A 51,696-nucleotide genomic window follows, 5' to 3' on the forward strand; every position below is an offset into this window, starting at 1 on the left:
ACGGCATCCGGGTGACGTGACAAACCCTCAGAAATCATCCACAAGACGGGTTCGGAAGGTCATCATTTTGGGCTCAGAAGCGCCCGGGAAAGAAGATCTTCAGCTCGCGCTCGGCGGACTCCTCGGAGTCGGAGGCGTGGATGAGGTTCTCGCGGACGATCACACCGAAGTCGCCGCGGATGGAGCCCGGGGTGGCGGCGAGGGGGTCGGTGGCGCCGGCGAGCGCGCGCAGGCCCTCGATGACCCGCTCGCCCTCGACGACGAGCGCGACGACCGGCCCGGACGCCATGAACTCCACCAGCGGCTCGTAGAACGGCTTGCCCTTGTGTTCGCCGTAGTGCTGCTCCAGCGTGTCCTGGTCCAGGGTGCGCATGTCCAGCGCGCTGATGGTCCAGCCGGCCTTGCGCTCGATACGGCCGATGATCTCGCCGATCAGCCCGCGACGAACGGCGTCGGGCTTGAGCAGGACGAGGGTGCGCGAGGTCACGAGAGGGCTCCTTTACCAAGGTTTTCGGTGCGTAGAGGTTACAGGGCACGCCTGGGTGAAGGTCACGCAGCGTCAGGTGCCCTCTGGCGCGGTGGCCGCTCCGGGCAGCGCCCCCGGACTCCCGCTCTCGGCCCGAAGGGACCCGTCCGCGAAATGCTCAAACGCCGGACGGGCTGTTCTGGCTGCCCTCGGCTGAGAAGCGGGCCTTCGCCTCGTCGATCTTCCGCCCGTAGTGGACCGACGCCCACCACAGGGCGGCGAAGACCGCACCCATGAAGAACATCGTCGGCACGAAGACCCCGGAGGCGATCAGCGCGATCTGCAGCGCCCAGCCCAGCTGGACCCCGCCGGGCCGGGTGATCATGCCGCACAGCAGGATGCTGAGCACCATCGCGACCCCGCTGACCGTCCACACGGTGCCCGTGGACAGGCCCGGGTCCTTCATGGCGACCAGCCCGGCGAAACCGATGACGAAGAACTCGCCGATCAGGGTCGAAGCACACAGCGTACGCACGGGACGTCAGCCCTTCCCCAGCAGCAGTCGGGCCTCGCCGACGGTGATGACGGAACCGGTGACGAGCACGCCGGCTCCCGCGTACTCCCCCTCCTCCTCGGCCAGTGTGATCGCGGCCTCCAGCGCGTCCGGCAGCCTCGGCTCGACCTGGACGCGCTCCTCGCCGAAGACCTCCACGGCGATCGCGGCCAGCTCGTCCGCGTCCATCGCGCGGTGGCTGGAGTTCTGGGTGACCACGACCTCGGCGAAGATCGGCTCGAAGGCCTCGAGCAGCCCCCGTACGTTCTTGTCGCCGCTCGCCCCCACGACCCCGATCAGCCGGCTGAAGTCGAACGCCTCGCTCACCGCCTCCGCGGTGGCCCGGGCGCCCGCCGGGTTGTGGGCGGCGTCCAGGACGATCGTCGGGGAGCGCCGTACGACCTCCAGACGGCCTGGGGACGACACCGACGCGAAGGCCTTGCGGACCGTGTCGATGTCCAGCGGCTCGGGGCGCTGGGAGCCGACGCCGAAGAACGCCTCGACCGCGGCGAGCGCCACGGCGGCGTTGTGGGCCTGGTAGGCGCCGTGCAGCGGCAGGTACACCTCGTCGTACTCCCCGCCGAGGCCGCGCAGTGTGAGGAGCTGCCCGCCGACCGCGACCTGCCGCGACACCACCCCGAACTCCAGCCCCTCGCGGGCCACGGTCGCGTCCACCTCCACGGCCTTCTTCAGCAGCACCTGGGCCGCGTCGACCGGCTGCTGGGCGAGGATGACGGTGGAGCCGGACTTGATGATCCCGCCCTTCTCACCCGCGATCTCACCGGGCGTGGAGCCGAGCCGGTCGGTGTGGTCCAGGTCGATGGGGGTGACGACGGCGACATCCCCGTCGATCACGTTGGTGGCGTCCCAGCTGCCGCCCATGCCGACCTCGACGACCGCGACGTCCACGGGTGCGTCCGCGAAGGCGGCGTACGCCATGCCGGTGAGCACCTCGAAGAAGGACAGCCGGTACTCCTGCGCGGCGTCGACCATCTCGATGTACGGCTTGATGTCCTGGTACGTCTCGACGAACCGCTCGGCGGCGATCGGAGCGCCGTCCAGGCTGATGCGCTCGGTGATCGACTGGACGTGGGGGCTCGTGTACCGGCCGGTGCGCAGCTCGAAGGCGCCGAGAAGGGCCTCGATCATGCGTGCGGTGGAGGTCTTGCCGTTGGTGCCCGTGATGTGGATGGAGGGGTACGAGCGCTGCGGCTCCCCCAGTACGTCCATCAGCGCGGAGATACGGCTGACGGACGGCTCCAGCTTGGTCTCGCCCCAGCGGGTCGCCAGCTCGGCCTCGACCTCGCGCAGCGCCTTGTCGACCTCGGGGTCCTCGGGCCGCGTGGGCACGTCGGCCTGCGGCGGGCCGCCCTGGGTGCGCAGGGTACGGCTGCCGGCCTCGATCACCGCGAGGTCGGGGTCGCGGCCGGTCTCGGCCTCGACGATCTGCTCGAAGGGATCGCTCTCGTTGGGGTCGCGCGGGGGCAGGTCACTCACGGGGCCAGTCTACGGAGGAGCAGTGACAACCGTGCGTCAAGGCCCCCGGAACCCTGAGGTTCCGGGGGCCTTGACCGGCCACGACCGTCCGCAGCTCCGTCGACCGGTTACGCCTGCGGCAACCGCTCCAGCTGGGCCTGGATCCGGGCGATGTCCTCCTCCGCCTTGGCGAGCCGCCCGCGGATCTTCTCCACCACGGGCTCCGGCGCCTTGGCCAGGAACGCCTCGTTCCCCAGCTTCGCCGTGGCCTGGGCCTTCTCCTTCTCCGCGGCGGCCAGATCCTTCGCGAGCCGCTTCCGCTCCGCCGCCACGTCGATCGTGCCCGACAGGTCCAGCGCGACCGTGGCCCCCGCGACCGGCAGGGTCGCCGTGGCCGTGAAGCCCTCGCCCTCCGGCTGCAGGCGCAGCAGCTGGCGGATGGCGGGTTCGTGCGGGGCCAGCGCCGTCCCGTCGAGGGTCAGGCGGGCGGGGACCCGCTGGCCCGGCTGCAGGCCCTGGTCGGCGCGGAAGCGGCGGACCTCGGTGATCACCGACTGGAGGGTCTCGATCTCCTTCTCGGCCGCGGTGTCCCGGAAGCCACTGTCCTCGGGCCAGTCCGCGATGACGACCGACTCACCGCCCGTGAGGGTGGTCCACAGCGTCTCGGTGACGAACGGCACGATCGGGTGCAGCAGCTTCAGCGTGACGTCGAGGACCTCGCCGAGGACGCGCTTGCTGACCTCGGCCGCCTCGCCGCCCGCCTGGAACGTGGTCTTGGACAGCTCCACGTACCAGTCGAAGACCTCGTCCCACGCGAAGTGGAAGAGGGCGTCGCTGACCTTGGCGAACTGGTAGTCGTCGTAGAAGGCGTCGACTTCGACGACGACCGAGTTCAGCCGGGACAGGATCCAGCGGTCGGTGGCCGACATCTTCTCGGGCGAGGGCAGCGGGCCCTCGACCGTCGCGCCGTTCATCAGCGCGAAGCGGGTCGCGTTCCAGATCTTGTTGCAGAAGTTGCGCGAGCCCTGGACCCAGTCCTCGCCGATCGGCACGTCCGCGCCGGGGTTGGCGCCACGGGCGAGGGTGAAGCGGACCGCGTCCGAGCCGTACCGGTCCATCCACACCAGCGGGTCGACCGCGTTCGGGTTGGACTTCGACATCTTCTTGCCGAACTCGTCGCGGACCAGGCCGGTCAACGCGATGGTGTGGAACGGGATCTCGCCGTCCATCGCGTAAAGGCCGAACATCATCATCCGGGCGACCCAGAAGAAGATGATGTCGTGCCCGGTGAGCAGCACGTCGGTCGGGTAGAACTTCGCCAGGTCGGCGGTCTCCTCCGGCCAGCCGAGCGTGGAGAACGGCCACAGGCCGGAGGAGAACCACGTGTCCAGGACGTCCGAGTCCTGCGTCCAGCCCTCGCCGGAGGGCGGCTGCTCGTCCGGACCGACGCAGACGGTCTCGCCGTCGGGGCCGTACCAGATGGGGATGCGGTGGCCCCACCAGAGCTGGCGCGAGATGCACCAGTCGTGCATGTTGTCGACCCAGTCGAAGTACCGCTTCGACATCTCGGCCGGGTGGATCGTCACCCGGCCGTCGCGGACCGCGTCACCCGCGGCCTTGGCCAACGGGGCGACCTTGACCCACCACTGCATCGACAGCCGGGGCTCGATGATGGTGTGGCAGCGCGAGCAGTGGCCGACGGAGTGGACGTACGGACGCTTCTCGGCGACGATCCGGCCCTGCTCGCGCAGGGTGCCGACGACGGCGCTGCGCGCCTCCAGCCGGTCCAGGCCCTGGAACGGGCCGTGCGCGATGATCACGCCGTGGTCGTCCATGACCGTCAGCGACGGCAGGCCGTGCCGCTGGCCGATCTCGAAGTCGTTCGGGTCGTGGGCCGGGGTGACCTTGACGGCGCCGGTGCCGAACTCGGGGTCGACGTGCTCGTCCGCGACGATCGGGATGCGGCGGCCGGTGAGCGGCAGCTCGATCTCGGTGCCGATCAGGTGCTTGTACCGCTCGTCGTCGGGGTGGACGGCGACGGCCGTGTCGCCGAGCATCGTCTCGGCGCGGGTGGTGGCCACGACGATCGCGTTCTCCCCGTCGCCGTAGCGGATGGAGACCAGCTCGCCGTCGCGCTCCTGGTACTCGACCTCGATGTCGGAGATCGCGGTCAGGCAGCGCGGGCACCAGTTGATGATCCGCTCGGCGCGGTAGATCAGCCCGTCGTCGTAGAGCCGCTTGAAGATCGTCTGGACGGCGCGCGAGAGGCCCTCGTCCATGGTGAAGCGCTCACGTGACCAGTCGACGCCGTCACCGAGGCGGCGCATCTGGCCGAGGATCTTGCCGCCGTACTCCTCCTTCCACTGCCACACGCGCTCGACGAACGCCTCACGTCCCAGGTCGTAGCGGGACTTGCCCTCACCGGCGAGCTGCTGCTCGACCTTGTTCTGGGTGGCGATGCCGGCGTGGTCCATGCCCGGCAGCCACAGCGTCTCGTAACCCTGCATCCGCTTGCGGCGGGTGAGGGCGTCCATGAGCGTGTGCTGGAAGGCGTGCCCCAGGTGCAGGCTGCCGGTGACGTTCGGCGGCGGGATGACGATGGTGTACGGAGGCTTCTCGCTCTTCGCGTCGGCCTCGAAGTAGCCCCGCTCTACCCAGCGCTCGTACAGCGGCCCCTCTACGTCGGCCGGCGCGTACTGGGTCGGCAGTTCGGTGTCGGGCGCTGGTGGCTGCTGCTGAGCGTTCTCGGTCACGGGGGTCAGTTTAGAGGTGTCACGGCCCCGTCCCGAAACGCGATTCTTTCGTAACGGCGAGCACCCCGCAGACCCCGCGTTCCCCGGTCTGCGCCAGGATGTCAGGGCCACACCAGCGTCTGGAGGGGAACCCAGAACATGAGCTACAACCAGCCGGGCCCGTACGGCGGGCAGCCCGAGCAGCCCGGACCGTACGGTCAGCCGGGGCAGGGGCAGCCGGGGCCGTACGGTCAGCCGGGCCCCTACGGCCAGCCGCCGCAGGCGCCCCCGCCCCAGCCCGGCTACGGCTACCCCCAGCAGCCCCCGCAGGCGCCCGACTACGGATATCCCCAGCGGAACCCGTACGCCCAGCAGCAGCCGCAGCCGCCCTACGGCCAGCAGCCTCCGTACGGCCAGCAGCCCTACGGCCAGCCGCAGCCGTACGGCGGCGTCCCGCAGCCGCCGGTCCCGGGGGGTGGCGGGAAGAAGACGGCGGTGATCATCGGCGCGGTGGCGGTGGCGGCGGCGATCGCGGTGGGGGCGTACTTCGTCGTCGGCGGTGGCGGGTCGTCCGGTCTCGCGGACGACGGTCCTCACAAGCTGACGACGCCGCAGAAGGTGCTCGGCGAGTACACCCGGGCGACCAAGGAGAGCGACACCCGCGACGCCAGTTCGAGCACCGCCAAGGACCTGGAGAAGAGCGGCGTCAAGAACGGCACCGCCGTCTACGGCGCCTACTCGACGGCCGACCTGAGCCACTACGACCCGAGCGATCCTTCGACCCTGCCCGACAAGTCCAAGCTGCTCACGGCCAAGGGCGTGACGCTCATCGGGGCCTACGGCAAGATCGCCGATCCCAAGGCGGCCCTGGACGCGTACTTCGCCCAGATCAAGAAGGACTTCCAGAAGAACTCCTCCGGCAGCAGTGCCGCGGGCAAGAGCGAACTGGTCGGCGAGCCCGAGTCGGTCGACATGGACGGCGCGGTCATGAAGTGCCAGGCGGCCAAGGGGACCAACCAGCTCACCAAGCAGCAGCAGACCGACTGGTTCTGCGCCTGGGCCGACTACAGCACGATGGCCATGGTCTCCCCCGGCAACAACGCGGCCGACGTGTCGAAGGACACCGCGGCCGACATCACCCGCAAGCTCCGCAACGACGTGCGCGTCAAGGCCTGACGCCGCCGTACGCCGCAACGATGAAGGGGCCCCGGTCGGTTGACCGGGGCCCCTTCACCGTGTGTACGGCTGTGGCGGCTACGCCGTCTTCTGCTCGCCCGGGCCGCGCCCGCGCGCGTCCCGCGGGATCAGGGTCGGGTTGACGTTGCGGAGCACCACGTCGGCCGTGATGACGACGCGGGCCACGTCCTTGCGGGACGGGACCTCGTACATCACCGCCTGGAGGACCTCCTCCATGATGGCGCGCAGACCGCGGGCTCCCGTCTGGCGCAGGATCGCCTGGTCGGCGATCGCTTCGAGGGCCTCGCGCTCGAAGTCCAGCTCGACACCGTCGAGTTCGAAGAGCCGTTGGTACTGCTTCACCAGGGCGTTACGCGGCTCGACCAGGATCTGCAGCAGCGCCTTGCGGTCCAGGTTGTGGACCGAGGTGATGACCGGGAGGCGCCCGATGAACTCCGGGATCATCCCGAACTTCACCAGGTCCTCCGGCATGACGTCCTCGAACTGGTCCTTGGCCTCGAGTTCGCGCTTCGAGCGGATGGTGGCGCCGAAGCCGATGCCCTTCGCGCCGGCCCGCGCCTCGATGATCTTCTCCAGGCCCGCGAACGCGCCGCCCACGATGAACAGCACGTTCGTCGTGTCGATCTGGATGAACTCCTGGTGCGGGTGCTTGCGGCCTCCCTGCGGCGGGACCGAGGCCGTCGTGCCCTCGAGGATCTTCAGCAGGGCCTGCTGGACGCCCTCGCCGCTGACGTCCCGGGTGATCGACGGGTTCTCGCTCTTGCGGGCCACCTTGTCGATCTCGTCGATGTAGATGATGCCCGTCTCGGCCTTCTTGACGTCGTAGTCGGCCGCCTGGATGAGCTTCAGCAGGATGTTCTCCACGTCCTCGCCGACATACCCCGCCTCCGTCAGCGCCGTCGCGTCGGCGATCGCGAACGGGACGTTCAGCATGCGGGCCAGGGTCTGGGCGAGCAGCGTCTTGCCGGAGCCCGTGGGGCCCAGCAGCAGGATGTTCGACTTGGCCAACTCGATGGCGTCGTCGCGGCCTTGGGCGCCGCCGTTCTCACCGGCCTGGACCCGCTTGTAGTGGTTGTACACCGCGACGGATAGAGCCTTCTTGGCCGCCTCCTGGCCGACCACGTACCCCTCGAGGAACTCGTAGATCTCGCGGGGCTTGGGAAGCTCCTCCCAGCGCACCTCGCTCGTCTCGGCGAGCTCCTCCTCGATGATCTCGTTGCAGAGATCGATGCACTCGTCGCAGATGTACACACCGGGGCCTGCGATGAGCTTCTTGACCTGCTTCTGGCTCTTGCCGCAGAACGAGCACTTGAGCAGATCGCCGCCGTCACCGATGCGTGCCACGGTGTGCTTCCCCTTCGCCTGGGAGACGCCTTACGTCCAGCGGCTCCTGGTGCTGCCTTATGTCGACGGTACCTTGCCGGGCCCCCCGTTCGGGCCCCCCTTGGCGCGGTTCGCTTCGACGTGAGCCGGGGCAAACCGTGCCAAGGGGCGGCAGACGATACAGATCCGGTGACGAATCGCGTGGATTCGCGTCAGCGGACCGCGGTGTTGTTCATCTTCCGGGTCGAGATGATCTGGTCGATCAGGCCGTACTGCAACGCGTCCTCGGCCGTGAGGATCTTGTCGCGCTCGATGTCCTCGCGGATCTTCTCGATCGGCTGGGTGGAGTGCTTGGCCAGCATCTCCTCCAGCTGGGTCCGCATCCGGAGGATCTCGTTGGCGGCGATCTCCAGGTCGGAGACCTGGCCGCGGCCGGTCTCGCTGTAGGGCTGGTGGATCAGCACACGGGCGTTCGGCAGCGCCATGCGCTTGCCCGGGGTGCCCGCGGCCAGCAGCACGGCGGCGGCCGAGGCGGCCTGGCCCATGCAGACCGTCTGGATGTCCGGCTTCACGAACTGCATCGTGTCGTAGATGGCCGTGAGCGCGGTGAAGGAGCCGCCGGGGCTGTTGATGTAGACCGAGATGTCACGGTCGGGGTCCATCGACTCCAGGCACAGCAGCTGCGCCATGACGTCGTTGGCGGAGGCGTCGTCGATCTGGACGCCGAGGAAGATCACGCGCTCCTCGAAGAGCTTCGCGTACGGGTCGTACTCGCGGATGCCCTGCGAGGTGCGCTCGACGAAGCGCGGGATGACGTAGCGGGACTCGGCCGCGGGGCCGGTGTACTCGGCGCGCATACGGTCGTAGATGCCGCTGCCGGGGAAGTCGTTCACGGTGTCTCCTGAAGGGGGCTGGGGCGGTGGCTGGGGGCTGGAGGGGCGCTGGGGGCTGTTCGGGTCCTTGTGGGTCCTGTACGGCCGCTGCGGCTGCTGCCGGGCCCCGGGACCGTTGCCGGGGTCCTTGGGCGCCGGCCGGGCCCCTGGAGGGCCCGGTGGCCGTGCAGTGGGCCGGGAGCCCCCCAGGTGCCCGGGCGGCCGGCGGGGTCCGGCTGCCCGGTCCGGGGACCGGCCGGCTGCCCGGCTGCGCAGGCCTTGGGACCTCGCCGGCGGCTCACGGTCCGCCTGCGCGGCCGTCGGGCCTGGAGCGGACCCGGTGAGCCCTTACGAGCCTGCCCCGGTGCCTCCGCCGCCCGGCATGCCGGCAGCGGTGGTGATGACCTCGTCGATCAGGCCGTACTCCTTGGCCTCCTGGGCGTCGAACCAGCGGTCGCGATCCGAGTCCCGGGTGATCTGCTCGACCGACTGGCCGGTGTGGAAGGCGGTCAGCTCGGCCATGCGCTTCTTGGTGTGCAGCAGCCGCTCGGCGTGGATCTTGATGTCCGACGCGGAGCCGGCGAGACCGGCCGAGGGCTGGTGGATCAGGATCTCGGCGTTGGGCAGGGCGAAGCGCTTGCCCGGGGTGCCCGCGCTGAGCAGGAACTGCCCCATGGAGGCCGCCATGCCCATGGCGATCGTCACGACGTCGTTCTTGATGTACTGCATGGTGTCGTAGATCGCCATGCCGGCCGTGATCGAGCCGCCAGGGCTGTTGATGTACAGGTAAATGTCCTTGTCCGGGTCGGAGGCAAGGAGCAGCAGCTGTGCGGTGATCTTGTTGGCGATGTCGTCGTCCACCGGCTGGCCGAGGAAGATGATCCGCTCGTTGAGCAGCCGGTTGTAGACCTGGTCGCCGAGGCCGCCACCGATGGAAGGCTCGCCGGCGGCGGAGGGCATCAGATTCGTCACGTATCCACCTGCTCGTCTTACGACGGCACGGGGCCGTCTCACGTGTCCTGCTGGGGCGTGGGACCCCGTCCGACCCCCTGCGGGGCGGCTTCGGGGACTCCCCTGCCCTCGTATTCATGGACCCTAACGCGCGGGTCCCTTCGGGGAATCCCGCATAGGGGACTGTTCGCTGTGAGCGCATGCGCTCCGCTGCGGGGGGCCGAGGGTGGTGCTGGCCCGTGGTGGTGCGGGCCCGGCGCCGTGGTTGCCGTCGCGGGGCTCCGCCCCGGGCCCCGGGTCCATTGTCGCCGTGGAGGCTGTTGTCGTCGCGTCGGTGTGGGCTTGTGGTGGGTTGCTCGCGCCGTTCCCCGCACCCCTTTCGGGCGCACCCCGCGCCGGGGCCGACCGGTTCCCGGCGGTTGCCAGGCGCTTGCCGGCCCTGCGCATACAGCGACGGGCCCCGGAGCGCGCTGTGCGCCCGGGGCCCGTGCTGCCGTAGCGAGGGAGGTTACGCCTCCGGCTTGTCCTCGCCGGCCTCGGTGGCCTCCGTGGAGGTGGTCTCCGCGGCCTCGGCGGAGGCGTCCGCCTCCTCCGACTCCTCCTCGTCGTCCAGGTCGACGATCTCGCCGTTGGTGTCCTTGACCGTCGCGGCCTCGACGACCAGCGCCAGGGCCTTGCCGCGGGCCACCTCGCCGACCAGCATCGGGACCTGGCCACCCTCGACGACCGCCTGGGCGAACTGGTCGGGGGACATGCCGGAGGAGGCCGCGCGCCGCATGAGGTGCTCGGTGAGCTCCTCCTGGTTGACGTTGAGCTTCTCCTTGTTGACCAGCTCGTCGAGGACGAACTGGGTCTTGATGCCCTTGATCGCGGCCTCGCGCGTCTCGGTCTCGAACTCCTCGGCGGTCTTGCCCTGGATCTCCAGGTACCGGTCGAGGGTCAGGCCCATCTGGGCGAGCTGGTGGTGCTCGAGGTTGTGCTTACGGGTGTTGATCTCGTCCTCGAGGAGCTTCTCGGGGACCGGGACCTCGACCAGCTCGAGCAGCTTGTCCAGGACGCGCTCCTGGGCCTGCGTGGCCTGGTCGTACTGCTTCATGTTCTCGAGGCGCTTGCGGCTGTCCGCCTTCAGCTCCTCCAGCGTGTCGAACTCGGACGCGAGCTGCGCGAACTCGTCGTCGAGCTCCGGCAGTTCCCGGGCCGCGACCTGGGTGACCTTGACCGTCACCTCGGCCTCCTTGCCGGCCGCCGAGCCGCCCTTCAGCTCGGAGGTGAAGGTGGCCTCCTCGCCGGCCGACAGGCCCTTCACGGCGTCGTCGATACCGTCCAGCAGCTCACCGGAGCCGATCGTGTAGGAGACGTCCTTGGCGACGCCGTCCTCGAGGACCTCACCGTCGACCTTGGCCTCCAGGTCGATCGTGACGACGTCGCCGTCCTCGGCGGCGCGCTCGACCGGGGAGGTGGACGCGAAGCGGTCGCGCAGCTGCTGGACCGACTTCTCGACGTCCTCGTCGGTGACCTCCACGGCGTCGACCTCGACCTCGATGCCGGAGAAGTCCGGGATCTCGATGGTCGGGCGGACGTCGACCTCGGCGGTGAAGGACAGCAGCTCGTTGTCCTTCAGCTCCGTGATGTCGACCTCGGGCTGGCCCAGCGGGTTCAGCTCGGCCTCGTTGACCGCCTCGGTGTAGAGCTTGGGCAGCGCGTCGTTGACGGCCTCCTCCAGCACGGCGCCACGGCCGAACCGCTGGTCGATCACCCGGGCCGGGATCTTGCCCTTGCGGAAGCCCTTCACCGTGACCTGCTGGTTGATCTTCTTGTACGCCGCGTCGAGGCTGTCCTTGAGCTCCTCGAAGGGCACCTCAACAGTGAGCCGAACCCGGGTCGGGTTCAGGGTCTCCACGGCGCTCTTCACGGTTCGGTCTCCTTGTGGCTGACTTCTTGGGGTTCTGCCGAGCCTGCGCCACCCGGAGGGGCGGGCATGCCTTCGGCGGATTCGCGGGCCCCTGCCTGAGAGACATGGCAGTGCAGACACACGGGCGCGCAGCTTGCATAGTAACCGCAGGCACTGAGCGCGCCCAAAGGCGATCACGCGGGTCGGCGCCGGGCCGTGCCGGGCCGGTGGTCGGGGTGGCGGGATTTGAACCCACGGCCTTCCGCTCCCAAAGCGGACGCGCTACCAAGCTGCGCCACACCCCGTCTGGTGCGACACGTAGGGTACATGCCCGGACCGGGCCGAGTCGGCCGGTTTGTTCGCGGGCGTGTGTGAGCACCGACGCGTTGGCCTACGAGGCGGGCGACCCGCTACGATGCCTTCTGTGCCGCGGTCGGTGACCTGCGGCGCATCGTGTTGCGGGCGTAGCTCAATGGTAGAGCCCTAGTCTTCCAAACTAGCTACGCGGGTTCGATTCCCGTCGCCCGCTCTGAACGGCTCAGGGCCAGGCCGGAGGATCACTCCTCCGGCCTGGCCCTGATCGTTTCCGGGGTCCGTTCGCGTCCGGCGTGTCCCGCGCGTGCCCCTTCGGCTTGCGAGCTTTTTCACCGACGCCGCTAGAACCGCCGGGCGAAGCGTGTGTAGGCGCGTGCCTGGCCGCCCACGCTGCCCGCGCCCCTGGTGGCCGCCGCTTCCATGAGCCGCGCTTGCGGACTCGCAACCGTCCGCCTCCGGTCCCGGCGTATCAGCATGATCGTTACGGCAGCCACGACGGACCCGACCGCCAACGCGGTCTGCACCAGGTAGAGCATCGTCCCCCTCCTTGTCGAAGATCGCGCCGCGCGATCCGGCGTCCCGGCACTGATCACCAGGACTGCGGGGAGCGTACCCATCGGCCATCGGCGGCCGAACGGGGAAGGGCGCCAACAAGTCGCAAAGAGCTGGAGGCAGCCGTCTGTGCCCCCAGGTGCCCGTGCGGCGAGGTACCGCGACGGCGGGCGGCCGCCCGCCGTGACGATGTCCCCTCGGCGCGCAAGCGCGTCAAGGCGCGCCGTGCCCAGGTCGCCGGCCGATCGGCGATCGGTGGCCCGCCGCCGGCGCGGCAGTCGCCGAAGTCGCCCGGACCGGACCGGCCCGACTCCGCACAGAGCCGAGCCGGCCGATGCCGGGCGTGGTCCCGTCCGCTCAGAAGCGGATCGAGTTGATCGTGTCCGCTATCGAGTTCAGGAAGCGGTTGATGGACGGAGCCATGCCGGTCGAGGCCAGGAAGAACCCGAAGAGGATCGCCACGATCGCCGGTCCGGCCTTGATCGAGCCCCCTCTGACCATCACCACCAGGATGATCGCCAACAGCAGCACCACTGACAGCGAAATCGCCACAACTGATCACACCCTCGGTCGGTCCGCTCTCCCGGCCCGGGGCGCCGTCCCCTGCACACCCCGCCAGAACCATCGTGCCACCAACCGGCCCGCCCTATGCGGCCGCTGGCGCATCGTCGACCACCTTGGCGGCAACTCGTCACAGCCAGGAGCGGTACGCCGTGGTCAACCCGGTGGCGACGCAGCCGAATTGCGCGGTGTCCGTCACAGCGGATCGACAGTGATCGTTTTCACGTCCACAGCTCGCCCTGTCGTGGGCGTCGCTGAGGAACCGTCAATCGTCGGCGGTGAGCCCGAGGTACTGGCGCATGGCGGCGTACTTGCGGGTGAGCCGCTCCGCGGTGGCTGCGTCGAGGACGGCGAGCCGCTGCGGATCCGCGTTGTGGGCGAGGTCGGCGGCCTTCACCAGACGGGCGCCGGGGGTGGCGAGAATACGCCGCGCGTACGCCTGCGGGTCCTCGCCGGGCCGCTTGGTGACAGCCCGGACGACGGCCTTCGTCGTGGGGGACAAGGGGGCGGTGTCGAGCCACTCCTCGCTGAGGACGCCGTCCTCCACGGAGTCGTGCAACCATGCGGCGGCGACGAGCTCTTCTCCCCCGCCGCGGGCGCGCACACCCTCGGCAACGGCCGCGAGGTGCTCGGCGTAGGGCCGTCCGGCCTTGTCCTTCTGCGCCGAGTGCGCGGCGCGGGCGACGGCCTCGACCTCGGCCGGTGTCATGAGCGACATACAGGCTCCCCCTGACTCTGCTTCCGCAACGTGTGACACGACCGAGCGGGAGTCCCCCGCCGGCCACCGCGGACGCGACCCGGACGCGCCTCCTCAGCGCACCGCCGGCGCCGTCACCGCCTCCCGGCAGATCAGCAGCAGCGCCCGGTCGTCGTTCACGTCTTTCGCGACCGCCTCGATGAGGTGCCAGGCCGCGCCGCGGAAGCCGCCCGCGACATAGCGGTCGGCCTCGCCCATGAGGCGGTCCATGCCTTCCACGATGTCGCGGTCGGACGTCTCCACCAGGCCGTCCGTGAACAGCATCAGCACGTCGCCGGGGCGCAGCGTGCCCTTCACGGAGTCGAACTGGGCGCCGTCGTAGACGCCGAGGAGCGGCCCCTCGGCCGCCTTCTCCTCCCAGCGGCCGCTGCCCGCGCTGAGCTGCAGGCCGGGCGGGTGTCCGGCGGAATAGAGCTCGTAGTCGCCGGACTCCAGGTCCAGGACGAGGTGGATGGAGGTCGCGAAGCCCTCGTCCCAGTCCTGGCGGAGCAGGTAGCCGTTCGCCGCGGGCAGGAACGCGTGCGGTGGGAGCGATCCCAGCAGTCCGCCGAACGCCCCGGACAGCAACAGGGCGCGCGAACCGGCGTCCATGCCCTTGCCGGAGACGTCGGTGAGGACGACCTCGAGTGTGCGGCCGCCGTTGGTGCGGGCCGCCACCACGAAGTCGCCGGAGAAGGACTGTCCGCCGGCAGGTCTGAGCGCCATCTCGCGGTGCCAGCCCAGCGGCAGTTTCGGCAGCTTGCTCTGGACCCGGATGCGTTCGCGCAGGTCGAAGAGCATGGTCCCGCCACGCCGCCACGGCACCCCGACCCGGCTGCGGAACTGCGCGATCAGCAGGCCGAAGAAGCCGCAGGCCGCGACCACGAGCACGATGCCCGGAGTGACCCGGGACGGCCCCTCGGTGTAGGGGCCGAGTCTGACGGACTCGACGATCAGCGCGGTCGCGGCGGCGGCGTACAGGCCGAGCAGACTGGACGGGCGCAGCAGCAGGCCGCCGGCGACGATGGGGAGAACCAGGACGGCCGGTGAGCACCAGACGGGGTCGGCCAGGGTGACCGCCGCGATCAGCGGGATCGTCAGCAGCAGGCCGGCCAGTGCGACCCAGTCCGAGCCGTCCCCGCGGAAGTAGTCCACGGCGGATCGGCGCACGCCGGTGCGGGCCCGGTGCCACTGCTTCTTCAACCGGGCCGTGAACGTCTCGGCTTCCGCGCGCCGCTCTCGTCCTGCTGCCATTGTTCGGGACCCTATCCATCGGACCAGCCCCTTGGCACGGGAGGTCCCACTTGTCCCCCGTCCGAGCGCTGAACTTCACAGGAAGCGGCGCCCCGTAACGCGGGAGAAATTCCCTCGCTCGCCCCGCATTGCCCTGATAGGCATGGCACATGAAGACGGACGTGCGGGTGCTCCGGCAGGACGAGTGGGACACGTGGTACGACAACCTGGTCCGGGCCTTCGGCGGTGCGGACCAGGCGCCCGAAGAGCGCGCACTGGATCGTGAACTCACCGAATGCAATCGATCCCTGGGCGTATGGGACGGAACCACGTGTGTCGGCACTGCCGGCGCCTTCAGCTTCCGCCTCACCGTCCCCGGCGGCGCCTCGGTCCCCGCGGCGGGCGTCACCATGGTGAGCGTGGCGGCCACGCACCGCCGGCGCGGTGTGCTGACCTCGATGATGCGCCGGCAGCTGGGCGACGTCCGCTCCTGGGGGGAGCCGCTGGCGGTGCTGACCGCCTCCGAGCCCGCGATCTACGGCCGGTTCGGGTACGGCGCGGCGACCTTCCAGCTGGGCGCCGAGATCGACACGAGCCGCGTCGAGCTGTCCGTTCCGGCCGGCACGGATGACGTACGGCTGCGATACGCGGCCCCCGCCGACGTGCTCGATGCCTGCGAGGCTGTCTACGCACGGCTGGTGCCCGGCCGTCCCGGCATGCTGGAGCGGCGGCCCGGCTGGGAGCGGGCGGGGCTGCTGGACCCGGTGAGCGAGCGGGACGGGGCGTCCGCGCTGCAGTGCGTGGTCGCCGAGCGCGAGGGCGAGATCACGGGGTACGCCCGCTTCCGCACCAAGCTCGGCTGGGGGGTCGCCGGGCACGACGGGACGGTGACCCTGGTGAACCTGGCCGCGCTCGATCCGGCTACGGATGCGGCGCTGTGGCGGTTCCTGTTCGGCATAGACCTGACGACGACGCTGGTCGTGCGGTCGCGGCCGGTCGACGACGCCTGGCAGCATCTGGTGTCCGACATCCGGCGGTGCCGGCCACGGCTGAGGGATGCCCTCCATCTGCGTCTCGTCGAGGTCGGCTCGGCCCTGGAGGCCCGGACGTACCAGGCCCCCGTGGATGTGGTGTTCGAGGTCGAGGACGCCTTCTGCCCCTGGAACGAGGGGCGTTGGCGGCTGACGGGCGACGCGAAGGGGGCCTCGTGTGCGCGTACGACGGACGCGGCCGATCTCGCCCTATCCGTGCGGGAGTTGGGGGCCGCGTATCTGGGCGGGGTGTCGCTCACATCGCTGGCCGCGGCCGGGCGGGTACGGGAGCTGCGACGGGGGGCGCTGGCGGAGGCGTCCCTGGCGTTCGGCTCCGTGGTGGCGCCGTGGCTGCCGCACGGGTTCTGACGGGTTCCGGTGCACCGGCAGGCCCCGGGGCGCGAAAGGCGGCCTGCGCTTTGCGAAGGGCCCTACGACCGCTGGCAGCCGGGGCACCAGAACAGGTTGCGGGCGGCGAGAGAGGCGGTGCGGATCTCGCCGCCACAGAGGTGGCAGGGCAGGCCGGCCCTGCGGTACACGTACACCTCGCCGCCGTGGTCGTCGACGCGCGGCGGGCGGCCCATGGCCTCGGGGGTGTGTTCGGGCCGCACGGTGTCGATGCGGTTGGTGCGGACGCCCTCGCGCATCAGGGCGACGAGGTCGGCCCAGATCGCGTCCCACTCGGCGGGCGTGATGTCCCTGCCGGGCCGGTAGGGGTCGATGCCGTGCCGGAAGAGGACCTCTGCGCGGTAGACGTTGCCCACTCCCGCGATGACCTTCTGGTCCATGAGCAGGGCGGCGATGCTCGTCCGACTGCGTCGGACCCGCCGGTGGGCGGCCTCCGGGTCGGCGTCGGCGCGCAGCGGGTCGGGGCCGAGGCGGCCGTGGACCGCGGCCTTCTCCTCGCCGGTGACCAGCGCGCAGGTGGTGGGGCCGCGCAGGTCGACGTACGCGGTGGGGTTCGCCAGACGCAGGCGGACCGTGTCGGTGGGCGGGGGCGCGGGGCCGTCGCCGAAGGTGACCTTGCCGAACAGGCCGAGGTGGATGTGCACCCAGTCGGCGCCGCGGAAGCCGAGGAAGAGGTGCTTGCCGTGGGCGTCGGCGGTGTGGAGCTCGGCCCCGTCGAGGAGGGCGGCGGCGTCGGCGAACTTGCCCTGGGGGCTGGTGACGGCGACCGTGCCGCCGGCGAACCGCGCCGCGTAGTCCCGGGCCAGCCGGTGGATGGTGTGCCCCTCTGGCACGGCTTCCCTCAACCTTTCACAACGCCGGGGCGACGCCAGGCGGCACCACCGCCTCCTTGCGTCGCCCCCTGCCCCTGACTTGCCGGTTCTCAGCCCTGCGGGTGATGCGCGGGGATCGGCGGCAGCTCGCCCGTGGTCTCGTACGAGGACAGCATGTCGATGCGCCGCGCATGCCGCTCGTCACCCGAGAACGGCGTGTTCAGGAACGTCTCGACGAACTTCGTCGCCTCTTCCACCGTGTGCATCCGGGCGCCCACGGCGACGACGTTGGCGTTGTTGTGCTGCCGGCCCAGCGAGGCCGTCTCCTCGCTCCAGGCGAGGGCCGCACGCACGCCCTTCACCTTGTTCGCGGCGATCTGCTCCCCGTTGCCGGAGCCGCCGATCACGATGCCGAGGGCGTCGGGGTCCGCGGCGGTCCGCTCCGCGGCGCGGAGGCAGAACGGCGGGTAGTCGTCCTGGGCGTCGTAGATGTGGGGCCCGCAGTCGACGGGCTCGTGCCCGGCGGCCTTGAGCCACTCGACGAGGTGGTTCTTCAGTTCGAAACCGGCATGGTCGGAGCCGAGGTACACGCGCATGGTCCGAGTGTGTCACGTCCGTCGCGGCTCGGCCTCGCGGGGTGACAGCCAGGAAAAGGTGTGAGCTGCACCATAGAACCTCAAGAAAACCTCAAGTAACAATCCGGATTCAAAGGTTCCCGAATTTGTTCGCCTCAGATTCACTGGACCGGCTCGTACACCGCTCGTACGAGCCCCCGTACTTCCGCTCGTACGGGGCAGAAGGTGTCCGTCCGTACGTGTGTCCCCTCTTGTTTCTCGTACACCCGGCGCAAAGGAATCACCCTTTATGACTTCGCAGCCGACCCCCACCCAGGCCGGAAACGCGTCCGGCCGCACCGGAGAACCCGGCGGCGGCCTTCAGGCAGGACTCAAGAACCGTCATCTGTCGATGATCGCCATCGGTGGCGTCATCGGTGCCGGCCTCTTCGTCGGCTCCAGCTCCGGAATCGCCACCGCCGGCCCCGGCATCCTGCTCTCGTACGCTCTCGTCGGCACGCTCGTGGTGCTGGTGATGCGGATGCTGGGCGAGATGTCCGCCGCGAACCCCACCTCGGGCTCCTTCTCCGCGCACGCGGACCGGGCGCTCGGCCGCTGGGCCGGTTTCTCGATCGGCTGGCTGTACTGGTTCTTCTGGGTCGTCGTGCTCGCCGTGGAGGCCACCGCGGGCGCCAAGATCCTCTCCGAGTGGGTCCCGGCCGTGCCGCAGTGGGGCTGGGCTCTGATCGTCATGATCGTGCTGACCGCGACCAACCTGGTCTCCGTCGGCTCCTACGGTGAGTTCGAGTTCTGGTTCGCCGGGATCAAGGTCGTGGCGATCGGCGCGTTCATCGTCATCGGTCTGCTCGCCGTCTTCGGCGTGCTGCCGGGCGTGCACACCGACAAGGCGAGCTTCGGCAACCTGACCGGCCACGGCGGGTTCCTGCCGCACGGACCGGGCGCCATCCTCACCGGTGTGCTGCTGGTCGTGTTCTCCTTCATGGGCAGCGAGATCGCCACGCTGGCGGCCGGCGAGTCGGAGGACCCGCAGCGGGCGGTCACCAAGTCGACGAACAGCATCATCTGGCGTATCGCCGTCTTCTACCTGGGCTCGATCCTCGTGGTCGTCTCGCTGCTGCCGTGGAACGACCCGTCGATCAAGGACAAGGGCTCCTACGTCGCCGCCCTGGACTCCCTCGGCATCGCGCACGCCGGCCAGATCATGAACGTCATCGTGCTGACGTCGGTGCTGTCCTGTCTGAACTCCGGGCTCTACACCGCCTCCCGCATGGCCTTCTCGCTGGGCCAGCGGGGTGACGCGCCGAAGGCGTTCGCGCGGACCACGTCCCGGGGCGTGCCGATGGCCGCGATCGTCGCGTCCGTCGTCTTCGGCTTCGTCGCCGTCTTCTTCAACTACAAGTTCCCGGACTCGGTCTTCCTCTTCCTGGTCAACTCCAGTGGCGCGGTGGCCCTGTTCGTGTGGCTGGTCATCTGCTTCTCGCAGCTGCGGATGCGGAAGATCATCCAGCGCGAGGCGCCGGAGAAGCTGCTCGTCAAGATGTGGCTGTACCCGTACCTGACCTGGGCGACGGCCGCGCTGATCGTGTTCGTCCTCGGCTACATGCTGACCGACACCGAGCACGACGGACGTGAGACGGTGCTGCTGTCGCTGCTCGTCGCCGCGGTGGTGCTGGTGATCGCCGTGGTGAAGGAGCGGGTCGCGGGCAACCACCCGGCGACCCCCGCCGAGGCACCGGCCGACAAGGTCTCCGTCGGCTGATCCGGCACCCCTCGGAACATGGCCGCATAACCTGACGGAACCTGTCAGGTTATGCGGCCATCATGCGTCGCATGACCTACACGGACAACCGCGCAGACCTGACCCTGCTCCGCCCCGGCGACGCCGACTACGACCACGAACTCGCCGGATTCCAGACCGGGTTCGTCCAACGGCCGGCCGTGATCGCGCCCGTCCGGTCGGCCGCGGACGTGGTGGCCGCCGTACGGTACGCGGCCGCCGCAGACCTGCCGGTGGGCGTGCAGGCCACCGGACACGGACTGCCCGGGGGCTACGAGGGCGGGCTGCTCGTCACGGCCCGGCGGCTGGACGGGCTCACCGTCGACCCCGAGGCGCGCACGGTCCGCGTACAGGCGGGGGTGCGCTGGGGGCAGGTGGTCGCGGCGGCCGAGCCGTACGGGCTGGCGCCGCTCAACGGCTCGGCTCCGGGCGTGGGCGCGGTGTCGTACACCCTGGGCGGCGGACTCGGCATCCTCGCACGGGAGTTCGGCTACGCGGCCGACCATGTGCGGTGGCTGGAGGTCGTCACCGCCGACGGCGCACTCCGCCGTGTCACCCTGGAGTCCGACCCCGACCTGTACTGGGCGCTGCTCGGCGCCGGGCAGAACTTCGGCATCGTGACCGAGCTGGAGATCGGCCTGGTTCCGGTGCGGAGGCTGTACGGCGGCTCGCTCTCCTTCGACGGGCGCGAGGTGGACCCCGCGGCCGTGCTGCGCGCGTACGAGGCATGGACGCGGACCGTGCCGGACGGGCTGACCTCCTCCTTCGCCGCCGTGCCGTACCCGGACCTGCCCGCACTGCCGCCGCACCTGCGCGGCCGGTACCTCGTGTCGATCAGGGTCGCCCACACGGGCGCGGACGGCGAACGGCTCACGGCCCCGCTGCGGGAGATCGGTCCGGTGCTGTCGGACTCGCTGCGCGAGATGCCGTACGCCGAGAGCCACACCATCCACAGCGACCCGGACTTCCCGCACACCTACTACGGCGACAGCGCGGTGCTGCGGGAGCTGGACGTCGAACGGGCCGGGGAACTGCTGAAGCGCACCGGGCCCGAAGCGGGCCTGATGTGCGTCGTGCAGGTCAACCACCTGGGCGGGGCGCTGGCCCGGCCGGCGCCGAACGCGGTGCCGTATCGCGAGGGGCGGTTCCTGGTGCGGCTGTTGACCGTGGGGGACCGTGAGCGGGCGCGGGCCGTACTGGACCCGGCGTTCGCCCTGCTGTCGGACGATCGCCTGGGCCGCTCGCTCAACTTCGCCTTCGGGGCCGGGGACCGGGGTGCCGGGCTGTACGACCCGGAAACGCGGAAGAGGCTCACCGGGCTGAAGGAGACCTACGACCCGGCGAACCTCTTCCGCAGGAACTACGGCGTCAGCGCTTGCTGACGAACTTCCAGGCGGTGGGCAGCGCGCCCATCGCCAGGGCGGCCTTGAGGGCGTCTCCGATCAGGAACGGGGTGAGGCCGGCCGCGACCGCCTGGGCGAAGGAGAGGTGGGCCGCCAGGGCCAGGTAGGGAACGCCGACCGCGTAGATGATCGCCTCGCCGAGGATCATCGTGCCCGCCATGCGCAGCGGGGAGCGGTCGGCGCCGCGGCGGGCCAGGGCGCCCACGGCCGCCGAGGCGAGCAGCATGCCGATGACATAGCCGAAGGAGACGGCCCCCGCGCCGGAGGCGCCGCCCGCGAACCACGGCACACCGGCCACACCGGCGAGCACGTACAGGGCGAGGGAGAGGAAGCCGCGGCGGGCGCCGAGCGCCGTGCCGACGAGAAGCGCGGCGAAGGTCTGGCCGGTCACCGGCACCGGGGATCCGGGTACGGGGACCGACAGCTGGGCCGCGAGGCCGGTGAGCGCGGCGCCGCCGACGACGAGGGCCGCGTCGCGGACGCGGGACGCCGGCAGCAGGTCGGCGAGGACTGCGCCGGGGCGGGCAGTGGCGGTGGCGGTGCTCATGGGGACTCCGCGGGGTGGTGTGGACACGTCGGGACAGCGTGACGCTATCCCAGCGCCCTCGAGCCGATCACCATCGGCGGTCGACAAAGGGTGGAACGGCGCGTTCGTGAACTTCGAACAAAGGATGCTCCTTACACATCATCAGGCGTGAGACACGTCACTGAGATGAGGACGTTTCACTCACGCCCCGGCAGCGACCGGGAACTGTAGGGTCCCGCCAAAGCCGAGAGGGGTCCGTCTCGCCCGTCGGTCGCCGTCTGGGCAGGGGTGGGCCGTTTTGCTAGCTTCGGACGCATGGTTGCCCAGGCCCGGAACTTCACGTCGCGTCGCTACGTCGACCTGCGACGCCAGGGCACGGCCACCTGTCGCCGCCCGGTGTAGGGGCGGGCTCCGGCGCGCCTCGAGCCTTCCGAGACGTGTCGGCCCCGTTCCCGAGGACGGTTCTCCATGCCCCGTACCGCGGCATCCACTCTTGTCTCCCCTGTCCCCCGTGCCGCCGACAGCGACCGGCGGCGTACCAGTGCCAGCGTCGTGCTGCGGTCCGTGCTGGAGCACGGGCCGGTGGCGCGCAGCACCGTCGCCCGGCTGACCGGGCTGTCGCCCGCGTCCGTCACCGAGCACTGTGCCCGGCTGACCGGGCTCGGGCTGATCCGTGAGGAGGCGGCCCCGCGCCGCTCGAACGGGGTGGGCCGGCCGCACGTGCCCGTCGATCTCGACACCGAGCGGTTCCTGGTCGGCGGGGTGCATGTGGCCGTGCCGTACACCACGGTCGCACTGCTCGATCTGCGCGGACGGGTCGTGGCCCGGCGGGAGGTGAAGCACGAGCGGACCGACCCCGGCTGGGTGCTGGCCCGGGCCGCGGAAGGACTCGAGGCACTGCTCGCCGAGGCGACGGGCCGCGGGCCGCTCGGAGTCGGGGTCGCGGCCGGCGGCTGGGTGGACCGGGAGACGGGCACCGTGGTCGAGCACGAACTGCTCGGCTGGCGCGAGGTGCCGGTGCGGGACCTGCTCGAGGCCCGCACCGGGCTGCCGGTCCATGTGGACGGGCACGCGCGCGCGTTGGTCAACGGGGAACGACTGTTCGGACAGGCCCGGGGCAGCCGCAGCGTGCTGCACCTGTTCGTGGGCAACGTGGTCGACGCGGCCTTCGCCACCAACGACGAGGTGCACCACGGGCCGCGCTCCCAGGCCGGGGCGATCGCCCACCTTCCGGTGCCCGGCGGCACCGAGCCGTGCGCGTGCGGCCGTACCGGCTGCCTGCAAGTGGAGCTGAGCGAGCGGACGTTGTGCCGGCGGGCGCGTGCGGCCGGGGTGATCGACGGGGTGAACCCGATGCACGTGGTGGCCGCGGCGGCGGCCGGGGACGCGGTGGCGCGGCGGCTGCTGAGGGAGCGGGCCCGGACGACCGGGAGGGCGGCCGGGCTGCTGCTGGACGTCCTGAACCCGGAGACGGTCGTGGTGACCGAGGTGGGTGTCATGCACTTCGAGGACTGCCTGCACGCGCTGCGGGAAGCGGCCGGAATGCGCCGGGCGGCGGCCGTCGTGCCGACGAGTTTCCCGGATTCCGTGCTTGCGGTCGCGGGCGGCTCGGTGATTCTCGACGTGCTGTTCCGGGACCCACTGGGCGTGTCACCTGAGGCTATTTAATTCAGAAACTCGGAATGTTGACAGGGGTCGTCCATGGCCGGGAACATCATGCTCATGAACCCGCTCACGAGCTGTCGCACTCTCTGTTGCTGACACATTGCCGCGCATGAAGCGCGTGTTTCCGCCTGCGTGAGTTCACTTCTTCCGGCATCCTTCCCGCCCGGCATTCCCCACTTCCGGCGTTGCGGCCCGCCCGGAATTCCTCCTGCCTTTCTTTTTCTGTTCCGCTCCGTGCGTCCAGGGAGTCCTCCCATGCCTTCTCCATCTGTCTCCGGTCTCGACCGCCGCCTGTTTCTCACCTCCCTGCTCGGCGCGTCCGCCGCCGTGGCCGGGCTCAGCGGCTGCGCGGGCGGCAGTGCCGCCGCCGACACCGAGGGCGCCGCCACCAGGCCACTCGCCGACAAGGTCCCGGCCGGCACCAGCCTGAAGATCGCCTCGTACCAGAACCAGCAGCAGCTGCAGTTCAAGCTGGCGAAACTGTCCGAGCTGCCGTTCGCGGTGTCGAGTTGGGTGAACATCGGGGCCGGCCCGGATGTGATCAACGCCTTCCGCGCCAAGTCCCTGGACCTCGCCAACAACGCGGGCATCCCGCCCATCCAGGCGCACTACCAGGGCTTCGCCGCGAAGATCGTGGCGATCGGCATCACCCGCAAGCCCAACTACCTCTTCGCCACCAAACCCGGCAGCGACATCCGCACCGTCGAGGACTTCAAGGGCAGGAGGCTGGCCTTCTCCCAGGGCCAGGCACAGGGCGTCGTGCTGCTGCGGGCGCTGAGGAAGGCGGGCCTGAAGTACGACGACGTGAAGCTGGTCCCGCTCACCAGCAACCAGTTCCTCACCGCCCTTCAGTCCGGGCAGGTGGACGTGGCCCCGCTCGGCAACAACCAGGCACCCGCCTATCTGAAGCAGTACGGGCCCAAGGGCGCCCACACCATCACCACCGACGTGGTCGACCTGCTGAACCTGCTGTGGGCGCCGCAGTCGGTGCTCGACGACCCGGCCAAGGCCGCCGCGATCGCCGCGTACATCCCCCGGTGGGCCCAGGGCCAGGTGTGGACGTACGAGCACCCCGAGGTCTGGGACGAGGAGTTCTACGTCAAGACGCAGAACCTGACCCTGGAGCAGGCCAAGTCCATCACCGCGCTCGCCAACAAGCCGCTGTTCCCGCCGACCTGGGACGAGGCGATCAAGTGGGAGCAGGAGACCGCCGATCTGCTCGCCGAGGGCGGGTTCGTGAAGAAGTTCGACGTGTCCTCGCTCTTCGACCACCGCTTCGAGTCCATCGCCGCCAGGGCCGTACCGGCGGAGTACCGGAGGTGAGCGCCATGACCACGACGACGACTGCCGTGGCGGCGACGGCCGTCGGCGAACTCCCCCAGGTCCGCCGGCGCCGCCGGCTCTCCCCCGGGCGTCGCCTGCCCGCCGCCCGGCTCATCGGCCCGCTGGCGGTCCTCGCCCTGTGGGCAGCCGCCTCGGCCGCGGGGGCGCTCGACCCGGGTGCCGTCCCGGCGCCCTGGACGGTGCTGAGGACGGCCGGCCACCTGTGGACGGACGGCACGCTGTCCACGGATGTGCTGACCTCGCTGAAGCGGGCCGCGTACGGCTTCGCGATCGGCCTGACCGCGGGGGTGCTGCTGGCGCTCGCCTCGGGGCTCAGCCGGGCCGGGGAAGCGCTGATCGACGGGACCGTGCAGCTCAACCGGGCGATCCCGACCCTCGGTCTGATCCCGCTGTTCATCCTCTGGCTGGGCATCGGCGAGACCTTCAAGATCGCCATCATCGCGATCGTCGTCTACATCCCCATCTACCTGAACACGCACTCCGCGCTGTCCGGCATCGACAGCCGGTACGTCGAACTCGCCGAGGTGCAGGGCCTGTCGAGATTCACCTTCATCCGGCAGGTGGTGATCCCCGGCGCGCTGCCCGGATTCTTCGTGGGACTCCGGCTCGGCGTGACCGGCTCCTGGCTGGGCCTGGTGGTCCTGGAGCAGATCAACGCCACCAGCGGCCTCGGCTACATGATGTTCCAGGCGCAGAACTACGGCCAGAGCGACGTCATCCTGGTCGGCCTGCTGATCTACGGCGTCTTCGGCCTGGTCTCCGACAGCGTGGTCCGCCTCGTCGAACGGAGGGTGCTGTCGTGGCGCCGCACACTGAGCAGCTGACCCGGCCCGCGGTCCGACTGCGGGGACTGACCCGGTCGTTCGGCGGCCGCACGGTCCTCGACGGCATCGACCTCGATCTGCCCGCCGGGCAGTTCACGGCCCTCCTGGGGCACAGCGGCTCGGGCAAGTCCACCCTGCTGCGGGCCGTCGCCGGACTGGACCACGGGGTGGCCGGACGGGGGTCCCCCCAGCGCGAGCGAAGCCGAGGGCTCGGGGGAGGGCAGATCACCGCGCCCGAGCGGGTCTCGGTGGTCTTCCAGGACTCCCGGCTGCTGCCCTGGCGCCGCGTACTGGACAACGTCCTGCTGGGCCTGGACGGCAGGGACGCCGAGGAGCGCGGCCGGGCCGCCCTCGCGGAGGTGGGTCTGGAGGGCCGCGAGCGGGCCTGGCCGGGCGAGCTGTCCGGCGGTGAGGCCCAGCGGGCCGCGCTGGCCCGCTCCCTGGTCCGCGAGCCGCAACTCCTCCTGGCGGACGAGCCGTTCGGGGCACTGGACGCACTCACCCGGATCAGGATGCACGGCCTGCTGCGCGAGCTGTGGCAGCGCCACCGGCCCTCCGTGCTGCTCGTGACCCACGACGTGGACGAGGCGATCGTGCTCGCCGACCGCGTCCTCGTCCTGGACCAGGGCCGTATCGGCCTGGACCTGACCATCGACCGCCCGCATCCGCGCTCCTACCGCGAGCCGGTCCTGGGCGAATACCGCGAGCGGCTGCTGGCCGCCCTTGGCGTCACGGAGGACCGTCCATGACACAGAGAAGGCTCCACCTCAACGCGTTCCTGATGAACACCGGTCACCACGAGGCCTCGTGGCGGCTCCCGGAGAGCGACCCCTACGCGCACGTCGACCTCGCGCACTACGTCGGCCTGGCTCGGACCGCCGAGCGCGGCACCTTCGACTCCCTCTTCCTCGCCGACGGCCCCCAGCTGTGGAACAACCTCGCCCAGCGGCCGGCCGGCGCCCTGGAACCGCTCACCCTGCTGACCGCGCTGGCGACGGCCACCGAGCACATCGGCCTGATCGCCACCGCCTCCACCTCGTACAACTCCCCCTACAACCTGGCCCGCAGGTTCGCCTCGCTGGACATCGTCAGCGGCGGCCGGGCGGGCTGGAACATCGTCACCACCGCGGGCGCCGAGGCCGCCCGCAACTTCGGCCTGGACGCCGAGCCCGCGCACGCCGAGCGGTACGCGCGCGCCGCCGAGTTCCTCGACGTGGCCCTCAAGCTCTGGGACAGCTGGGAGGACGACGCCATCGTCGCCGACAAGGCGGCCGGGGTCTGGGGCGACGACAGCAAGATCCATCCGCCCCGGCACAAGGGGAGGTACTTCAGCGTCGCCGGCGCCCTCAACGTGCCGCGCACCCCGCAGGGTTACCCGCTGCTGGTGCAGGCGGGCTCCTCGGAGGACGGCAAGGCGTTCGCGGCCCGGTACGCGGAGGCGGTGTTCACGGCCCAGCAGACCATCGAGGGCGCGCAGGTCTTCTACGCCGACCTCAAGGCCCGCACCGAGCGGGAGGGGCGCAACCCCGACCACATCAAGGTGCTGCCCGGCATCGTCCCCGTGCTCGGCTCGACCGAGGCCGAGGCGAGGGCCGCCGAGCAGCTGCTGGAGGACCACATCGTGTACGACCACGGGGTGGGCCGCCTGGAGAGCCTGCTGCACCTGGAGCCCGGGACCCTGGAGCTGGACGCCCTGCTCCCCGCCGATCTGCCGCCGGAGTCCGCCATCGAGGGCGCCAAGAGCCGCTACACGCTCGTCGTGGAGCTGGCCCGGCGCGAACGGCTGACCGTGCGGCAGCTGATCGGGCGGCTCGGCGGCGGACGCGGGCACCTCACCTTCGCCGGGACGCCCGAGCAGGTCGCCGACCAGATCGAGACCTGGTTCACGCGAGGGGCCGCCGACGGCTTCAACATCATGCCCGCCGTGCTGCCCTCCGGCCTGGAGGCGTTCGTCGAGCACGTCGTACCTCTCCTGCGCACCCGCGGCCTGCTCCGCACGGAGTACGGCCCCCGCCAGACCCTGCGGGAGCGCTACGGCCTCCCCCGCCCCGCCAACCAGTATCTGGCCCCCGCACTCGCCACCGCCTGAAAGGACCCGCCATGTCCATCGAGATCACCAAGGTCACCGCACGCATCGGCGCCCGGGTCTCCGGAGTCGACATCACCAAGCCGCTCGACCAGGAGCAGGTCACCGCGATCCGCGAGGCCCTGAACGCCCACAAGGCACTCGTCTTCGACGCCGGAGACCTGGACGACGCGGGCCAGCAGGCCTTCGCCCGCCAGTTGGGCGACCTCACCACCGCCCACCCGACGGTCGGCGCCGTCGAGGGCGCCCCGAACGTGCTGCCCGTGGACAGTGAGCGGGGCCGCGCCAACCACTGGCACACCGACGTCACCTTCGTCCTCAACCCGCCTCAGGCCAGCACCCTGCGCTCGATCACGATCCCGCCCTACGGCGGCGAGACGCTGATCGCCAACGCGGCGGCGGCCTACCGCGACCTGCCGGAACCGCTGCGCCGCCTGGCCGACACCCTGTGGGCCGAGCACACCAACGACTACGACTACGCGGTGCCGGAGGAGGAGATCGACGAGGAGAAGGCCGCCCAGCGCGCCCAGTTCACCTCGATCAGGTACCGCACCGCCCACCCCGTCGTCCGCGTCCATCCGCTGACCGGGGAGCGCGGGCTGTTCATCGGCGGGTTCGCGCAGCGGATCGTCGGCCTGTCGGTCGGCGAGTCCCGGAAGATCCTGGAGCTGCTCCAGGCGTACGTCACCCGCCCGGAGAACATCCTGCGCCACCGCTGGGCGGAGAACGAGCTGGTGCTCTTCGACAACCGGATCACCCAGCACTACGCCATCGACAACTACGACGGGCAGCCGCGCCGGCTGCACCGGGTGACCGTCGCCGGTGACGTCCCGGTCGGCATCGAGGGCAAGGAGAGCTACTCCATCGAGGGCGACGCCTCGCACTACACGCCGGTCGCCGCGTAACCGGAGGGTCACCGACCGTACATCCGGCGTCCGGATAGTGGGCAGCCTCTCCGTCCCACCGGAGAGGCTGCCCACACTGTGGGCGTTTTGCCCCCTCTCACGTACGGGACGAGCCGCGCCCATGCCCAGCACCACCGTCGAGACGCCGCCGACCGACGACGTCTCCCTCTCCCACGGCCTCAAGCAGCGCCATCTGTCGATGATCGCCCTCGGCGGGGTGATCGGCGCCGGCCTGTTCGTCGGGTCCGGCGCGGGCATCGCCGCCGCCGGGCCGTCGATCGTGATCGCGTACGCCGTCTCCGGTCTGCTCGTCATGCTGGTGATGCGGATGCTCGGCGAGATGTCGGCCGCCTATCCGTCGTCGGGCTCCTTCTCCGCGCACGCCGAGCGGGCCATCGGCCCCTGGGCGGGCTTCACCGCGGGCTGGTCGTTCTGGGTGCTGCTGTGCACGGCGGTCGGCCTGGAGGGCATCGGCGCCGCGAAGATCGTCACCGGATGGCTGCCCGGCACCCCGGAATGGGCGTGGGTGGCGCTGTTCATGGTGGTCTTCTGCGGGGCCAACCTGGCCGCAGTGAAGAACTTCGGCGAGTTCGAGTTCTGGTTCGCCGCGCTGAAGGTCGGCGCGATCACCCTGTTCCTGGTGCTCGGCGTGCTGGCGATCGCGGGCGTGCTGCCCGGCACCGACTCCCCCGGCGCCTCGCACCTGACCGACTTCCTGCCGCACGGCAGCGAGGGCCTGGTCATCGGCCTGCTCGCGTCGGTGTTCGCGTACGGCGGCCTGGAGACGGTCACCATCGCGGCGGCCGAGTCGCAGGACCCGGTCAGGGGTGTGGCGAGCGCGGTGCGTACCGCGATGTGGCGCATCGCGGTGTTCTACGTCGGCTCGATGGCGGTCATCGTCACGCTGGTCCCGTGGAACGCCAAGGAGGTCGTCGAGAAGGGCCCGTACGTGGCCGCCCTGGACCACCTGGGCATTCCGGGTGCCGGGCAGCTGATGAACGTGGTGGTGCTGGTCGCGCTGCTGTCCGCGATGAACGCGAACATCTACGGCTCCTCGCGCATCGCGTACTCGCTGGTGGAGCGCGGCCAGGGTCCGAAGGCGCTGGGCAGGGTCTCCGGTGGCGTCCCCCGGGTCGCGGTGCTGGCGTCCTCGGTCTTCGGGTTCGTGTGCGTGGTGCTGAGCTACTGGCGGCCGGACGACGTCTTCCCCTGGCTGCTGAACATGATCGGCGCGGTGATCCTGGTCGTCTGGGTCTTCATCGCGGTCTCGCAGCTGCGCCTGCGCCGCCGCCTGGAGCGGGAGGCGCCGGGCAGGCTGGTCGTGCGGATGTGGGCGTTCCCCGTGCTGACGTGGCTCGCGCTGGCCGGCATGGCGGCGATCTTCGTGCTGATGGCCCGGCAGCCGGACACCCGCGTGCAGCTGTACTCGACGGGCGGGATGACCCTGTTCCTGGCGGTCGTCGGCTACGCCTGGCAGAGGGCGCGCGCCGGGCGCTGACGCCGGGACCGGCGCGTCGCGGTCCCGCGGCGCCCCACTTTCCGTCGCACGTGGGATTGACGGTCCGCCACCACGGGATCACCCTCGGTCGACAAGCCGTTCCCATGAGGGGACGGGGACGGGAAGGGGAGCCGATGGAGTCGACCGACCCGGTACGTGTGGTGGCCGCGGGTGACCGCTTCGTCCTGCCGTCGCTGATCGCGGCGGCCGTACGCCACGAGATGGAAGAACATCCCTGCGAAGTGAGAGAGTTGGCGCTCGCGGAGGGCGCGGACGACACCGACGAGGAGCTGGTCAAGGCGCTGGCGGACGCCCAGGTCCTGGTCACCCGCGGCGGCCCGGTCACCGAGCGGGTGCTGGCCGCCGCGCCGGAGCTGCGGCTGGTGGTGGTGTGCCGGGGCGGCCCGGTGGACGTCGACCTCGACGCGGCCAAGGCTCACGGCATCCGGGTGTGCCGCGCGGCCGGCGGCGAGGCGGCGGCCACCGCAGAGTTCACGCTCGGCCTGATGCTGGCCGCACTGCGCGGCATCCCTCAGGCCCACGAATTCCTGACCCGGCAAGGGAGATGGCAGGGCCCCGCGTCCCCCACGTACGAGCACGCCGGCCAGGAGCTGGAGGACCTGCCGGTCGGCCTGATCGGTCATGGCGCGGTGGGCAGCCGGGTCGCGCGGGTGCTGTGCGCGTTCGGGGCGCGGGTGATGGTCTACGACCCGTATGTGCGCGGCGAGGTGCACGGGCTGCGGATCGGCTCGCTCGACGACCTGCTGCGCCGCTCCCGGGTGATCAGCCTGCACCCCCCGCTCACCTCCGGGACCCGGGGCCTGATCGGGGCTCGTGAGCTGGCCCTGCTGCCGCGCGGCGCGGTGGTGGTGAACGCGGCGGACGGGGAGCTGCTGGACGAGGACGCGCTGTGCGACGCGCTGGAGAGCGGGCAGTTGTCGGCGGCGGCCCTCGACACGTGTGCGCACGAGCCGCTGCCGCCGGGCTCCCGTCTCCTCGCTCTGACACAACGGCTGGTCCTGACCCCCCACCTCGGCGGGTCGAGCCGTGCGGCGGCCGAGAAGGCGGCCGGGCTCGCGGCGGAGGAGGTGGGCCGCTGGGTGCGCGGGGAGCCCCCGGCGCACTCCCTGGCGTGATCGGGCAGAGCGAGGAGACAGCCATGACCTACCGGGCATACCGGCGGTGCCCCAACTGCGGGGACACGATGCAGGACTTCCGGGAGCTGGAGGGGGACGCGGAGAAGGCGGCGGCCGAGGAGGCCCTCCGGCCGGTCCTGGAGGGCCATCCCTTCGTCGCGAAGGACTACCACCGCTGCGCACGGCCCGGCTGCCGTCGCATCCAGCGCAAGGACCACTGGAGGACGGGGGCGACGTTGCCCGAGGAGTACTAGACAACGGACGGGGCGCCGCGCCAACCGTGGCTGCGACGCCCCGTCCACCTGGTCCGGCGGTACCCGGCGGTGAGGACTACAGGTTGCTGAAGTCCGGCCCCTTCGTCCGCGTCCGCTTGATCTCGTAGAAGCCCGGCACCGACGCGACCGCCAGCGTGCCGTCCCAGAGCCTCGCCGCGTCCTCGCCCTTCGGCGCCGGTGTCACCACCGGTCCGAAGAAGGCGATCTGCTCCCCGTCCGGGCCCGGCACCGCGATCACCGGTGTGCCCACCTCCTGCCCCACCTTCTCGATGCCCTCCTTGTGCGAGGCGCGCAGCTGCGCATCGAACTCGAAGTCCTCCTGCTCGGCGTAGTCGATCAAATCGGCGGGCAGACCGACCTCCTCGAGCGCCGCCGCGATCGCCTCGAGCGTCGGGCCCTCGTCCTGGTTGTGGAAGCGCGTGCCGAGCGCGGTGTACAGCGGCCCGAGGACGTCCGCACCGTGCTTCTGCCACGCCGCCGTCACCACCCGCACCGGCTTCCACGCCTTGGTCGCCAGCATCTCCCGGTACTCCTCGGGCAGCTGGTCGAGCTTGTCCTCGTTGAGCACGGCCAGGCTCATGATGTGCCAGCGCACCTCGATGTCCCGGACCTTCTCCACCTCCAGCACCCAGCGGGAGGTCATCCAGGCCCAGGGGCACAGCGGGTCGAACCAGAAGTCGACGGGGGTCTTGCCGGAAGCGGTCGCGGTCTCGGACATGGCTCTCCTCGGAAGCACGGATGTTCATTCCGCAACAACGGGTGCGCCGCCCACGTCATTCCCTCGCACCCCCGCCGTATTCCCGGCTGCCCCAGGTCAGGGGCGCATGGCAGGATCGGTCCTGTCCGTGCCACCCAGCAGCCGCCAAGGAGTGCCGCCCGTGCCCGGTGAGAACCTGTCCCGCGACGAGGCCCAGGAGAGGGCCGCCCTGCTGTCCGTCGACGGGTACGACGTGTCGCTCGACCTGCGCTCCGCCGTGGGCGAGGCACCCGGCGACGTGGACGCCGAGCCGCGCACCTTCCGCTCGGTCACCACGATCCGCTTCCGCTGCGCCGAGCCGGGCGCGTCGAGCTTCGCCGACCTGATCGCCCCGAGCGTCAGCGCGGTGTCCCTCAACGGCACGGACCTCGACCCCGGCGAGGTCTTCGACGGCACCCGCATCCTGCTGGAGGACCTGGCCGCCGAGAACGAGCTGGTGGTCGACGCCCAGTGCGCCTACTCCCGCACCGGTGAGGGCCTGCACCGCTTCGTCGACCCGGAGGACGGAGCGGTGTACCTGTACACCCAGTACGAGCCCGCCGACGCCCGCCGCGTCTTCGCGAACTTCGAGCAGCCCGACCTCAAGGCCCCCTTCCGTTTCGAGGTCCGGGCCCCCGAGGGCTGGACGGTGTGGAGCAACGGCGCCGGCGAGAAGCACGACGGGGTGTGGCGGTTCGCGGAGACCAAGCCGATCTCGACGTACATCACCTGCGTCGTGGCGGGCCCGTACCACTACGTCACCGACACCTACACCCGCACCCTCGACGACGGCACGAGCCTGGAGATCCCGCTCGGCGCGATGTGCCGCAAGGGTCTGGCCCGGCACTTCGACGCGGACGACGTCTTCCTGGTCACCAAGCAGGGCCTGGACTTCTTCCACGACCACTTCGACTACCCGTACCCGTTCGGCAAGTACGACCAGGCGTTCGTGCCCGAGTACAACCTCGGCGCGATGGAGAACCCGGGGCTCGTGACCTTCACCGAGGAGTTCGTCTTCCGCGGCAAGGTCACCCGGGCGTCCTACGAGCGCCGGGCCAATGTGGTCCTGCACGAGATGGCCCACATGTGGTTCGGCGACCTGGTGACCATGGCCTGGTGGGACGACCTGTGGCTGAAGGAGTCCTTCGCGGACTTCATGGGCTCGTTCTCGCTGGTGGAGGCGACCCGGTTCACGAGCGGCTGGATCACCTTCGCCAACAACCGCAAGGCGTGGGCGTACCGCGCCGACCAGCTGCCCTCCACGCACCCGATCACGGCGGACATCCGCGACCTCCAGGACGCGAAGCTCAACTTCGACGGCATCACCTACGCCAAGGGCGCGTCCGTGCTGAAGCAGCTGGTGGCGTACGTCGGGCGGGACGCGTTCCTGGAGGGCGCCCGCCGCTACTTCAAGCGGAACGCCTACGGCAACACGCGCCTGACCGATCTGCTGTCGGTGCTGGAGGAGACGAGCGGCCGGGACATGACGTCCTGGGCGCGCTCCTGGCTGCAGACGGCGGGGGTCAACTCCCTGACTCCGCAGGTGCTGCTGGGTGAGGACGGGCGGATCGCGGAGCTGTCGGTGCTCCAGGAGGCGGCCGGCCCCGCCCATCAGTCGGCTCCGCCGACGGGCATCCATGAGCTGCGGCCGCACCGGGTGGCGGTGGGCCTGTACCGCACCGAGGACGGCGCGCTCGTGCGGTACGCGCGCGCCGAGGTGGACGTGCACGGTCCGCGGACGGTGGTCGGTGACCTGGCGGGGTCGGAGCCACCGGAGCTGGTCCTGGTCAACGACGACGACCTCACCTACTGCAAGATCCGCTTCGACGACACCTCGCTGGCGACCCTTAAGGACCGTCTCGGCGACATCACCGACCCCCTGGCCCGTGCGCTGTGCTGGTCGGCGCTGTGGAACCTGACCCGGGACGCGCTGCTGCCGGCGCGGGACTTCGTCGACCTGGTGCTGCGGTTCGCCGGCCGGGAGTCCGACATCGGCGTGCTGCAGATGCTGCACACCTGGGCCGACTCCGCGCTGACGTACTACGCCGCGCCCGCGTGGCGGGAGACGGGCGGGCGGCTGCTGGCCGAGGGCGCGCTGCGTGAGCTGCGGCAGGCCGAGCCGGGCAGCCAGCACCAGCTGACCTGGGCGCGGTTCTTCGCGGCGGTGGCGTCCCAGGAGTCCGACCTGCGGCTGCTGCGGGGTCTGCTGGACGGCACGGACAAGATCGACGGGCTCGAGGTGGACCAGGAGCTGCGCTGGGCGTTCCTGCGGCCGCTGGCCGCGCACGGGGCCGCCGACGAGTCGGTGCTCGCCGCCGAACTGGCCCGCGACGACACGGCCTCCGGCAAGCGCCATCAGGTCCGCTGCCTGGCCTCGCGCCCCTCGGCCGCGGTCAAGGCGCAGGCGTGGGCGCAGGTCGTCGAGTCCGACGCGCTGTCGAACGCGCTCGTCGAGGCGACCATCGCGGGCTTTGTGCAGCCCTCCCAGCGGGAGTTGCTCGCGCCGTACGCGGAGAAGTACTTCGCGGCGATCGGGCGGGTGTGGGCGGAGCGGTCCATCCAGATCGGGATGCACGTGGTCAGGGGCCTGTTCCCGGCGCTGCAGGACTCGCCGCAGACGCTGGAGGCGACGGACGCGTGGCTCGCCGCGCACGAGGACGCCCCGCCGGCACTGCGACGGCTGGTGCTGGAGGCCCGCGACGATCTGGCGCGCGCCCTGCGGGGGCAGGCCTGTGACGCGGCGGCTCGCTGACGCGGGGACGGTGGTTGACGGGCGCGGCGGGACGACGGTGACGAAATAGGAGTACCGGAACCCGTAACCTTCCGCGTCCCCCGTCCGGACCAGCCCCTTTCGGCAGTCGAACGCACGTACTTTAGCGCCGTGTTGTCCGCATTTGTCGACAGGCGTGTAACAGCGGTTAGAGGACGGACCGGGGGCGGGAAACCCGGGATCATGAACCACAACACCCCGCTCTCCCCCCGCCCCCTCCGCCATCTGTCCGACGTGCAGCGCCGGGTGCTGACCACCGCCCAGCTGCGCGCCCACGGAGTGACCGCCGCCGAGACCACCGGGAAGTGCCGGCCTGGCGGCCCCTGGCAGCAGTTCCTGCCCGGTGTGTACCTGCTGCACCCCGGCCCGCCGACCTCCGAGGAACGACTGCACGGGGTGCTGCTGTACGCGGCCCGTTCCTCGCTCGCCGACCCCGTCCCCGCGGTCCCGGCCCAGCCCGGCGCGGGCACTGCGCACCGCCCGCTGCCGTACACGGACGCGGTGCTCACCGGCCTGGCCGCTCTCGCTCTGTACGGCTTCGCCTCCGCGCCCGGGCTGTCGTCGCTGGAGAAGATCGACGTCCTGGTGCCGCGGACGCGCCGGCTGCGCAGCACCGGCTGCGCCCGGGTGGTCCGCACCCCGTCGCTGCCCGACCCCCGGCTGGTGACCGGCGTGCCCGTGGCCCCGGTCGCGCGCGCCCTGGCCGACGCGGTGGCCCAGGTGCCGGACGCGGTCGTGGTGCGCCGCCTGCTGACCGAGGCGGTCCGCGACGGGCACTGCGAACCAGCCGCGCTGGTACGGGAGTTGAACCAGGCGCGGCTGCTGAGCCGCCCGCACGTGGTGGACGCCGTGGACGCGCTGCTGGCGGAGAGCCGGGCGGTCGCGGAGGACCGCCTGTACCGGATGGTGCGCGAGCACGGGCTGCCGGACCCGGTCTGGAACGTGGACCTGAGGCTGCCGGGCGGCCCCTACCTCGGCGGCCTGGACGCGTACTGGCCCGAGCAGGCGGTGGCGCTGGAACTGGACACCCGCGCCCCGCGCCAGGACGAGGACGCGCTGTGGTCGGAGTACGCCCGCAAGCGCGAGCAGCTGGAGCGGCTCGGCATCACGGTCGTGTACCTGACGCCGAAGAAGCTGCGCGACTGTCCGGAGCAGCAGGCGACGGTGGTCCGTACGGCGCTGATGGCGTCCCTGGACCGGGAGCCGGCCGCGCCGGTGGAGGTGCTGCCCCGGTGACCGACCGGGGTGGCACGAGGAGGGGAGAGGAGGGGCCGCCGACAGGTGTCGGCGGCCCCTCCTCGTGCCCGGGTCCGGTTCGGCCCGGGGGCGCCGGCGAGCGTCAGAGCGGGTCCGGGAGCGGCGGTTCGGGGAGCGCGGGCTCCGGCTCCGGCGGGGTGGGCCGCATCGCCTCCGCGTGGACGCGGTCGATGAGGTCGGCGTACGAGGCGATCATGCGGGTGCGGCTGAAGCGCTCGCGGCTGCGAGCGAGGACGGGCGCGAGGTCGGTGCGCGCGGCGACGGCCTCGGTCCAGGCCCGGGCGATCGCGTCGGGGTCCGGCGGGGTGAGGTGGCCGTGCCCGGACACGATCAGCGCGCTGTCCCCCACGTCCGTGGCGACCGGGACGGCTCCGCACATCATGCCCTCGATCAGGCACAGCGGGGCCGCCTCGCCCCAGGACGAGGTCAGCGCCACCACGTCGGAGGCGGCGTAGACGGTCTCCATGTCGCGCCGGACGCCCAGCGCGTGCAGCCGCTCGGTGAGCCGCGTGTCCTCGCCGAAGACCTCCCGGATGTCGGCGGCCAGCCCCGGCTGGTCCCCGGTCATGCCCGCGCCGCACATCAGCACGTGCCCGGCGGGCTCACGGCGCAGCCAGGCGTGCGCGGCGCGCAGGAACAGCGGAACGTTCTTCATGGCGTCGTAGCGGGCCGCGAAGACGACGACCGGTGCGGTGTCCGGGATGCCGAGCACCTCCCGCATGCGAAGACGCCGGCTCGGGTCGGGGCGGAAGCGCAGCAGGTCGACCCCGTTGGGGATGACGTGCAGCAGCTCGGCCGGGATCCCGGCGGCCCGGTAGGCCTCCCGGGTGGACTCGGCGCAGCAGACGCAGGCGACCACGGTGCCGTCCGCGATGGCGGCCTTCAGCTCGGCGAGCGCCCCGCCCTGGTTCTCCGGGTCGGAGCGGTGCAGGCAGACGATCACCGGGCGGCGCGGCAGGCCCGCCTGGTTGAGCAGGCCGAGCGGCTGCTCCTTGAGCGACAGGACGACGTCGGCCCCCGCCATCGCCCGCGCCGTCTCCGCCAGCTCCGGCCCGCTGAAGACGGCCGGATCGACGGCCGGGGCCCCGGTCAGCCCGAAGGTGCGGCCCAGGGACGTGACCTCCACCCCGGCCGCGGTCAGCGAGCGGTAGCAGGCGTCGTCCCGCATGGCCTGCCGGGTGGCCTCACGGACCACTTCCCCGTGGACGCTGAGCACCCGGTGGTGCTGGCCGCCTTCGCGCAGCCCCAGCACGACGTCGCTGTGGAGGATCCGGGCGCCCCCGGAGAAGAAGCCGTCGTAGACCGACAGCACGCGCAGTTCGTGCCGTACGCGCACGTGACCACCCGCCTTGCACAAGTGTCGAACCATCCCCGTGAACAGCGGGTTGTCGCTATGAGGCGGCACAAATGTTTCGAGCGGATGAACACGACGTCTCATGTCCGGGTCGGCTGGGTTACGCCGTAATTCGCCGGTCTTGTACACCGTGATCCAGTGGCACACCGTATTTTCGGTGGCCAGGGACTGCGGCCGATGTGACGATGACCCGATGACCGAGCCGATCACCGCGACCACGGAGGACGGGCGCCGGTACACCGTCCGCGAGGCCGCACCCGACGACGAGCCGGGCGTGACGTCCCTTTTCGAGGCGAGCGCGGAGTACTTCGAGGCGGCCACGGGACTGCCCTCGGGCCCCGCCGACCTGCAGAGCCTGTACTACAGCCTGCCACCGGGAGCCGCCTGGCAGGACAAACGGATCCTGGTGGTGACCGAGGACACCGACGGCCCGGTGGTGGGGCTCGTCGACGCGGTGCTGCACCACCCGGACCCGGACGCCTGCGCGGTGGGCCTGTTCCTGCTGCACCCCTCCCTGTGGGGCACGGGAGCGGCCCGCCCCCTGGCCACCGTGCTGCTGAACCACGCGGCCGCCTCGGGCACCGCCCGTGTGACCGCGACGGTTCCGACGGACTGGGACCGGGGTCGCCGCTTCCTCGCCGCGCTCTCCTTCCGCTTCACGGGCCCGGCCCCACAGGGCCCGACGACCGCGAACCGCTCGACGGGGCCGCGGGAGCCGGTCGTGGAGAGGGCGGAGCTGGTGCTGCCGCGCACGGCGTGAGTCGCTCAGCCCTTGCGCCCCGGCGCCGTCATGACGCGGGCGGGTGACGCGGCCGGCTCCGGACGGGCCTGTCCGCGTGCGTCCGCCCGACCCGTTCGCCGCGCGGACCAGGACCGGTCGGTCCGTGCGCCCCCCGCGGCGCGGGGGGCCTCATCCCTCGGGCGGCCCAGCCGGCACGATGCGCCCCGCCGCGGGACGCTCCCGCCACAGCGCGAGTCCTGTATCGACGAGCCCCACCCGTCTGAGCCCGGGCACGGCGGCCGTGTCCTGCCAGGCGGCCAGATCCGTGGAGCCGCCGATCTCGTTGCGCAGGTCACCGCCGACCACCCGGCCCTCGTAGACGAGCCGTACACCGTGGTGGTCCACGGTGCGGCCGAAGCCGCGGCGGAATCGGCGGCGGATCGAGTCCACACCGAGCAGCCCGGTGACCTCGATGCGGTAGCCGGTCTCCTCCTCCACCTCCCGCACCACGGTGTCGTGGGGGTCCTCGCCGTGCTCCATGCCGCCGCCGGGCAGGGTCCACTCGGGGGTGCCGTCGGGGGCCCACCCGCGGGCGAGCAGGAGCCGGCCGTCGCGAACGCAGATGGCGTAGGCCGCCACCCTCAGTCGTGTACGCACTCGGGGCACGTTAGCCCGCCGCCTGCCGGATCGGCAGGGGGGTATTCGGGCGCAGACCAGCGCAACGGCGCGGCTCGAAGGATGCCCGAGGCGGCCGCGAGTTGTCCTCGTTCAGGGCCGAACTCCCCCAAGTCCATCGCGGGTTTTCCCCATACATCCATTTCGATTCGGTCAACACTCCCCAAACTCACGTTCCTTGCGTAAAGCTGTGCGATCGTCCGGGGTCGCCCACCGGACGACTACGACCAGGGCCGATCGGTCCCGGTCGGTCCCTGCACGCTCCTTTACCTACAAGGGATGCCGATGACCTTCACCCCCCAGCGCGGCCCGAAACGGGGCACGAGACGTGTGGCGCGCATAGCCGCGGCCACGGGGCTGGTGGCCGCGCTCTCCGCGGCCGGGCCGATACCCCTGGCCTTCTCCGCGGACCGCCCCCCGGCCGACGCCGACCCCGCCGTGAAGTCCGCGAGCGCCAAGCTCGGCTCGGACGACGCGGACCTGCTCGCCGAGGCCAAGGCCGACGGCGCCAAGAACGTCACCATGATGGTCGCGACCGCCCCCGGGCAGACCGAGCAGGTCGCCAAGGAGCTGGACGCGGTCAAGGGCGGCTTGGTGGGCCGCACCTACGACAAGCTCGGCTACGTCCGCGCCACCGTGCCCACGGCCGAGGCGGACTCGGCGATCGCCGCCGCCGAGAAGCTGTCCTCCGTGCACGCCATCGACCTGAAGCGGGACATCCCGCTCGACGACCCGTCACCGAGCTCGGACGGCGCCAAGTCCGGCGCGAAGGGCACCACTTACCCGGCCCCCGGCAAGAACACCCCGGCCAGGAACCCGTACAACCCGTCCTTCGAGACGGGCGCCGTCGACTTCGTGCAGGAGCACCCGAAGGCGGACGGCCGCGGCATCACCATCGGCATCCTCGACTCGGGCGTGGACCTGGGCCATCCGGCACTGCAGAAGACCACCACGGGCGAGCGGAAGATCGTCGACTGGGTGACCTCGACCGACCCGGTCGCGGACGGCGACGGCACCTGGCGGCGGATGACGACCGGCGTCTCCGGGCCCACGTTCTCCATCACGACCTCCACGCAGGGCACGGAGACGTTCAAGGCACCCGAGGGTTCGTACAAGTTCAGCTACATGTACGAGTCCGCCACCACCGGTGGCGACGAGAAGGGCGACCTCAACCGCGACGGGGACACCACGGACGCCTGGGGCGTGCTGTACGACCCGGCCACGGGCACCGTGCGCGTCGACACCGACGACAACCTCGACTTCACCGACGATGTGCCGATGAAGCCGTACAAGGACGGCTACCAGATCGGTTACTTCGGTACCGACAACCCGGCGACCGACGTCGTCGAGCGCGTCCCGTTCGTGGTCGAGATCCGCAAGGACGTCGTCTACAACTCCTCCGGCGCCAAGTCCGACTACGTCAACATCGGCGTCATCGAGTCCGAGCACGGCACCCACGTCGCCGGCATCACCGCCGCCAACGGCCTGTTCGGCGGGAAGATGAACGGCGCCGCCCCGGGCGCGAAGATCGTCTCCTCCCGGGCCTGCACCTGGACCGGCGGCTGCACCAACGTCGCGCTCACCGAGGGCATGATCGACCTCGTCGTCAACCGCGGCGTCGACATCGTCAACATGTCCATCGGCGGCCTGCCGGCGCTCAACGACGGCAACAACGCGCGCGCCGAGCTGTACACGCGCCTGATCGACACCTACGGCGTCCAGCTGGTGATCTCCGCGGGCAACTCCGGCCCCGGCGCCAACACCATCGGCGACCCCGGTCTCGCCGACAAGGTGATCTCGGTCGGCGCCGCCATCTCCAAGGACACCTGGGCCGCCAACTACGGCTCGGTCGTGGAGAAGAAGTACCAGATGATGCCCTTCTCCTCGCGCGGCCCGCGCGAGGACGGCGGCTTCACGCCGACGCTCGTCGCGCCCGGCGCCGCGATCAACACCACCCAGACCTGGCTGCCGGGCTCCCCGGTCGCCGAGGCGGGCTACTCGCTGCCGGCCGGATACTCCATGCTCCAGGGCACCTCGATGGCGTCCCCGCAGGCCGCGGGCGCGAGCGCGCTGCTGCTGTCCGCCGCCAAGCAGAAGGGCATCGACCTCACGCCCGCGAAGCTGCGCACGGCGCTGACCTCGACCGCCGACCACATCAACGGTGTGCAGGCGTACGAGGAGGGCGCGGGCCGCATCAACATCGTCGACGCCTGGGACGCGATCCGCGACGACGCGACCTCCCACGACTACACCGTGAAGGCCCCGGTCGACACCGCGATCGACTACGCCCTGAAGACCCCCGGCTTCGGCACCGGCCTGTACGACCGCGAGGGCGGCCTCAAGGCGGGCGAGAAGAAGACGTACGACATCACCGTCACCCGTACCTCCGGCCCCGACCGGCCGGTCTGGCACACGCTGGACTTCGAGAACAACGCGGGTGACACCTTCCGCCTCCTCGGCTCGCCCCTGGTGAAGCTGCCGCTGAACCAGCCGGTGACCGTGAAGGTCCAGGCCGCGCCGCGCTCGGCGGGCATCAAGAGCGCGATCCTCGAGGTCGACGACCCGTTCACCGAGGGCGTCGACAAGCAGATCCTCACCACGGTCGTGGTGTCGAGCCCCGTCAAGTACACCTACTCGGCGTCGGGTTCGGTGCAGCGCAACAGCACCCGGTCCTACTTCCTGACCGTGCCCGAGGGCGCGAAGTCGCTGGAGGTGGCGATCGGCGGGCTGAAGGACAAGAGCCAGACCCGGTTCATCGCGATCCACCCGTACGGCACTCCGGTCGACAACACCTCGACGCCGTACTGCTACAACAACTACCTCGACGGCAACGGCTGCAAGCCCGACGTGCGCTCGTACGCGGACCCGCAGGCCGGTGTCTGGGAGGTCGAGGTCGAGTCGCGCCGCACCTCGCCACTGCTCGACAACCCCTACACGCTGGACGTCACCGTCCTCGGCGCGGCGTTCGACCCCGAGACCGTGACCGTGCCCGAGGCGAAGGTCGGCACCCCGGCCGCCGCCTCCTGGAAGGTGACCAACGAGTTCGCCGCGCTCGACGGCAAGCTGGTCGGCGGCCCCCTCGGTTCGTCCAAGACGGCCCGGCCGACGATCAAGAACGGCGAGACGCAGACCACCACGGTGGACGTGCCGGCCGGCGCCAAGTCCCTCGACGTCGTCATCGGGGGCGTCTCCGACACGGCGGCCGACCTCGACCTGATGGTGTACGACGCCTCCGGCAAGGAGGTCGGCAGGTCCGCCGACGGTGACTCGGACGAAGCGGTCTCCGTACCGTCCCCGGCCGCCGGCACCTACACCATCGAGGTCGTGGGTTACTCGGTCCCGTCCGGCTCGACCGCCTACGACTACCGGGACGTGTTCTTCTCCTCCGCGCTCGGTTCCGTCACGGTCGACGGCTCGACCCCGGTCAAGCTCGGCACGGGCGACTCCGCGACGGTGTCCGGCACGGTCACCCCGGCCGCTCCGGCACCCGAGGGCCGGGAGTTCTTCGGCCGGGTCCAGCTGGTGAACGCGCGCGGCACGGTCGCGGGCACCGGCAGCGTGAAGATCGAGAAGGTCACACCGTAGGGCTCCCTGCGGCTGTGGGGGCGGGCGTCCGTGGGGGCGCCCGCCCTTTCTCTCGTCCGCCCGGCCGATGGGGCGTACATCACATCGTCGTGTGCGCCGGACGGGGCGGGGGCAGGCACGAGGCAGCACAGCTTGCTGTGCGGGACCCCCGTCGGCTGAATTTCTACAGCTCAGCGGGGCGGACGCCGCAGTTCCGCAACCGCCGGACAGGCCGTCGCGTCCCATTCCTCGGGCACGCCGTACAAAGAATTGGACAGGCGGGCCGGGGTCGGCCGCATGATGGAAAAGCCTCGGTCAGGCAACAGGCACGCAAAGATCACGAGAGGGAGTCGCCGTGAGGGTCGGAATCGTCGGAGCGACCGGTCAGGTCGGCACGGTCATGCGCAGGATCCTCGCCGAACGCGACTTCCCGGTCACCCAGCTGCGTCTGTTCGCCTCGGCCCGTTCGGCGGGGACCATCCTCGACGGCGTGACGGTGGAGGACGCGGCGACCGCCGACTACACCGGCCTGGACATCGTGCTGTTCTCGGCGGGCGGTGCGACCTCCAGGGCGCTGGCCGAGAAGGTCGCCTCGCAGGGTGCCGTCGTGATCGACAACTCCTCCGCGTGGCGCAAGGACCCGGACGTGCCGCTGGTCGTCTCCGAGGTGAACCCGCACGCGGTGGTGAACCGGCCGAAGGGCATCATCGCCAACCCGAACTGCACGACGATGGCCGCGATGCCGGTGCTCAAGCCCCTGCACGAGGAGGCGGGCCTCGAGGCGCTGGTCGTCGCCACCTACCAGGCGGTGTCCGGCTCGGGCCTCGCGGGCGTGGCGGAGCTGCACGGGCAGGCGCAGAAGGTGGTCGCCGAGGCCGACAAGCTGACGCACGACGGTGAGGCGCTCGACTTCCCCGAGCCGCAGGTCTACAAGCGCCCCATCGCCTTCAACGTCGTCCCCTTCGCGGGCAACCTCGTCGACGACGGCCTGAACGAGACCGACGAGGAGCAGAAGCTCCGCAACGAGTCCCGCAAGATCCTGGAGATCCCCGAGCTGAAGGTCTCCGGCACCTGCGTGCGCGTCCCGGTGTTCTCCGGCCACTCGCTCCAGGTCAACGCCCGCTTCACGCGTCCGCTGTCGGTGGAGCGCGCGACCGAGCTGCTGGCCGGCGCGCCCGGCGTGGCCCTCTCCGACATCCCGACCCCGCTGCAGGCGGCCGGCAAGGACCCGTCGTACGTGGGTCGCATCCGCCGCGACGAGACGGTGGAGAACGGCCTGGCGCTGTTCGTCTCCAACGACAACCTCCGCAAGGGGGCGGCGCTCAACGCCGTCCAGATCGCGGAGCTGGTGGCGGCCGAGCTGAGCGAATAGGGAAAACCCTCAGGTTGAAGGGGCGCGCACCACTGCGGGTGCGCGCCCCTTGCTGTAGGCCCTGATCATCGCCGAACGTGGCGGTGACGTGGAAGGATGACGGAACCGACACATCACGAGGAGATGACCGCGTGCCTGGCACAAACCTGACTCGCGAAGAGGCGCAGCAGCGGGCGAAGCTGCTCACCGTTGACTCGTACGAGATCGATCTCGACCTCTCCGGCGCGCAGGAGGGCGGCACCTACCGGTCCGTGACCACGGTGCGCTTCGATTCCGCGGAGAACGGCGCGGAGTCCTTCATCGACCTGGTGGCCCCGACCGTCCACGAGGTCACCCTGAACGGCGACCCCCTCGACCCGGCCGAGGTCTTCAAGGACTCGCGGATCGCCCTGCCCGGCCTCCTCGAGGGCCCCAACATCCTCCGCGTCGTCGCCGACTGCGCCTACACCAACACCGGCGAGGGCCTGCACCGCTTCGTCGACCCCGTCGACGACCAGGCCTACCTCTACACCCAGTTCGAGGTGCCCGACGCCCGGCGGGTGTTCGCCTCCTTCGAGCAGCCGGACCTGAAGGCCACCTTCCAGTTCACTGTGAAGGCGCCCAGCGGCTGGACCGTCATTTCCAACTCGCCCACCCCCGAGCCCAAGGACGACGTCTGGGTCTTCGAGCCGACGCCGCGGATCTCGACCTATGTCACCGCGCTGATCGTCGGCCCGTACCACTCCGTGCACAGCGTGTACGAGAAGGACGGCCAGAGCGTCCCGCTCGGCATCTACTGCCGGCCCTCCCTCGCCGAGTACCTCGACTCGGACGCGATCTTCGAGGTGACCCGGCAGGGCTTCGAGTGGTTCCAGGAGAAGTTCGACTTCGCGTACCCGTTCAAGAAGTACGACCAGCTCTTCGTGCCGGAGTTCAACGCGGGCGCGATGGAGAACGCGGGCGCGGTCACCCTGCGCGACCAGTACGTGTTCCGCTCGAAGGTGACGGACGCGGCGTACGAGGCCCGGGCCGCCACGATCCTGCACGAGCTGGCCCACATGTGGTTCGGCGACCTGGTGACCATGGAGTGGTGGAACGACCTGTGGCTGAACGAGTCGTTCGCCACCTACGCCGAGGCCGCCTGCCAGGCGCTCCACCCCGCCTCCCGGTGGCCGCACTCCTGGACCACGTTCGCCAACCAGATGAAGACGTGGGCGTACCGGCAGGACCAGCTGCCCTCCACCCACCCGATCATGGCCGAGATCAACGACCTGGACGACGTCCTGGTCAACTTCGACGGCATCACGTACGCCAAGGGCGCCAGCGTGCTCAAGCAGCTCGTCGCGTACGTCGGCATGGACGAGTTCTTCCGCGGTGTGCAGGCGTACTTCAAGCGCCACGCCTACGGCAACACGCGCCTGTCGGACCTGCTGGGCGCCCTGGAGGAGACCTCCGGCCGGGACCTGAAGACATGGTCCAAGAAGTGGCTGGAGACCGCGGGCATCAACATCCTGCGGCCCGAGATCGAGACGGACGAGCACGGCGTCATCACGTCCTTCGCGATCCGCCAGGAGGCTCCCGCCCTGCCCGCCGGCGCCAAGGGCGAGCCGACCCTGCGTCCGCACCGCATCGCCATCGGCCTGTACGGCCTCGACGCGGACAGCGGCAAGCTGCTGCGCGCCGAGGACGGCCGGATCGAGGTGGACGTCGACGGCGAGCTGACCGCCGTGCCGCAGCTGACCGGCCGGCGCCGCCCGGACGTCATCCTGCTCAACGACGACGACCTGTCCTACGCCAAGGTCCGCCTGGACGAGAAGTCGCTGGCCTTCGTCACCGAGCACCTGGGCGACTTCGAGTCCTCGCTGCCGCGCGCCCTGTGCTGGGCGTCGGCCTGGGACATGACCCGGGACGCGGAGCTGGCGACCCGCGAGTACCTCTCGCTGGTCCTGTCCGGCATCGCCAAGGAGTCCGACATCGGTGTCGTGCAGTCGCTGCACCGCCAGGTGAAGCTGGCGATCGACCTGTACGCCGACCCGTCCGCTCGCGAGGCGCTGCTGACCCGGTGGACGGACGCGACCCTCGCCCATCTGCGTGCCGCCGAGCCGGGCAGCGACCACCAGCTCGCCTGGGCGCGCGCCTTCGCGGCGACCGCCCGCACCCCGGAGCAGCTGGATCTGCTGGAGGCGCTGCTCGACGGTTCGCAGTCGGTGGAGGGCCTGGTCGTGGACACCGAGCTGCGCTGGGCGTTCGTGGAGCGGCTCGCCGCGGTGGGCCGCTTCGACGAGGCGGAGATCGCGGGCGAGCTGGAGCGCGACAAGACGGCGGCCGGTGAGCGGCACGCGGCCACCGCCCGGGCCGCCCGCCCGACCGCGGAGGCCAAGGCTGAGGCGTGGGCGTCGGTCGTGGAGTCCGACAAGCTGCCGAACGCCGTGCAGGAGGCCGTGATCGCCGGCTTCGTCGACACCGACCAGCGGGAGCTGCTCGCCCCGTACGCGGAGAAGTACTTCGAGGTCGTCAGGGACATCTGGGACTCGCGTTCGCACGAGATGGCCCAGCAGATCGTGGTCGGTCTCTACCCGTCGATCCAGGTGTCCGAGGACACGCTGGCGAAGACCGACACCTGGCTGGCCTCCGCCGAACCGCCTCCGGCACTGCGGCGCCTGGTCTCGGAGGCCCGCGCGGGCATCGAACGGGCACTGAAGGCCCAGGCGGCGGACGCGGCCGCGGCCTGATCGCACGCGGAAGGGGCGCTCGGCTCGGTGCCGGGCGCCCCTTTCTCAGTGGCCGAACGCTGAGTGGCCGAACGCTCAGTGGCCGCCTTCAGTGGCCGAGTGCTCAGTGGCCGCGACGGACCGGTCGGTTCGCTCGCCGGTACGGTCATCCCCGGCCCGTCCAGCTGAGCAGCGCGGCCTCGATCTGGGCGGCGTCCGGCGTCTCGGCGGCCCAGGCGACATAGCCGTCCGGCCGTACCAGCACGGTCGTGCGCCGTTCGCCCGCCCAGTGCTCCACGGCCAGCCGGTCCTTGCGGCCGGCCTCGTCGTAGGGGCCCGGGGTGATCAGCACGAACCGGCCGCCCCGCAGGGCCTCGTAGAGCCGGCCGCCGGTGAGGGCCACGTCCGGGATGCGCCTGCCGGTCAAGGGGTGAGCGCCGCGGGGAGCGGCGTAGGCGTAGCCGATGCCGGTGACCTGGCCCGTCATGCGCCGCCGGAGGGGGCCGACGTGGGTGACGGCGGCGGCGAGCACGGTGCGCAGTGCGAGGGTCCAGGGGCGCTTGGCCATGGCGAGGCGCACGATGCCGCCGCTGCTGCGCAGCACCGACCTGCCGACGGGGTGCCGCTCGGCCTGGTAGGTGTCCAGGAGCGCGGGGTCGGCGTGGCCGCGCAGGACGGCGGCGAGCTTCCAGGAGAGGTTCGCGGCGTCCTGCAGACCGGTGTTCATGCCCTGCCCGCCGGCCGGGGTGTGCACATGCGCGGCGTCCCCGGCGAGGAAGACGCGGCCGACCCGGTAGGCGGGCGCCTGGCGCTCGTCGCTGTGGAAGCGGGACATCCAGCGCGCGTCGCGCATGCCGTAGTCGCGGCCGAGCGCGAGACGGACGGTGTCGCGGACCTCGTCGAGGTCGAGCGGCGCGCTGTCGGGGACGTTGCGGCCGCGGTGCCAGGCGATGACGCGGTGGTAGCCGTCGCCGAACGGCGCGATGAAGGCGAAGGCGTCACCGACGGCGTTGGCGGTCAGCGTCCGCTCGGGCTGCTCGTCGAGGAGGACGTCGGCGAGGACGACGGAACGGATGACGGACTTGCCCGGGAAGGGCAGGCCGATCGAGGTGCGTACGGCGCTGTGGAGGCCGTCGGCACCCACGGCATAGGCGGCGCGCAGTTCGCCGGGCTCGCCGTCGGGGCGGCGGACGTGCAGCGTCACACCGTCGGCGTCCTGGCCGACGCCGGTGACCTCGGTCTCGTACAGGAACCGCACCCCGGCGTCGGCCGCGCGCCGCTCCAGCGCCTTCTCGACCTCGTACTGGGGCAGGACGAGCAGGTGGTGGAAGCGGGAGGGGAGCGTGTCGAGCCGGATGGAGAGCCCGCCGAAGAGGCGGATGTCGGAGAGCGGCTGTCCCTTGGCCTCGAGGTCGTCGGCGAGATCGCGGGCGTCGAGTTGCTCCAGGGTGCGGGCGTGCAGGACGAAGGCGCGGGAGAGGTTGCTGATCCTGTGGGGGCGCTTCTCGACGAGGGTGACCGGGACGCCGGCGGTGGCGAGGTCACCGGCGAGGAGGAGACCCGTGGGGCCGGAGCCGACGACAAGGACGCCGGTGGGGGTGGCTTCTGCGTCGCCGTCGCTGGGAGCGGTGGTGACGGTGGTGCGGGGCGTCTGTGCCATGGCTGCCTCCTGGTGCCAACGCGTGTAGGCCAACGCTCGTTGGCCAACATACGTTGGCCAACGCTGGACGGTCAACACCTGTTGGCCTACGTTTGTTGGCATGTCCGAAAAGCCCCCACCCCGCCGCTCCGACGCCACCCGCGGCGCGATCCTCACCGCCGCCCGGGAACGCTTCGCCTCCGACGGCTACGAGCGCACCACCATCCGCGCGATCGCCAGGGACGCGCGGATCGACCCGTCCATGGTGATGCGCTACTACGGTTCCAAGGAGGGCCTCTTCGACGCGGTGCTCGACGTCGACCTGCGCCTGCCCGACCTGAAGGGGGTGCCCCGGCAGGATGTGGGCGTGGTGCTGGTGAACCACTTCCTCACGCTCTGGGAGGAGAACCACGACGCGCTCACCGCGCTGCTGCGCGTCGGCGTCACCAACCCGGCAGGGGCCGGCCGCCTCCAGGAGATCTTCCGGGACCAGCTGCTTCCGGTCGCACGGCAGACCTGTCCCGACCCCGAGCAGGCGCCCACCCGGGCCGGGCTCGCCGCCTCGCAGGTCGTCGGGATGGCGTTCGCCCGGTACGTCCTGAAGATCCCGCCGGCCGTCGCCCTGGCCCGCGAGGAGGTGGTGGCCTGGCTGGCCCCTACGTTGCGGCGCTACCTCACCGCACCGCATCCGTAGACCCGAAGGTGTGGAGAACGACGGTAGGCCCGCCCAGCCGTGGGCCTACGAACACGCCGAGGGAGCCCACGCACCCGACCGGTGCGCGGACTCCCTCGGCGGACAGTACGCGTGTGGGCGTCAGCCCTGCTTGGACTCCTTGCGGGTCTTGTCGGTCACCATGACCAGGCCCGCGATGACCAGGAACAGCACGATGGGCGCCGCCACGAACAGCCCCAGCGTGTCGGCCACGCTCAGGCCCTTGCCGGGGTCGTCGCCGTCGTCGCGGGTCAGCGCGAGCGCGGGGGACGACATGAGCAGCATCATCAGCGTCGTACCGGCGGCCAGGGCGCCGGCGCGCAGGGCGTTCTTCTTGTCCACGGTGCAAAAGTAGCGAACGCCCGAACGGCCCGCGCGCCCGGGGGTGCCGTACCGGGCCGCCGAGGTGCCGTTGCGGTCCCCAGGGGCCGCATGGGGGCCGCCCGCAATGCCGTTCCGCGCCTACCGGCCCCGTACCACGTCCATCAGCGCATACAGCCGCGGCGAGGCCGCCAGGTCCTCCAGCGTCACCGGGCGCCCCTGCGCGTCCGCGATCGGCAGGCGCCAGTTCGGGTACTGGTCCCAGGTGCCCGGCAGGTTCTGCGGGCGGCGGTCGCCGACCGCATCGGGCAGCCAGACGCCGACCAGCCGGGCGGGGGTGCGCAGCAGGAAGCGGTGGACGGCCTGGATCTCCCTCTCCTCCGACACCGCCGAGTGCCCGCCGCTGCCTCCTTCGAGCAGGCCGAGCCGCGACAGCAGGGCGAGCCACTGGCCGGTCTCGGCTGCCGCTTCGGCGCGCTCCTCGGCCAGGGGGCGGGTGAGCAGGCCGAGCCGGTCGCGGAGTTCGACGTGCTCTCCGCTGAGCCGGGCGGCGGTGGGCGGCAGGTCGTGGGTGGTGGCGGTGGCCAGGCAGTCGGCACGCCAGCGTTCGGGCGGCAGCGGCTGCCCGTCGCCCTCCCAGTCCCGTTCGAACCACAGGACGGACGTGCCGAGCACCCCGCGCTCGTGCAGCGTCTCGCGCACCCCGGGCTCCACCGTCCCGAGGTCCTCGCCGATGACCAGCGCCCCGGCGCGCGAGGCCTCCAGTACCAGGACGGCGAGCATGGCCTCGGCGTCGTAGCGGACGTAGGTGCCCTCGGTGGGCGGCTGCCCCTGCGGCACCCACCACAGCCGGAACAGGCCCATGACGTGGTCGATGCGCAGCGCGCCCGCGTGCCGCAGCAGGGCGCGCAGCAGCCGGCGGTAGGGGGCGTAGCCGGAGGCGGCGAGCCGGTCGGGGCGCCAGGGCGGCAGGCCCCAGTCCTGGCCGCGCGGGTTGAAGGCGTCCGGCGGGGCGCCCACCGACATCCCGGACGCCAGGTACTCCTGCTGGGCCCAGGCGTCGGCACCGCCCGGGTGCACGCCGACCGCGAGGTCGTGGATCAGCCCGACCGGCATTCCGGCGTCGCGGGCGGTGCGCTGGGCGGTGGCGAGCTGGGCGTCGGTGAGCCAGGCGAGCCGGCTGTGGAAGTCGACGCGGTCCATCAGCTCGGCGCGGGCGCGGCCGGTCGCGGCCGAGCGGGGGTCGCGCAGCCGGGAGGGCCAGCTGTGCCAGTCGGGACCGTAGAGCTCGGCGAGCGCGTACCAGGTGGCGTGGTCCTCCAGTTCCTGGCCCTGCTCGGCGAGGAAGTCGGCGTAGGCGGCGCGCCGTCCGGGCCCGAGCGGGACGGCGTGCACGACCTCCAGCGCCTCGCGTTTGAGCTGCCACACGGCGTCGCGGTCGATCAACTCGCCCTTGTCGAGGACGGATTCCCGCAGCCGCGCGGCGCGCTCCAGCAGCGTTCGGATGCGGGAGCGGTCCTCGGCGTAGGGGAACTCGGGGATGTCCTCGACGCGCAGGTGCACGGGGTCCGGGTAGCGGCGGGAGGAGGGGCGGTAGGGGGACGGGTCGGTGGGAGCGCCGGGTACGGCCGCGTGCAACGGGTTGACCTGCACGAACCCCGCGCCGAGCGCACGTCCGGCCCAGGCGGTGAGTTCGGCCAGGTCGCCGAGGTCGCCCATGCCCCAGGAGCGGTGGGAGAGCAGGGAGTAGAGCTGGACGAGCAGTCCGCAGGAGCGCCCCGGCGGCGCGGGCAGCCTGGCGGGAGCGGCGATGAGGTGGGCCTCGGCCGTGCGGCCGTCGGGGGCGGTGACGTGGAGGGTGTGCACGCCGGGCGGGAGGTCGTCGGCGGAGGCGCGCGTCTCGCCCTGTTCGGTCTCGACGCGCACCCGGGTGCCGTCCGGGAGGGCGGCGAGCGCGGCGGGCGGCTCGCCGCCCCAGCCGACCACGGTGGGGGGCAGCAGCCGTTCGCGCAGCTCGCTTTCACGGGCGGCCAGGGCGTCGCCCACGGCGTCCGAGGTGCTCGCGTCCACGCCGAGCGCGGCGAGGGCGGCGGTGACCGCGGCGTCCGAGGCCGTGACCGTACGGTCCGGCGAGGGGCGGTAGGAGGTGGCGACGCCGTGCAGCGCGGCGAGCCGGGACAGGGGCGTGTCGTCGCGCGCGGGGTCCGCCGGTGCCATCTAGTACCCCATGGGGTCCGGGCCGGCGGCCAGGGGCTCGCTGGTCAGGGGGGCGACGTCGGCGAGCGGGGGTTCGCTGGTGAGGGGCTCGGCGTCGGGCAGCGGCGGCTCGCTGGTCAGCGGCGCCTGAGTGCGGGCGCCCTCTGCACTGAGGACGCCGATCGGGGCCCGGGGGGCGGCGGACGGTTCCGCGCGACGTTTGGACAGGGTCGGGAGCGGATGGTGTGCCGGTGCGGCCACGGGGGCCTCCTTGTCGTCGTGCGACGTTCTGCGGGTGAGTGCAGCCCTACCCAGTGGGGGCGTGCGCAGACGTGTGAGGACGGACAACGTGGGTCTGGTCACAAAACGTACTGCCGCGCCGCCTCCCCGGGCCGCCGACACCCCACAGAAAGGTAAAAGGCAAGAAAACAAACGTTGTTGACAAGGTGAAGAAGTTAAGTGATCTTTAAAGGCCCCTTCGGACCCTGCCCGGTCCAAAGGGGCCAGGAGGCACATCCGCCTCCGGAGCACATGATCCGCAACCTGATGAGGAGTAACAGACATGC

At 71.2% G+C, this 51,696-nt stretch carries 41 protein-coding genes and 2 tRNA genes; 21 read left to right on the plus strand and 22 right to left on the minus strand.

Features of this window, described 5'->3' with window-relative positions; genetic code table 11:
• Positions 1-73: 73 nt before the first annotated feature.
• The 4 genes from ndk to C3488_RS23645 form a co-directional block, all read right to left on the minus strand.
• Complete coding sequence (gene ndk, locus C3488_RS23630) at positions 74-487, minus strand: nucleoside-diphosphate kinase (protein WP_103842507.1); 414 nt, start codon at positions 485-487, stop codon at positions 74-76.
• Positions 488-644: 157 nt separating this feature from the next.
• On the minus strand, positions 645-1,001 hold the full coding sequence (locus C3488_RS23635; protein WP_103842509.1) for a DUF4233 domain-containing protein: 357 nt from the start codon (positions 999-1,001) through the stop codon (positions 645-647).
• 6 nt (positions 1,002-1,007) lie between these two features.
• On the minus strand, positions 1,008-2,516 hold the full coding sequence (locus C3488_RS23640) for a folylpolyglutamate synthase/dihydrofolate synthase family protein (RefSeq protein WP_103842511.1): 1,509 nt from the start codon (positions 2,514-2,516) through the stop codon (positions 1,008-1,010).
• 107 nt (positions 2,517-2,623) lie between these two features.
• A complete protein-coding gene (locus C3488_RS23645) occupies positions 2,624-5,248 on the minus strand; it encodes a valine--tRNA ligase (protein ID WP_103842513.1) in 2,625 nt (874 codons plus the stop codon).
• A gap of 138 nt (positions 5,249-5,386) precedes the next feature.
• On the opposite strand from C3488_RS23645, the gene C3488_RS40190 reads away from it, so the two are divergent.
• Entirely contained in the window at positions 5,387-6,403 is a 1,017-nt protein-coding gene (locus C3488_RS40190; protein WP_146067913.1) for a hypothetical protein, read from the plus strand.
• Positions 6,404-6,481: 78 nt separating this feature from the next.
• Here C3488_RS40190 and clpX read toward each other — a convergent pair whose 3' ends face one another.
• The 5 genes from clpX to C3488_RS23675 form a co-directional block, all read right to left on the minus strand.
• The gene (gene clpX / locus C3488_RS23655; RefSeq protein ID WP_103842515.1) at positions 6,482-7,768 is read right to left on the minus strand and encodes an ATP-dependent Clp protease ATP-binding subunit ClpX; all 1,287 of its coding nucleotides are present in this window, start codon (positions 7,766-7,768) and stop codon (positions 6,482-6,484) included.
• A 191-nt stretch (positions 7,769-7,959) separates the two neighbouring features.
• Entirely contained in the window at positions 7,960-8,640 is a 681-nt protein-coding gene (locus tag C3488_RS23660; RefSeq protein WP_103842517.1) for an ATP-dependent Clp protease proteolytic subunit, read from the minus strand.
• 327 nt (positions 8,641-8,967) lie between these two features.
• On the minus strand, positions 8,968-9,579 hold the full coding sequence (locus tag C3488_RS23665) for an ATP-dependent Clp protease proteolytic subunit (RefSeq protein ID WP_181139167.1): 612 nt from the start codon (positions 9,577-9,579) through the stop codon (positions 8,968-8,970).
• A 499-nt stretch (positions 9,580-10,078) separates the two neighbouring features.
• Positions 10,079-11,482, minus strand: a complete 1,404-nt coding sequence (tig, locus tag C3488_RS23670; protein WP_103842521.1) for a trigger factor — start codon at positions 11,480-11,482, stop codon at positions 10,079-10,081.
• A gap of 207 nt (positions 11,483-11,689) precedes the next feature.
• Positions 11,690-11,766: transfer RNA gene (locus C3488_RS23675), tRNA-Pro, on the minus strand.
• Between the two features lie 153 nt (positions 11,767-11,919).
• Here C3488_RS23675 and C3488_RS23680 point away from each other — a divergent pair.
• Positions 11,920-11,990 (plus strand) — tRNA-Gly (locus tag C3488_RS23680).
• Between the two features lie 695 nt (positions 11,991-12,685).
• On the opposite strand, the gene C3488_RS23690 is transcribed toward C3488_RS23680, so the two are convergent.
• The 3 genes from C3488_RS23690 to C3488_RS23700 form a co-directional block, all read right to left on the minus strand.
• Positions 12,686-12,880, minus strand: a complete 195-nt coding sequence (locus C3488_RS23690; RefSeq protein WP_103842525.1) for a hypothetical protein — start codon at positions 12,878-12,880, stop codon at positions 12,686-12,688.
• Between the two features lie 274 nt (positions 12,881-13,154).
• Positions 13,155-13,607, minus strand: a complete 453-nt coding sequence (locus C3488_RS23695) for an HD domain-containing protein (protein WP_103842527.1) — start codon at positions 13,605-13,607, stop codon at positions 13,155-13,157.
• 93 nt (positions 13,608-13,700) lie between these two features.
• Entirely contained in the window at positions 13,701-14,879 is a 1,179-nt protein-coding gene (locus C3488_RS23700) for a PP2C family protein-serine/threonine phosphatase (RefSeq protein WP_103842529.1), read from the minus strand.
• Between the two features lie 149 nt (positions 14,880-15,028).
• Here C3488_RS23700 and C3488_RS23705 point away from each other — a divergent pair, with 149 nt between their 5' ends.
• Entirely contained in the window at positions 15,029-16,258 is a 1,230-nt protein-coding gene (locus C3488_RS23705; RefSeq protein WP_103842531.1) for a GNAT family N-acetyltransferase, read from the plus strand.
• A gap of 62 nt (positions 16,259-16,320) precedes the next feature.
• Here the strand turns inward: C3488_RS23705 and C3488_RS23710 are convergent, their stop codons facing one another.
• Positions 16,321-17,130, minus strand: coding sequence for an Fpg/Nei family DNA glycosylase (locus tag C3488_RS23710; protein WP_103842533.1), 810 nt, complete (start codon positions 17,128-17,130; stop codon positions 16,321-16,323).
• A gap of 89 nt (positions 17,131-17,219) precedes the next feature.
• Positions 17,220-17,705 carry a ribose-5-phosphate isomerase gene (locus C3488_RS23715; RefSeq protein WP_103842535.1) on the minus strand — a complete coding sequence of 162 codons (486 nt, stop codon included), beginning with the start codon at positions 17,703-17,705 and terminating at the stop codon, positions 17,220-17,222.
• Positions 17,706-17,973: 268 nt separating this feature from the next.
• Between C3488_RS23715 and C3488_RS23720 the strand changes: the two genes are divergently transcribed.
• Both C3488_RS23720 and C3488_RS23725 read left to right on the plus strand, forming a co-directional pair.
• Positions 17,974-19,443, plus strand: a complete 1,470-nt coding sequence (locus tag C3488_RS23720) for an amino acid permease (RefSeq protein ID WP_181139164.1) — start codon at positions 17,974-17,976, stop codon at positions 19,441-19,443.
• Positions 19,444-19,505: 62 nt separating this feature from the next.
• Positions 19,506-20,843, plus strand: a complete 1,338-nt coding sequence (locus tag C3488_RS23725) for an FAD-binding oxidoreductase (RefSeq protein ID WP_103842537.1) — start codon at positions 19,506-19,508, stop codon at positions 20,841-20,843.
• Here the strand turns inward: C3488_RS23725 and C3488_RS23730 are convergent.
• A complete protein-coding gene (locus C3488_RS23730) occupies positions 20,830-21,411 on the minus strand; it encodes a biotin transporter BioY (protein ID WP_103842539.1) in 582 nt (193 codons plus the stop codon). The two genes, C3488_RS23725 and C3488_RS23730, sit on opposite strands and share 14 nt — an antisense overlap.
• Positions 21,412-21,858: 447 nt before the next feature.
• On the opposite strand from C3488_RS23730, the gene C3488_RS23735 reads away from it, so the two are divergent.
• The 9 genes from C3488_RS23735 (at position 21,859) to C3488_RS23775 (ending at position 31,102) form a co-directional block, all read left to right on the plus strand.
• Positions 21,859-23,058: an ROK family transcriptional regulator gene (locus C3488_RS23735; protein WP_103842541.1), complete on the plus strand. Its 1,200-nt coding sequence runs from the start codon at positions 21,859-21,861 to the stop codon at positions 23,056-23,058.
• Between the two features lie 252 nt (positions 23,059-23,310).
• Complete coding sequence (locus C3488_RS23740) at positions 23,311-24,378, plus strand: ABC transporter substrate-binding protein (RefSeq protein ID WP_103842543.1); 1,068 nt, start codon at positions 23,311-23,313, stop codon at positions 24,376-24,378.
• Positions 24,379-24,383: 5 nt separating this feature from the next.
• Positions 24,384-25,223: an ABC transporter permease gene (locus tag C3488_RS23745; protein ID WP_103842545.1), complete on the plus strand. Its 840-nt coding sequence runs from the start codon at positions 24,384-24,386 to the stop codon at positions 25,221-25,223.
• Positions 25,199-25,972 (plus strand): ABC transporter ATP-binding protein, encoded by a 774-nt coding sequence (locus C3488_RS23750; protein WP_103842547.1) that lies wholly within the window; start codon positions 25,199-25,201, stop codon positions 25,970-25,972. The genes C3488_RS23745 and C3488_RS23750 overlap by 25 nt, the downstream gene beginning before the upstream one ends.
• On the plus strand, positions 25,969-27,312 hold the full coding sequence (locus C3488_RS23755) for an LLM class flavin-dependent oxidoreductase (RefSeq protein WP_103842549.1): 1,344 nt from the start codon (positions 25,969-25,971) through the stop codon (positions 27,310-27,312). The genes C3488_RS23750 and C3488_RS23755 overlap by 4 nt, the downstream gene beginning before the upstream one ends.
• A gap of 11 nt (positions 27,313-27,323) precedes the next feature.
• Positions 27,324-28,214, plus strand: coding sequence for a TauD/TfdA family dioxygenase (locus C3488_RS23760; RefSeq protein ID WP_103842551.1), 891 nt, complete (start codon positions 27,324-27,326; stop codon positions 28,212-28,214).
• 121 nt (positions 28,215-28,335) lie between these two features.
• Complete coding sequence (locus tag C3488_RS23765; RefSeq protein ID WP_103842553.1) at positions 28,336-29,712, plus strand: amino acid permease; 1,377 nt, start codon at positions 28,336-28,338, stop codon at positions 29,710-29,712.
• Between the two features lie 134 nt (positions 29,713-29,846).
• Complete coding sequence (locus tag C3488_RS23770; RefSeq protein ID WP_103842555.1) at positions 29,847-30,848, plus strand: NAD(P)-dependent oxidoreductase; 1,002 nt, start codon at positions 29,847-29,849, stop codon at positions 30,846-30,848.
• Between the two features lie 23 nt (positions 30,849-30,871).
• Positions 30,872-31,102 (plus strand): hypothetical protein, encoded by a 231-nt coding sequence (locus C3488_RS23775; protein WP_146067914.1) that lies wholly within the window; start codon positions 30,872-30,874, stop codon positions 31,100-31,102.
• Positions 31,103-31,178: 76 nt separating this feature from the next.
• Here C3488_RS23775 and C3488_RS23780 read toward each other — a convergent pair whose 3' ends face one another.
• Positions 31,179-31,841: a DsbA family protein gene (locus C3488_RS23780; protein ID WP_103842558.1), complete on the minus strand. Its 663-nt coding sequence runs from the start codon at positions 31,839-31,841 to the stop codon at positions 31,179-31,181.
• Positions 31,842-32,001: 160 nt separating this feature from the next.
• Here C3488_RS23780 and pepN (C3488_RS23785) point away from each other — a divergent pair, with 160 nt between their 5' ends.
• Both pepN (C3488_RS23785) and C3488_RS23790 read left to right on the plus strand, forming a co-directional pair.
• On the plus strand, positions 32,002-34,611 hold the full coding sequence (pepN, locus tag C3488_RS23785) for an aminopeptidase N (RefSeq protein ID WP_103842559.1): 2,610 nt from the start codon (positions 32,002-32,004) through the stop codon (positions 34,609-34,611).
• Positions 34,612-34,812: 201 nt separating this feature from the next.
• Positions 34,813-35,865 (plus strand): hypothetical protein, encoded by a 1,053-nt coding sequence (locus tag C3488_RS23790; protein ID WP_103842560.1) that lies wholly within the window; start codon positions 34,813-34,815, stop codon positions 35,863-35,865.
• Positions 35,866-35,968: 103 nt separating this feature from the next.
• Here C3488_RS23790 and C3488_RS23795 read toward each other — a convergent pair whose 3' ends face one another.
• Positions 35,969-37,198 carry a glycosyltransferase gene (locus tag C3488_RS23795; protein WP_103842597.1) on the minus strand — a complete coding sequence of 410 codons (1,230 nt, stop codon included), beginning with the start codon at positions 37,196-37,198 and terminating at the stop codon, positions 35,969-35,971.
• Between the two features lie 235 nt (positions 37,199-37,433).
• Between C3488_RS23795 and C3488_RS23800 the strand changes: the two genes are divergently transcribed.
• On the plus strand, positions 37,434-38,000 hold the full coding sequence (locus C3488_RS23800; protein WP_103842562.1) for a GNAT family N-acetyltransferase: 567 nt from the start codon (positions 37,434-37,436) through the stop codon (positions 37,998-38,000).
• Positions 38,001-38,150: 150 nt separating this feature from the next.
• Here C3488_RS23800 and C3488_RS23805 read toward each other — a convergent pair whose 3' ends face one another.
• On the minus strand, positions 38,151-38,618 hold the full coding sequence (locus C3488_RS23805) for an NUDIX hydrolase (RefSeq protein WP_258053618.1): 468 nt from the start codon (positions 38,616-38,618) through the stop codon (positions 38,151-38,153).
• Positions 38,619-38,921: 303 nt separating this feature from the next.
• Between C3488_RS23805 and C3488_RS23810 the strand changes: the two genes are divergently transcribed.
• From C3488_RS23810 to pepN (C3488_RS23820), 3 genes are all read left to right on the plus strand, one after another.
• Entirely contained in the window at positions 38,922-42,221 is a 3,300-nt protein-coding gene (locus tag C3488_RS23810) for a S8 family serine peptidase (protein ID WP_103842579.1), read from the plus strand.
• Between the two features lie 334 nt (positions 42,222-42,555).
• Positions 42,556-43,572 carry an aspartate-semialdehyde dehydrogenase gene (locus C3488_RS23815; protein WP_103842581.1) on the plus strand — a complete coding sequence of 339 codons (1,017 nt, stop codon included), beginning with the start codon at positions 42,556-42,558 and terminating at the stop codon, positions 43,570-43,572.
• 131 nt (positions 43,573-43,703) lie between these two features.
• Complete coding sequence (gene pepN / locus C3488_RS23820; RefSeq protein ID WP_103842583.1) at positions 43,704-46,283, plus strand: aminopeptidase N; 2,580 nt, start codon at positions 43,704-43,706, stop codon at positions 46,281-46,283.
• A gap of 145 nt (positions 46,284-46,428) precedes the next feature.
• Here pepN (C3488_RS23820) and C3488_RS23825 read toward each other — a convergent pair whose 3' ends face one another.
• Positions 46,429-47,922, minus strand: coding sequence for an FAD-dependent monooxygenase (locus C3488_RS23825; protein ID WP_103842585.1), 1,494 nt, complete (start codon positions 47,920-47,922; stop codon positions 46,429-46,431).
• A 100-nt stretch (positions 47,923-48,022) separates the two neighbouring features.
• Between C3488_RS23825 and C3488_RS23830 the strand changes: the two genes are divergently transcribed.
• The gene (locus C3488_RS23830; protein ID WP_103842587.1) at positions 48,023-48,595 is read left to right on the plus strand and encodes a TetR family transcriptional regulator; all 573 of its coding nucleotides are present in this window, start codon (positions 48,023-48,025) and stop codon (positions 48,593-48,595) included.
• 120 nt (positions 48,596-48,715) lie between these two features.
• Here the strand turns inward: C3488_RS23830 and C3488_RS23835 are convergent, their stop codons facing one another.
• The 3 genes from C3488_RS23835 to C3488_RS23845 all read right to left on the minus strand — a co-directional run bounded on the left by C3488_RS23835 (position 48,716) and on the right by C3488_RS23845 (position 51,391).
• Positions 48,716-48,955, minus strand: coding sequence for a hypothetical protein (locus C3488_RS23835; RefSeq protein ID WP_103842589.1), 240 nt, complete (start codon positions 48,953-48,955; stop codon positions 48,716-48,718).
• 120 nt (positions 48,956-49,075) lie between these two features.
• Positions 49,076-51,151, minus strand: a complete 2,076-nt coding sequence (gene malQ / locus C3488_RS23840; RefSeq protein ID WP_103842591.1) for a 4-alpha-glucanotransferase — start codon at positions 51,149-51,151, stop codon at positions 49,076-49,078.
• Positions 51,152-51,391 (minus strand): hypothetical protein, encoded by a 240-nt coding sequence (locus C3488_RS23845; RefSeq protein WP_103842593.1) that lies wholly within the window; start codon positions 51,389-51,391, stop codon positions 51,152-51,154.
• Positions 51,392-51,696 lie beyond the last annotated feature (305 nt).

The organism is Streptomyces sp. Ru72 (assembly GCF_002920635.1).
In the GTDB taxonomy this organism is placed as follows: Bacteria; Actinomycetota; Actinomycetes; order Streptomycetales; family Streptomycetaceae; genus Streptomyces.

What these genes read in the sequence shown, in the direction of transcription:
- C3488_RS23770 (WP_103842555.1), top strand. Translation starts at nt 29,847, where the DNA reads ATGGAGTCGACCGACCCGGTACGTGTGGTGGCCGCGGGTGACCGCTTC.
- C3488_RS23760 (WP_103842551.1), top strand. Translation starts at nt 27,324, where the DNA reads ATGTCCATCGAGATCACCAAGGTCACCGCACGCATCGGCGCCCGGGTC.
- C3488_RS23715 (WP_103842535.1), bottom strand. Translation starts at nt 17,705, where the DNA reads ATGCGCGTGTACCTCGGCTCCGACCATGCCGGTTTCGAACTGAAGAAC.
- C3488_RS23765 (WP_103842553.1), top strand. Translation starts at nt 28,336, where the DNA reads ATGCCCAGCACCACCGTCGAGACGCCGCCGACCGACGACGTCTCCCTC.
- C3488_RS23810 (WP_103842579.1), top strand. Translation starts at nt 38,922, where the DNA reads ATGACCTTCACCCCCCAGCGCGGCCCGAAACGGGGCACGAGACGTGTG.
- C3488_RS23705 (WP_103842531.1), top strand. Translation starts at nt 15,029, where the DNA reads ATGAAGACGGACGTGCGGGTGCTCCGGCAGGACGAGTGGGACACGTGG.
- C3488_RS23830 (WP_103842587.1), top strand. Translation starts at nt 48,023, where the DNA reads ATGTCCGAAAAGCCCCCACCCCGCCGCTCCGACGCCACCCGCGGCGCG.
- C3488_RS23695 (WP_103842527.1), bottom strand. Translation starts at nt 13,607, where the DNA reads ATGTCGCTCATGACACCGGCCGAGGTCGAGGCCGTCGCCCGCGCCGCG.
- C3488_RS23800 (WP_103842562.1), top strand. Translation starts at nt 37,434, where the DNA reads ATGACCGAGCCGATCACCGCGACCACGGAGGACGGGCGCCGGTACACC.
- C3488_RS23825 (WP_103842585.1), bottom strand. Translation starts at nt 47,922, where the DNA reads ATGGCACAGACGCCCCGCACCACCGTCACCACCGCTCCCAGCGACGGC.
- C3488_RS40190 (WP_146067913.1), top strand. Translation starts at nt 5,387, where the DNA reads ATGAGCTACAACCAGCCGGGCCCGTACGGCGGGCAGCCCGAGCAGCCC.
- C3488_RS23780 (WP_103842558.1), bottom strand. Translation starts at nt 31,841, where the DNA reads ATGTCCGAGACCGCGACCGCTTCCGGCAAGACCCCCGTCGACTTCTGG.
- C3488_RS23720 (WP_181139164.1), top strand. Translation starts at nt 17,974, where the DNA reads ATGACTTCGCAGCCGACCCCCACCCAGGCCGGAAACGCGTCCGGCCGC.
- C3488_RS23725 (WP_103842537.1), top strand. Translation starts at nt 19,506, where the DNA reads ATGCGTCGCATGACCTACACGGACAACCGCGCAGACCTGACCCTGCTC.
- C3488_RS23755 (WP_103842549.1), top strand. Translation starts at nt 25,969, where the DNA reads ATGACACAGAGAAGGCTCCACCTCAACGCGTTCCTGATGAACACCGGT.
- C3488_RS23740 (WP_103842543.1), top strand. Translation starts at nt 23,311, where the DNA reads ATGCCTTCTCCATCTGTCTCCGGTCTCGACCGCCGCCTGTTTCTCACC.
- C3488_RS23700 (WP_103842529.1), bottom strand. Translation starts at nt 14,879, where the DNA reads ATGGCAGCAGGACGAGAGCGGCGCGCGGAAGCCGAGACGTTCACGGCC.
- C3488_RS23775 (WP_146067914.1), top strand. Translation starts at nt 30,872, where the DNA reads ATGACCTACCGGGCATACCGGCGGTGCCCCAACTGCGGGGACACGATG.
- C3488_RS23730 (WP_103842539.1), bottom strand. Translation starts at nt 21,411, where the DNA reads ATGAGCACCGCCACCGCCACTGCCCGCCCCGGCGCAGTCCTCGCCGAC.
- C3488_RS23745 (WP_103842545.1), top strand. Translation starts at nt 24,384, where the DNA reads ATGACCACGACGACGACTGCCGTGGCGGCGACGGCCGTCGGCGAACTC.
- C3488_RS23790 (WP_103842560.1), top strand. Translation starts at nt 34,813, where the DNA reads ATGAACCACAACACCCCGCTCTCCCCCCGCCCCCTCCGCCATCTGTCC.
- C3488_RS23735 (WP_103842541.1), top strand. Translation starts at nt 21,859, where the DNA reads ATGCCCCGTACCGCGGCATCCACTCTTGTCTCCCCTGTCCCCCGTGCC.
- malQ (WP_103842591.1), bottom strand. Translation starts at nt 51,151, where the DNA reads ATGGCACCGGCGGACCCCGCGCGCGACGACACGCCCCTGTCCCGGCTC.
- C3488_RS23665 (WP_181139167.1), bottom strand. Translation starts at nt 9,579, where the DNA reads ATGCCCTCCGCCGCCGGCGAGCCTTCCATCGGTGGCGGCCTCGGCGAC.